General features: G+C 66.2%; 59 protein-coding genes and 2 tRNA genes (2 of these 61 only partly in view). 9 read left to right on the top strand and 52 right to left on the bottom strand.

All coding sequences use genetic code 11. The annotated features are described in order from the left end of the window. The 3 genes from M3N53_00595 to rpsO all read right to left on the bottom strand — a co-directional run. Positions 1-1102, bottom strand: partial view of an insulinase family protein gene (locus tag M3N53_00595; protein ID MDP9066831.1) — the 5' portion only. It extends 278 nt beyond the left edge of the window; the window shows 1102 of its 1380 coding nt (coding positions 1-1102); the start codon lies at positions 1100-1102; its stop codon lies beyond the left edge, outside the window. Beyond that, the gene (locus M3N53_00600) at positions 984-3350 is read right to left on the bottom strand and encodes a polyribonucleotide nucleotidyltransferase (protein MDP9066832.1); all 2367 of its coding nucleotides are present in this window, start codon (positions 3348-3350) and stop codon (positions 984-986) included. The genes M3N53_00595 and M3N53_00600 overlap by 119 nt, the downstream gene beginning before the upstream one ends. Positions 3351-3558: 208 nt before the next feature. After that, the gene (gene rpsO, locus M3N53_00605) at positions 3559-3828 is read right to left on the bottom strand and encodes a 30S ribosomal protein S15 (GenBank protein MDP9066833.1); all 270 of its coding nucleotides are present in this window, start codon (positions 3826-3828) and stop codon (positions 3559-3561) included. A 228-nt stretch (positions 3829-4056) separates the two neighbouring features. On the opposite strand from rpsO, the gene M3N53_00610 reads away from it, so the two are divergent. Beyond that, a complete protein-coding gene (locus M3N53_00610; protein ID MDP9066834.1) occupies positions 4057-4971 on the top strand; it encodes a hypothetical protein in 915 nt (304 codons plus the stop codon). Positions 4972-4979: 8 nt separating this feature from the next. Here M3N53_00610 and M3N53_00615 read toward each other — a convergent pair whose 3' ends face one another. Then, positions 4980-6434 carry a DUF4173 domain-containing protein gene (locus M3N53_00615; GenBank protein MDP9066835.1) on the bottom strand — a complete coding sequence of 485 codons (1455 nt, stop codon included), beginning with the start codon at positions 6432-6434 and terminating at the stop codon, positions 4980-4982. Between the two features lie 91 nt (positions 6435-6525). On the opposite strand from M3N53_00615, the gene M3N53_00620 reads away from it, so the two are divergent. Beyond that, positions 6526-6747 carry a hypothetical protein gene (locus M3N53_00620; GenBank protein MDP9066836.1) on the top strand — a complete coding sequence of 74 codons (222 nt, stop codon included), beginning with the start codon at positions 6526-6528 and terminating at the stop codon, positions 6745-6747. On the opposite strand, the gene M3N53_00625 is transcribed toward M3N53_00620, so the two are convergent. The 20 genes from M3N53_00625 to M3N53_00720 all read right to left on the bottom strand — a co-directional run bounded on the left by M3N53_00625 (position 6744) and on the right by M3N53_00720 (position 24421). After that, entirely contained in the window at positions 6744-7679 is a 936-nt protein-coding gene (locus M3N53_00625) for a bifunctional riboflavin kinase/FAD synthetase (protein ID MDP9066837.1), read from the bottom strand. The two genes, M3N53_00620 and M3N53_00625, sit on opposite strands and share 4 nt — an antisense overlap. Next, positions 7676-8536, bottom strand: coding sequence for a tRNA pseudouridine(55) synthase TruB (gene truB / locus M3N53_00630; protein MDP9066838.1), 861 nt, complete (start codon positions 8534-8536; stop codon positions 7676-7678). Before truB ends, M3N53_00625 begins: the two co-directional genes overlap by 4 nt. Continuing rightward, positions 8533-9510, bottom strand: coding sequence for a bifunctional oligoribonuclease/PAP phosphatase NrnA (locus M3N53_00635; protein MDP9066839.1), 978 nt, complete (start codon positions 9508-9510; stop codon positions 8533-8535). The genes truB and M3N53_00635 overlap by 4 nt, the downstream gene beginning before the upstream one ends. After that, the gene (gene rbfA, locus M3N53_00640) at positions 9507-9872 is read right to left on the bottom strand and encodes a 30S ribosome-binding factor RbfA (protein ID MDP9066840.1); all 366 of its coding nucleotides are present in this window, start codon (positions 9870-9872) and stop codon (positions 9507-9509) included. The genes M3N53_00635 and rbfA overlap by 4 nt, the downstream gene beginning before the upstream one ends. 121 nt (positions 9873-9993) lie before the next feature. After that, positions 9994-10296 (bottom strand): DUF503 domain-containing protein, encoded by a 303-nt coding sequence (locus M3N53_00645; protein ID MDP9066841.1) that lies wholly within the window; start codon positions 10294-10296, stop codon positions 9994-9996. Between the two features lie 15 nt (positions 10297-10311). Beyond that, positions 10312-12465 (bottom strand): translation initiation factor IF-2, encoded by a 2154-nt coding sequence (gene infB / locus M3N53_00650; GenBank protein MDP9066842.1) that lies wholly within the window; start codon positions 12463-12465, stop codon positions 10312-10314. Positions 12466-12715: 250 nt separating this feature from the next. Next, positions 12716-13768: a transcription termination factor NusA gene (gene nusA / locus M3N53_00655; protein MDP9066843.1), complete on the bottom strand. Its 1053-nt coding sequence runs from the start codon at positions 13766-13768 to the stop codon at positions 12716-12718. 34 nt (positions 13769-13802) lie between these two features. Beyond that, on the bottom strand, positions 13803-14264 hold the full coding sequence (locus tag M3N53_00660; protein MDP9066844.1) for a ribosome maturation factor RimP: 462 nt from the start codon (positions 14262-14264) through the stop codon (positions 13803-13805). Positions 14265-14553: 289 nt separating this feature from the next. Beyond that, positions 14554-15723, bottom strand: coding sequence for a flavodoxin-dependent (E)-4-hydroxy-3-methylbut-2-enyl-diphosphate synthase (ispG, locus tag M3N53_00665; GenBank protein MDP9066845.1), 1170 nt, complete (start codon positions 15721-15723; stop codon positions 14554-14556). Positions 15724-15749: 26 nt separating this feature from the next. Continuing rightward, complete coding sequence (locus tag M3N53_00670; GenBank protein MDP9066846.1) at positions 15750-16010, bottom strand: GNAT family N-acetyltransferase; 261 nt, start codon at positions 16008-16010, stop codon at positions 15750-15752. Further along, positions 15893-16177 (bottom strand): hypothetical protein, encoded by a 285-nt coding sequence (locus M3N53_00675; protein ID MDP9066847.1) that lies wholly within the window; start codon positions 16175-16177, stop codon positions 15893-15895. Before M3N53_00675 ends, M3N53_00670 begins: the two co-directional genes overlap by 118 nt. Beyond that, the gene (locus M3N53_00680) at positions 16178-17359 is read right to left on the bottom strand and encodes an RIP metalloprotease (GenBank protein MDP9066848.1); all 1182 of its coding nucleotides are present in this window, start codon (positions 17357-17359) and stop codon (positions 16178-16180) included. Continuing rightward, positions 17356-18489, bottom strand: coding sequence for a 1-deoxy-D-xylulose-5-phosphate reductoisomerase (gene dxr / locus M3N53_00685; protein ID MDP9066849.1), 1134 nt, complete (start codon positions 18487-18489; stop codon positions 17356-17358). The genes M3N53_00680 and dxr overlap by 4 nt, the downstream gene beginning before the upstream one ends. A 60-nt stretch (positions 18490-18549) precedes the next feature. Next, entirely contained in the window at positions 18550-19380 is an 831-nt protein-coding gene (locus M3N53_00690; GenBank protein MDP9066850.1) for a phosphatidate cytidylyltransferase, read from the bottom strand. Positions 19381-19597: 217 nt separating this feature from the next. Beyond that, positions 19598-20164: a ribosome recycling factor gene (frr, locus tag M3N53_00695; protein ID MDP9066851.1), complete on the bottom strand. Its 567-nt coding sequence runs from the start codon at positions 20162-20164 to the stop codon at positions 19598-19600. A 14-nt stretch (positions 20165-20178) separates the two neighbouring features. Beyond that, positions 20179-20922 (bottom strand): UMP kinase, encoded by a 744-nt coding sequence (gene pyrH / locus M3N53_00700; GenBank protein MDP9066852.1) that lies wholly within the window; start codon positions 20920-20922, stop codon positions 20179-20181. Beyond that, positions 20923-21546 (bottom strand): translation elongation factor Ts, encoded by a 624-nt coding sequence (tsf, locus tag M3N53_00705; GenBank protein ID MDP9066853.1) that lies wholly within the window; start codon positions 21544-21546, stop codon positions 20923-20925. It abuts the gene before it with no gap. A 38-nt stretch (positions 21547-21584) separates the two neighbouring features. After that, positions 21585-22568, bottom strand: a complete 984-nt coding sequence (rpsB, locus tag M3N53_00710) for a 30S ribosomal protein S2 (protein MDP9066854.1) — start codon at positions 22566-22568, stop codon at positions 21585-21587. A 136-nt stretch (positions 22569-22704) separates the two neighbouring features. Next, positions 22705-23532 carry an RNA polymerase sigma factor WhiG gene (gene whiG, locus M3N53_00715; protein ID MDP9066855.1) on the bottom strand — a complete coding sequence of 276 codons (828 nt, stop codon included), beginning with the start codon at positions 23530-23532 and terminating at the stop codon, positions 22705-22707. Then, positions 23507-24421, bottom strand: a complete 915-nt coding sequence (locus M3N53_00720; protein MDP9066856.1) for a tyrosine recombinase XerC — start codon at positions 24419-24421, stop codon at positions 23507-23509. Before M3N53_00720 ends, whiG begins: the two co-directional genes overlap by 26 nt. Positions 24422-24603: 182 nt before the next feature. Here M3N53_00720 and M3N53_00725 point away from each other — a divergent pair, with 182 nt between their 5' ends. Continuing rightward, positions 24604-25287: an iron-containing redox enzyme family protein gene (locus tag M3N53_00725; protein ID MDP9066857.1), complete on the top strand. Its 684-nt coding sequence runs from the start codon at positions 24604-24606 to the stop codon at positions 25285-25287. Here M3N53_00725 and dprA read toward each other — a convergent pair. The 12 genes from dprA to gltX all read right to left on the bottom strand — a co-directional run bounded on the left by dprA (position 25274) and on the right by gltX (position 33650). After that, a complete protein-coding gene (gene dprA, locus M3N53_00730; GenBank protein MDP9066858.1) occupies positions 25274-26194 on the bottom strand; it encodes a DNA-processing protein DprA in 921 nt (306 codons plus the stop codon). The two genes, M3N53_00725 and dprA, sit on opposite strands and share 14 nt — an antisense overlap. Positions 26195-26199: 5 nt before the next feature. Then, complete coding sequence (locus M3N53_00735) at positions 26200-27723, bottom strand: YifB family Mg chelatase-like AAA ATPase (protein MDP9066859.1); 1524 nt, start codon at positions 27721-27723, stop codon at positions 26200-26202. 76 nt (positions 27724-27799) lie between these two features. After that, on the bottom strand, positions 27800-28588 hold the full coding sequence (locus tag M3N53_00740; GenBank protein MDP9066860.1) for an enoyl-CoA hydratase-related protein: 789 nt from the start codon (positions 28586-28588) through the stop codon (positions 27800-27802). Between the two features lie 16 nt (positions 28589-28604). After that, positions 28605-28958 carry a YraN family protein gene (locus tag M3N53_00745; GenBank protein MDP9066861.1) on the bottom strand — a complete coding sequence of 118 codons (354 nt, stop codon included), beginning with the start codon at positions 28956-28958 and terminating at the stop codon, positions 28605-28607. A 79-nt stretch (positions 28959-29037) separates the two neighbouring features. After that, on the bottom strand, positions 29038-29364 hold the full coding sequence (locus M3N53_00750) for a DUF2469 domain-containing protein (GenBank protein MDP9066862.1): 327 nt from the start codon (positions 29362-29364) through the stop codon (positions 29038-29040). A 2-nt stretch (positions 29365-29366) separates the two neighbouring features. Continuing rightward, positions 29367-30059, bottom strand: coding sequence for a ribonuclease HII (locus tag M3N53_00755; protein MDP9066863.1), 693 nt, complete (start codon positions 30057-30059; stop codon positions 29367-29369). Between the two features lie 49 nt (positions 30060-30108). Further along, on the bottom strand, positions 30109-30873 hold the full coding sequence (gene lepB, locus M3N53_00760; GenBank protein MDP9066864.1) for a signal peptidase I: 765 nt from the start codon (positions 30871-30873) through the stop codon (positions 30109-30111). Between the two features lie 10 nt (positions 30874-30883). Beyond that, positions 30884-31615: a signal peptidase I gene (lepB, locus tag M3N53_00765; protein ID MDP9066865.1), complete on the bottom strand. Its 732-nt coding sequence runs from the start codon at positions 31613-31615 to the stop codon at positions 30884-30886. A gap of 2 nt (positions 31616-31617) precedes the next feature. Beyond that, positions 31618-31965 carry a 50S ribosomal protein L19 gene (rplS, locus tag M3N53_00770; protein ID MDP9066866.1) on the bottom strand — a complete coding sequence of 116 codons (348 nt, stop codon included), beginning with the start codon at positions 31963-31965 and terminating at the stop codon, positions 31618-31620. 46 nt (positions 31966-32011) lie between these two features. Next, positions 32012-32086: transfer RNA gene (locus tag M3N53_00775), tRNA-Glu, on the bottom strand. A 13-nt stretch (positions 32087-32099) separates the two neighbouring features. Beyond that, positions 32100-32172, bottom strand: a tRNA-Gln gene (locus M3N53_00780). A gap of 26 nt (positions 32173-32198) precedes the next feature. Continuing rightward, complete coding sequence (gene gltX, locus M3N53_00785; protein ID MDP9066867.1) at positions 32199-33650, bottom strand: glutamate--tRNA ligase; 1452 nt, start codon at positions 33648-33650, stop codon at positions 32199-32201. 491 nt (positions 33651-34141) lie between these two features. On the opposite strand from gltX, the gene M3N53_00790 reads away from it, so the two are divergent. The 4 genes from M3N53_00790 (at position 34142) to M3N53_00805 (ending at position 38141) form a co-directional block, all read left to right on the top strand. Beyond that, positions 34142-34633 carry a hypothetical protein gene (locus tag M3N53_00790; protein ID MDP9066868.1) on the top strand — a complete coding sequence of 164 codons (492 nt, stop codon included), beginning with the start codon at positions 34142-34144 and terminating at the stop codon, positions 34631-34633. A gap of 83 nt (positions 34634-34716) precedes the next feature. Then, a complete protein-coding gene (locus M3N53_00795; GenBank protein MDP9066869.1) occupies positions 34717-35196 on the top strand; it encodes a hypothetical protein in 480 nt (159 codons plus the stop codon). Between the two features lie 256 nt (positions 35197-35452). Beyond that, positions 35453-37279 carry a S8 family serine peptidase gene (locus M3N53_00800; GenBank protein MDP9066870.1) on the top strand — a complete coding sequence of 609 codons (1827 nt, stop codon included), beginning with the start codon at positions 35453-35455 and terminating at the stop codon, positions 37277-37279. 187 nt (positions 37280-37466) lie between these two features. Beyond that, the gene (locus tag M3N53_00805; protein ID MDP9066871.1) at positions 37467-38141 is read left to right on the top strand and encodes a Crp/Fnr family transcriptional regulator; all 675 of its coding nucleotides are present in this window, start codon (positions 37467-37469) and stop codon (positions 38139-38141) included. A gap of 36 nt (positions 38142-38177) precedes the next feature. On the opposite strand, the gene M3N53_00810 is transcribed toward M3N53_00805, so the two are convergent. The 6 genes from M3N53_00810 to serC all read right to left on the bottom strand — a co-directional run bounded on the left by M3N53_00810 (position 38178) and on the right by serC (position 43196). Then, positions 38178-38447 carry a type IV pilin protein gene (locus M3N53_00810; protein MDP9066872.1) on the bottom strand — a complete coding sequence of 90 codons (270 nt, stop codon included), beginning with the start codon at positions 38445-38447 and terminating at the stop codon, positions 38178-38180. A 183-nt stretch (positions 38448-38630) separates the two neighbouring features. Next, positions 38631-38846: a DNA-binding protein gene (locus tag M3N53_00815; protein MDP9066873.1), complete on the bottom strand. Its 216-nt coding sequence runs from the start codon at positions 38844-38846 to the stop codon at positions 38631-38633. 41 nt (positions 38847-38887) lie between these two features. Further along, positions 38888-39805 (bottom strand): branched-chain amino acid transaminase, encoded by a 918-nt coding sequence (locus M3N53_00820; protein ID MDP9066874.1) that lies wholly within the window; start codon positions 39803-39805, stop codon positions 38888-38890. 39 nt (positions 39806-39844) lie between these two features. After that, positions 39845-41428, bottom strand: coding sequence for a phosphoglycerate dehydrogenase (serA, locus tag M3N53_00825; GenBank protein MDP9066875.1), 1584 nt, complete (start codon positions 41426-41428; stop codon positions 39845-39847). A gap of 23 nt (positions 41429-41451) precedes the next feature. Further along, on the bottom strand, positions 41452-42072 hold the full coding sequence (locus tag M3N53_00830) for a DUF2993 domain-containing protein (protein ID MDP9066876.1): 621 nt from the start codon (positions 42070-42072) through the stop codon (positions 41452-41454). Between the two features lie 2 nt (positions 42073-42074). Then, positions 42075-43196, bottom strand: coding sequence for a phosphoserine transaminase (serC, locus tag M3N53_00835; protein MDP9066877.1), 1122 nt, complete (start codon positions 43194-43196; stop codon positions 42075-42077). A 34-nt stretch (positions 43197-43230) separates the two neighbouring features. On the opposite strand from serC, the gene M3N53_00840 reads away from it, so the two are divergent. Then, the gene (locus tag M3N53_00840; GenBank protein MDP9066878.1) at positions 43231-44430 is read left to right on the top strand and encodes a pyridoxal phosphate-dependent aminotransferase; all 1200 of its coding nucleotides are present in this window, start codon (positions 43231-43233) and stop codon (positions 44428-44430) included. On the opposite strand, the gene M3N53_00845 is transcribed toward M3N53_00840, so the two are convergent. The 7 genes from M3N53_00845 to gatC all read right to left on the bottom strand — a co-directional run bounded on the left by M3N53_00845 (position 44399) and on the right by gatC (position 51537). After that, positions 44399-45076, bottom strand: coding sequence for a bifunctional precorrin-2 dehydrogenase/sirohydrochlorin ferrochelatase (locus M3N53_00845; GenBank protein ID MDP9066879.1), 678 nt, complete (start codon positions 45074-45076; stop codon positions 44399-44401). The two genes, M3N53_00840 and M3N53_00845, sit on opposite strands and share 32 nt — an antisense overlap. A 73-nt stretch (positions 45077-45149) precedes the next feature. Beyond that, positions 45150-46355 (bottom strand): hypothetical protein, encoded by a 1206-nt coding sequence (locus M3N53_00850; GenBank protein ID MDP9066880.1) that lies wholly within the window; start codon positions 46353-46355, stop codon positions 45150-45152. A gap of 67 nt (positions 46356-46422) precedes the next feature. Further along, positions 46423-47619 carry a hypothetical protein gene (locus M3N53_00855; protein ID MDP9066881.1) on the bottom strand — a complete coding sequence of 399 codons (1197 nt, stop codon included), beginning with the start codon at positions 47617-47619 and terminating at the stop codon, positions 46423-46425. 217 nt (positions 47620-47836) lie between these two features. Beyond that, a complete protein-coding gene (locus tag M3N53_00860) occupies positions 47837-48313 on the bottom strand; it encodes an SRPBCC family protein (GenBank protein ID MDP9066882.1) in 477 nt (158 codons plus the stop codon). Further along, positions 48314-49774, bottom strand: coding sequence for an Asp-tRNA(Asn)/Glu-tRNA(Gln) amidotransferase subunit GatB (gene gatB, locus M3N53_00865; protein MDP9066883.1), 1461 nt, complete (start codon positions 49772-49774; stop codon positions 48314-48316). 2 nt (positions 49775-49776) lie between these two features. After that, positions 49777-51243, bottom strand: a complete 1467-nt coding sequence (gene gatA / locus M3N53_00870; GenBank protein ID MDP9066884.1) for an Asp-tRNA(Asn)/Glu-tRNA(Gln) amidotransferase subunit GatA — start codon at positions 51241-51243, stop codon at positions 49777-49779. After that, positions 51244-51537, bottom strand: coding sequence for an Asp-tRNA(Asn)/Glu-tRNA(Gln) amidotransferase subunit GatC (gene gatC / locus M3N53_00875; GenBank protein ID MDP9066885.1), 294 nt, complete (start codon positions 51535-51537; stop codon positions 51244-51246). 54 nt (positions 51538-51591) lie between these two features. Here gatC and M3N53_00880 point away from each other — a divergent pair, with 54 nt between their 5' ends. Continuing rightward, positions 51592-52227, top strand: coding sequence for a PH domain-containing protein (locus M3N53_00880; GenBank protein ID MDP9066886.1), 636 nt, complete (start codon positions 51592-51594; stop codon positions 52225-52227). Positions 52228-52239: 12 nt separating this feature from the next. Here the strand turns inward: M3N53_00880 and M3N53_00885 are convergent, their stop codons facing one another. From M3N53_00885 to M3N53_00895, 3 genes are all read right to left on the bottom strand, one after another. Beyond that, positions 52240-53463 carry a hypothetical protein gene (locus M3N53_00885; GenBank protein MDP9066887.1) on the bottom strand — a complete coding sequence of 408 codons (1224 nt, stop codon included), beginning with the start codon at positions 53461-53463 and terminating at the stop codon, positions 52240-52242. A 206-nt stretch (positions 53464-53669) separates the two neighbouring features. Then, entirely contained in the window at positions 53670-55784 is a 2115-nt protein-coding gene (locus tag M3N53_00890; protein ID MDP9066888.1) for a hypothetical protein, read from the bottom strand. Further along, positions 55781-55793, bottom strand: partial view of a SigE family RNA polymerase sigma factor gene (locus M3N53_00895; protein MDP9066889.1) — the 3' end only. Its footprint extends 557 nt past the window's final position; 13 of the gene's 570 nt are visible here — the last part of the coding sequence; the start codon falls outside the window, past its right edge — the gene reads right to left on this strand; its stop codon occupies positions 55781-55783. Before M3N53_00895 ends, M3N53_00890 begins: the two co-directional genes overlap by 4 nt.

A 55793-nucleotide genomic window follows, 5' to 3' on the forward strand; every position in this document is an offset into this window, starting at 1 on the left:
CGCCCACGAGTGACTCGACCTCGGTTCGGAAGATGTCTAAGACCGTGTCGGCGTTCTGCGGCGTCGTACCGGCATAGATGGCGAACGAGCCCGTGTCGGCAAACATCGAGCGATATGAGTAGACGGAATAAGCGAGGCCGCGCTTCTCCCTCACCTCTTGGAACAGCCGCGACGACATACCGCCCCCGAGGATGGTGTCCAGCACCGTCAGCGCGTGCCTGTCCTCATGACTGCGGTGGAGGCTCTCCGTTCCGGTGACGATGTGAGCTTGTTCCGTCGGTCGCTTGAACACGGTGACCCCACCGGCGAGCGAAGGGACGGGCCCGGCGCGCAAGGTGCGCCGCCCGCGGGTGTCGGGAAAGAGCCGCGCCACCTCGTCCACCAGCGCATCGTGATCGACGTGTCCGGCGGCGGCGACGACCAGGTTCGCGGGCGAGTAGCGGTCGCTCCAGTATCCGGCGACCTCGTCCCGGGTGACCTTCGAGATCGTGTCGTTATATCCGAGCACCGGGCGTCCCAGAGGGTGCCCGTCCCACATGCACCGGTAGAAGAGGTCGTGGACCAGCTCGTCGGGAGCATCCTCGTGCATCGCGATCTCCTCCAGGATGACCTTCCGCTCGGACTCGAGCTCGTCCGGGTCGATCACGGAGTTGCGGATCATGTCCGCCAGCACGTCGACCGCCATCGGGAGGTCGTCGTCCAAGACGCGCGAGTAGTAGCACGTGTACTCCTTGCCTGTGAAGGCGTTCACGTCCCCACCCACCCGGTCGAACGCATCGGCTATGTCCTTCGCGCTGCGAGCGGGAGTCCCTTTGAACAAGAGGTGCTCGAGGAAATGTGACGTGCCCGCGAGCGAGTCCGGCTCGTCCCGCGCGCCTACGTCGAACCAGAACCCGACGGTCCCGGAGCGGACCTCTTCCATCCGCTCCGTGACTACGGTCGCGCCCGAATCCAGCGTCGTTCGAGAGAAACGCATGCGACGGCTACTCGCCGCGCGGCGGTGCTTGCTCGCGGCGCGGCCCGCCCTCGCGGCGCGGCCCCCGCTCGCGGTCCCGTCCGCCCCCACCGTCGCGGCGAGGGCCTCGGTCACGGTCGCGACCACCGCGGTCGCCACCTCCGCGGCCACCTCCGCTGCCGGCCGCCGCGGCGCGTGCCTCTTCGATGGTCTTGCCCTGCGCGACCTGACGCTCCAGCCACGCCACGGGGGTGAGGTTGATGCGGCCCTGACGATCGACCTCGATCACCTCGACCTCGATCTCGTCACCCTCGTTCACCGCATCCTCGACCCGCTCGATGCGTCCTTCTCCGAGCTTGGAGATGTGCACCAAACCGTCGCGCCCAGGGGCAATGTTGACGAAGGCGCCGAAGGCCATGCACTTCACGACCTTCCCGGTGATCCGCTCGCCGACCTCCGGCAACTTCGGATCCACGAGCTGCTCGATCAACTCGGCCGCCGCGTCCGCAGATTCCTGGTCCGCAGAGCCGATCCGGACGGTGCCGTCGTCGTCGATGTCGATCTCGACGCCGGTCGTGGACGTGATCATGTTGATGTTCTTGCCCTTCGGACCGATGAGCTCGCCGATCTTGTCGACCGGGATCTTCAACGCCAGCACCCTCGGAGCACCAGCCGCGAGCTCCTCGCGGGGGCGCGCGATCGTCTTGTTCATCTCGCCGATGATGTGCAGGCGCGCTCTCTTGGCTGCAAGCAACGCCTCGCGCAGCACCTCTGCCGGCACGCCCGAGATCTTCGTGTCGAGCTGCAAGGCGGTCACGACCTCTTCCGTCCCCGCGACCTTGAAGTCCATGTCACCCATCGCGTCCTCGTCACCGAGGATGTCGGTCAAGGGGAGGAACTTGCCGCCTTCCGCCATCAGCCCCATCGCAACGCCGCCGACGTGTGTGCCGCCGCGGACGGGGACACCCGCGTCCATCAGCGCAAGGGAGGAGCCGCAGACGCTGGCCATCGAGGTCGAGCCGTTCGACGACATGATCTCGGACACCATGCGCAACGCGTACGGGAACTCGTCGCGCGATGGGATCACCGGGAGGATCGCCTTCTCGGACAACGCGCCGTGGCCGATCTCGCGACGCTTGGGCCCCCGCATGAAGCCAGCCTCTCCGGTGGAGTAGGGCGGGAAGTTGTAGTGGTGCATGTAGCGCTTGGTCTCGTCGAGCGACAGGTCGTCGACCATCTGCTCCATCCGCTGCATGCCGAGGGTCAGGATCGAGAGACCCTGGGTCTCGCCGCGCGTGAAGATGCCGGAACCGTGCACGCGCGGGATGACGCCGATCTGCGTCCAGATGGGGCGGACCTGATCGATCGAGCGGCCATCGAGTCGGACGTTCTCCTCGACCACCCGCCGCCGCACGAGCTTCTTCATCAGCGACCTGACGGCTGCCTTCGTCGCTTCCTCGGATTCGGGGAACTCGGCCTCGAGAGAGGCAACGGTCTCGCGCTCGATCTCCTTGATGCGCCTGCGGCGGTCTCTCTTGACGTTGATCGCGATCGCCTCTTGCATCGCGCCGGCGGCGACCTCCGAGACGCGGGCGTAGATCTCGTCCGAGTAGTCGACGAACACCGGGTAGTCGGTGTCCGGTCCGCCGAAGCTCGCCTTCGGCTTTCCGGCGAGACTCACCAGCTCACGCTGCAGGTCGATGACCTCTGCGATGTACGGCTTCGACTCCTCGATGCCTTCGGCCAGCAGCTCCTCGTCCGGCTTGCGCGCGCCTTGCTCGATCAGGTCGAACAGGTGCTCCGATGCTCCCGCTTCGATCATCATGATGTCGACCTCGCCGCCCTCGTTGACCCGGCCGGCGACGACGAGCTCGATCGTCTGCTCTTCCTGCCGCTCGTAGGTGGGGTTGGCGACCCACTGGCCGTCGATGTGCGAGAGGCGGACGCAACCAACCGGGCCCTCGAACGGCATGTCCGAAACGGCGAGAGCCGCCGACGCCGCGTTGACGGACAGGATGTCTATCGGGTTCATGTTGTCCACCGCAAGAGCGGTCACGACCACGTGGACCTCGTGACGGAAACCGTCGGGGAACGACGGTCGCAGCGGACGGTCGATCAGACGGGCGTTGAGGATGCCCTTCTCGCTGGCGCGTCCCTCACGGCGGAAGAACCCACCGGGGATCTTCCCTGCGGCATACATCCGCTCTTCGACGTCGACGGTTAGGGGAAAGAAGTCCCCGCCTCGCGGGTCCGAAGACGTGCCCGTGGCGAGGACGGTGGTCTCGCCGATCTGCCCTAGTACGGCGCCGCCGGCTTGTGCCGCGAGCCGGCCCGTTTCGAATCGGAAGACCTCGTTGCCGATCTTTCTCTCTACCGAATGGATCTCTGGTGCCATGTGCTTTCCTCCTGAAGTGTGGAACGCGCGTCGATGCGCGTTCTCGTACGGGAGGAGAGGCGCCGAGAGAGGCCAGTTTTCAGTTGTAAGGGCACCTTGGCGATGACCTTGCGACTGACAACCGACCCAGGGCGGCCTCTCCTTGCTGCTTAGTTAGGTCGTGGCGGCGAGGCTTCCCTCCCTTCTGGAGATCCCTGCGGCGATGCCGCTACCTCCGGAGACCGAGTTTCCCGATGATGGCCCTGTAGCGCTCGACGTCCTCGCGCCTCAGGTACTCGAGGAGACGACGCCGGCGCCCCACCATCCTGAGAAGGCCGCGGCGCGAGTGATGGTCTTTGGGGTGCGTCTTCAGATGCTCGGTGAGGTCGGCGATGCGACGCGACAACACAGCGACCTGGATCTCCGGCGAGCCGGTGTCGTTGTCACCCCGGGCGTTGTCCGAGATGATCCGAGCCTTGTCTTCCTTCAGCAATGCCATACGCGCTGCTAAGAACCTTTCTCTAGCGAGAGCGGCCTGCGGCGGGGAACGGCAGCCGGGCCGTCGAGCAGCCTAGCAGGTCAGAGCCACGATGGAGCCGCCGCCCGGGCCGCCCCCCGGGCCGGTCCCCCGACCGAACTGGAGAAAAGGTCCAACAGTTCGCGCACTGCCTGCAGCATTACCAGGCGGTCGAACGTCTAGCACGCGACCAACGGCAAAGGAGGATGGATGAGGAGACGGGCCGCGGCTCTCGCGGGGGTGGCGCTGATGGTCGCATCCGTGGCCATCCCCGCGGCTGCCGCGCATCCGGGCGAGAACGGCCGGATCGCCTTCATGCGACTCGGGGGTGGCTATGGGAACCGGCCCTCGGAGATCTTCTCGGTGAGAGCAGATGGCAGCGGGCTAAGACGCCTCACGAACAACGACCAGCCTGAGGGGGTCGGTGCTTTCTCCCCCTCCGGAAGGAGGCTCGCGTTCAGCGTCGGCGGCGACACCTATGACTCCGAGCTGTACGTGATGGACGGCCGAGGCCGGAATCGCCGCCGCATCGTCGACCTGCGAGGCGGCAACGGAAGCCCCAGCTGGTCGCCGGACGGTGACTGGATCGTCTTCTTCAACGTTCGACCCCGCCGTCGCGGCGAGGTGTTCATCGTTCGGCCGGACGGCAGCGGCCTGACGCGTCTCACCGATACGCCCGTCGACGAACTGGCGCCGGACTGGTCTCCGGACGGCGATCGCATCGCGGTCATCAGCGACAGGGGAACGGGGACCAGCGACGTGTGGACCATGAACGCGCGCGGCTCGGACTTCGAGCGCGTTACGCGGGGAGCTACGGTCTGCCGGCGGGGTTGCGAGGACCGCTACGGCGGGATCGACAGCCTCGATTGGGCACCCGGCGGGAACCGGATCGTGTTCTCCGCGAACAAGGGCGACGGCCCGTCTGAGATCTGGATCGTGCACGAGAGTGGCCGGCGCCTCCGAAAGCTCGCGGGAGGGCGTCACCCCGCGTGGTCTCCGGACGGCCGCTGGATCGCCTATTCAGCCGAAGGCAAGCTCTACAAGATCCGCATAGATGGAACCGCGCGACGCCGTTTGACGAACAACGGCAACGACTACATGCCCGACTGGGGCCGAAAGATCTAGAGCGCCCGTTAACTGTCCACGCAGCCGGTCGGAACGACGGAAAGCCGATGACGGTAAGGCTCGAGGAGGTCCAGTGCCCGTTCGCGCCCGAAGTTCCACGACCACGCCGAGCTGCCATCTCCCGCCCGTAGCCCTATGGCCCTGAGCGCGCACTCCCGCTCGGGCTCCGGGAGGCGGGTCAGCGCGGGGACGGCATCCAGCCCCAGGCCAGAGAGATAAGAGCTGTCGACCCTGCCGGTTCGGCTGAAGCGGTCGATGTTGCGCGACGCAATCAGAGCATCGGGGTTGAGTAGGTTCAGCACGATCAGCGAGAACCAGGCCAGTCCCAGGACCCACCTCGGGAGCCAGGCGGCGTTCCACACCGCCCCCGCCACAAGCAACGAAGCGAAGACGCCCGCGAGCCACAGGATCGTCGTATCAACGAGAAGCCGGAGCCGAGTGAACCCGTACGCCTCTTGATAAAGGTTCATTCGTCGAAGGGCGGATGCGAGTACGACGAGCGTCAGAACGCACAGGACGCCCAGAAGCAGCTTCATCCAAAACCGCGTGCGCTCGGTCGAGGCGCCAAGATTCACCGCCGCCGCGATCAGCGCCAGCGTGATGAGCGCGACCACGACGAGCTGGAAGAACCCACTGCGCGCGTACTGCGCGTAGGTCAGGCCCGTTGTCTCCAAAACCTGCGAATGTCCACCGAACAGCACGGTCAGTTGCACCCACACGAACGCGGCGAACAATGCGTCAACAACAACCAGGCAGGTGACCCACTCCGCGGGCGCAAGCCGCAACCGCTGTCGCTTCGGGGGATCTGGTTTCCACGGAGACGACGCTCTCTCTTCGTTCGCTGAAGCTGCCAACAGCACGAAGGCCCCCGCCACCGCGAAACAGACGACCGCCACTACAACCCGCACCGGGAGCAGGCGCACGTCAACATCCGGCACCAACAACCTCTGCGTGAGCGAGGCGAAGGCGGCGTCTGCGCTGGTGAACAGCACCCCATAGATGAGGGCCAGCGCGGCGGAGAGAACCCCCGCTCGCGCGAGCGACGCGCGCGAACGATCCGGGACAGTGGCTAGGCAGCGGGAGACCGGGCGGAGCACCAAGGCGACGCCCGGACACAGCCGCGCGGCCAGCCGTAGGGGCGCCACCGCCATCTGACGCCAACCTCGCGCCCTCGCGGCGCCGATTGCGGCCACTGCGAGAGCCGCCACTAGGTTCAGCCCGAGGAGCCATCCCGCCGTCCGCAGGGCGAAGAAGCTCACGCAGATCCCGGCGGCGGCGAGCAGCGACAGGTCCGCGCCACGGAGGTCCTTCCCGCGCAACATCCAAACGGATCCCAGCACCAGCAGCGACGTGATCACGAAGGCGATACCCGGCGGCTCCCCCGGAAGGGTGGCCGCCGCGAGGAGTCCCGCGACGCAAACCAGGAGCGAGAACAGATCGCCACGATCGAGCCTCTCTGACACGTGATGCAACGTAGACATCGAACGCGGGGAAGACGCGGCCGCGATTCGAAGATTCTGCAAAGTCAAGTCATGCGGTCATGGCGATGCCCCCGTGGAGCCGCTGCCCACGGGGGCCCACAAGGCACGGGTCGTGCGCGAGATGTTCGAGTCGGACCGGGACGCGTACGCGTACCTGCCGCGATCGACCGCCTACCTGCCCGAGCCACACCTGCCGAAGCAGATGCTGAACGAGGTAGGGATGACCGACGTTGCACGCGAGGCTCTGGCTGTGGGAGCGGCACAGCTGATCACCGGAAGGCGCGCGACGAGCTAGACGATCAAACTCCGCGTCTGTTCGATGTCGGCGTGCATCTGGGAGATCAACGCCTCCTCCGACTCGAACCGCAGCTCGTCGCGCAGGCGCGTCCAGAACTCGATCCGAAGCTCGCGGCCGTAGAGGTCCGCCTCGAGATCCAAGAGATACGCCTCCACCCGCACCGGTGTCGTGGCCTCGTCGCCCCCGAAGGTGGGATTGACCCCGACGTTGATGGCCGCGCTGTACCAGATGTCTCCGGCGCGGGCGCGCCCGGCGTACACGCCGCGCGGCGGCCGAACGAGTGCGGGATCCGGCGTGATGTTCGCGGTGGGGACGCCCAGCCCCTTGCCTCGATGATCTCCGTGCTCGACCGGGCCCTCGACCTCGAATGGACGCCCGAGCAGGTCGCGCGCCAGACGCAGGTCCCCCGCCGCCACCGCTTCCCGGATACGGGTGCTCGAGACCTTCTCGCCGCCGATCTCCTCGAGCGACACCGGATGCACCTCGAATCCCCCGGTGCGCCCGATCTCGCTCAGCATCGTGGTGTCGCCCGCGGCCTTCCTGCCGAACCGCCACCCCTCTCCGACGAGAACGATCCGGGCATGCAGCCCCGTGGCGATCACCTCCGAGGCGAAGTCCTTCGCCTCCATGCTCGCGAGCTGGTGGTCGAACGGGAGCACCACCAGCAGGTCCGGCCCCAGCTCCTCGATGAGCTCGACCTTCCGGGACGAGCTGGCGAGAGCAGGGGGCGCCTTGTCGGGACGCAAGGTGATCGCCGGGTGGCGATCCCACGTCAAGACGCAGGACTCGAGCCCGCGCTCGCGGGCCGCTCCGATCGCGCGGTTGATCAACATCCGGTGGCCGAGGTGGACGCCGTCGAAGGTGCCGATCGTGACGACGCTTCCACTCGGTTCGAGCGGCAGAGCCCCGAGCCCGACCAGCGTTCTCAAGTCGGCAGCACCTTCTCCGCGATCAGCTGGAGGCCGCGCCGCTTGTAGATGGCGAGCAGCCGGTCATCGCACACGAGCGCGACGGGCTGTGCTTCAGGCAGCTCTGCGTCCGCCACCAGCGGGCGTCCGTCCGACACGAGGCGACGGGCGTCCTCATCGACCTCGAGGCGCGGCAGGCTCCGCACCACCTCTAGAACCGGGCGCAGGTGATCCGGCGACAGCGCCTCCAATGTGACTGCGTCACCTTCAGAGAAACCCGATCCCTCTATCCGTCGCAGTCGCACCAGATGGGCCCCGCAGCCGAGCTTCTCCCCGATGTCGTGGACAAGCGTCCGGATGTAGGTCCCCGGCGAACAGATGACGTCGAAGGACGCGCTGGGCGGATCTTCGGTGAAGTCGGTCACATCGAGCCGATGGATCGTGACCGGGCGCGGCCGGCGCTCGACCTCTTCGCCTCTCCGAGCCTTCTTGTAGAGCCGCTCGCCGCCCACCTTGACGGCAGAGACCATCGGGGGGACCTGTTCGATGTCGCCGACGAAAGTCTGCGCCACCGCGTCGAGCGACGCCCTATCGATGTCGACGGGTCGCTCCCGGACCACCTCACCGGACGCATCCTGCGTGGTCGTCGTGGTGCCGAACGAGGCCATCGCCACGTACCTCTTCGGACCGTCCTGCGCATACGACAGGAGCCGGGTGGCGGTGCCGAGACCGAGCACGAGGATCCCGGTCGCGTCCGGATCGAGCGTTCCGGCATGTCCGACCTTCTTCGTCCCGAAGACCTTGCGGACCCGATCCACGACGTCGTGGGAGGTCATCCCGGGTGGCTTGTCGATCACGAGGATGCCGTTCGGCGTCATCCGCCGGTGGAGCGAAGCTCTGCAACGATCCCTGCCGCCGTCGCCTCCCGGTTCGGCACGGTGAAGCCCGCGGCCAACTCATGGCCCCCGCCGCCACGCGAGCGAGCCAGATCACCAACGCTGGGACCCTTCGAACGCATGCTCACGCGCCACTGGCCGTCGCTCTGCTCCTTGAACATGGCGGCTACGTCCGCGGCTCGCGTGCCCCGGACGAGGTCGATCAACGCGTCCGTCTCGTCCGGTGCAACGCCTGTCTCCTTCAGATCCTTCAGCGTGATCCACGAGTAGACGAAACGTTCGTCCTCGTGGAGCACGGCCCGGTCCAGCACGCGCCCGACGAGCTTCAGGAAGCCGAACGGCGACGACTCGTAGACCTCCTGCGCGATGCGAGGCGCATCAACCCCCAGCGACAGAAGGTCCGCCGCGAGCCTGAGGGTGTCGGGGGTGGAGTTGGAATACTGGAACCTCCCCGTGTCGGTCACGATCCCGACGTACAGACAGGTCGCGATGTCTCTGTCGATCTCGACGCCCAGGTCCTGCAGCATGCGGGTCACGATCTCTGCGGTCGACGACACGGTGGTGACGACGATGTTCAAGGAGCCGAACTGGTCGTTCCCCGGATGATGGTCCACGTTGATGAGGCAGCTCGAAGAGAGGGCACGCTTTTCGAGGGACCCGAGCCGGTGGCCGGCTCCGCAATCCAACGCGAGAAACGTTCCGGCACGCTCGACCTCCACGGGCGGAACGATCAGGTCGGCCCCCGGGAGAAAGGAATAGGAGGAAGGCACCTCGACGGAGGTCGCCCCCCAGCTGGGATAGACCTCCTTGCCCAGCTGCTTCAACCCGAGCGCGGCCGCGAGCAGGGACCCCAAAGCGTCGCCGTCGGGATTGACGTGGCAGGCCAACGCGACATCGGGTGCAGCGCGCAGCGCCTCGATCGCGCGCTCCCAATCGCTGACGTCGAACCTTGTCACGGCTGTGGCCCCTCGTCCGTCGAGGCTTCCCCGTGGATCCTGTGCAAGATCTCGTCTAGCTTCTCGGCCTCCTGCGGGCCGGTGTCGAGCTCGAACACCAGCTCGGGCAGGTACTTCATGCGCATCTGCCGACCGAGCTCGGAGCGCAGGTAAGGCCGCGCGCTGTTGAGACCGGCCATCGTGGCTTTGACCGCTTCGTCGCTCCCAAGGACGCTGACGAAGACACGCGCGTGCCGGAGGTCCGGCGTGATCTTGACGAAGGTCACCGTCGCGAACCCGACCCGGGGGTCCTTCAGGTTCTGGATCTCCTCGCCCAGCACCTGGCGCGCGAGCTTCTGGACCTTTTCCATCCGTTGGCTCACAAGCAACCCGACCCTCGTGTCAGGGTGTCCGCGGCCAGGTTCTCCATCCGTTGGCTCACAAGCAACCCGACCCTCGTGTCAGGGTGTCCGCGGCCAGGTTCTCCATCCGTTGGCTCACAAGCTAGAAGTCCTCCATGTCGACGACGTCGATACTCCGGTCGATGATCTCGGCGGACCCGAGCACCGACCGCCCGACCACCTTCTCAACCTCCTGCAGCACCTTCCTGCATTGACCCGCGGACTCGGACACGCAGCTGACGCCGAGGGCACAACGTTGCCATAGGTCCTGATGGTCGACCTCGGCGACCGCGACGTTGAACTTGTTGCGCACGGCTGCGATCACCGAACGCACCACCTGGCGCTTGTCCTTCAGCGACGAGCTGGCAGGGATGAACAGCTCGAACCGGGCGACGCCTACGTACATCCGAGTGAGAGGAGGCTACCGAGCGACCTCTTGGACCTCGAACGCCTGGATCAGGTCGCCCTCTTTGACGTCCTGGAAACCTTCGAGCCCGATACCGCACTCGAAGCCGGCGGCCACCTCGCGCTGGTCGTCCTTGAAGCGACGCAGGGATCCGATCGTGGTCTCGTAGATCACCGTGCCGTCTCGAACCAGCCGCGCCCGGGAGTTCCGCCGTACCACCCCATCCAGAACCATGCAGCCGGCGACGACGCCGAGACGCGGCACCCGGAACGTCGCGCGCACCTCGGCCTGGCCGATCGGAACCTCGCGGATCTCGGGTCCCAGCAGACCGCGTGCCGCGGCCTCGATGTCCTGCACGGCCTGATAGATGACGCGATAGGTGCGGACATCGACGCCCGCCTCCTCGGCCATCGAGCGGGCGCTCGAGTTCTCGACCACGTTGAAACCGATAACGATCGCGTCCGATGCCTGCGCAAGCGTGATGTCGTTCTCGGTGATCCCACCGACGCCCTTGCGCAGGACGTTGATCTTCACGAGCGACTGATCCATCTTCTCGAACTGATCCGCCAGCGCCTCGACCGAGCCCTGCGCGTCCGCCTTGATGAGGACGTTCAGCTCGGGGACCTCCCCCTCGCGCGTAGCCGCCAGCAGGGTCTGGAGCGATACGCCGCGCGCGGCCACGATCTCGGCCTCGCGGATGTGGTGCCCGCGGGCGCCCGCGAGCTGGCGCGCCTCGCGCTCGTCGTCCAACGAGCGGAACTCATCCCCCGCCTCTGGCACCGACTGCCACCCAAGCACCAGCACGGGCACGCCTGGCCCGGCGCTCTCAACGTTGTTGCCGTTCTCGTCCTGCATCGCGCGCACGCGTCCCCACGCGGCGCCGGCAAGGAGCGCGTCCCCTTGGTAGAGGGTTCCCTTCTTCACCAACACGGTCGCCACGGCGCCGCGACCCTTGTCTAGGTGAGCTTCGATCACGACACCGCGGGCGTGAGCCTCGGCATTCGCTTTGAGGTCGAGCTGGACGTCACTGGTGAGCAGGATCATCTCGATCAACGACTCGAGGTTCGTCCGCGCCTTCGCCGACACGTCTACGAAGACCGTGTCACCGCCCCACTCCTCCGGCAGCAAGCCGTGGTCGGACAGCTGCTGGCGAACCCGCGCAGGGTCCGCTTCGGGCTTGTCGACCTTGTTGACGGCAACCACGATGGGCACGCCTGCAGCCTTCGCGTGGTCTATCGCCTCCACGGTTTGGGGCATCACACCGTCGTCTGCCGCGACGACCAGCACCGCGATGTCGGTCGCCTGCGCGCCGCGCGCCCGCATCGCGGTGAAGGCGGCGTGGCCGGGGGTGTCGATGAAGGTGACGTCGCGGCCGTCGTGCTTCACCCGGTACGCGCCGATGTGCTGCGTGATGCCTCCGGCCTCTCCCCCCGCGACGTTGGTCTTGCGGATCGCATCGAGGATCGCTGTCTTCCCGTGGTCGACGTGGCCCATGACCGTGACGACCGGCGGCCGCGCGACCAGGGTGGCACCGTCGTCGTCGTCCTCGTCGTCGTCGTCCTCGTCGAGCTCCTGGGTCGGATCGACCACCTGCACCCTTACCCCCACCTCGTCCGCGACCAGCTCGACCGCTTCGTCGCTCATCGACTGGGTAACGGTGACCATCTCGCCCAGCCCGATCAGGATCTTCACGATCTCGGCCGGCGCCCGGTCGATCTTCTCGGCGAAGTCCTTAACCGTGATGCCGCGGTGCACCCTGATGACTTCGTCGGCGGCCGCCACAGCCGGTTCGGGCTCGGCGGGCTCCTGCGCCACGGGCTCCGGCTCGGGCTGTGGCGCGCGCGCGGGGCGGCTGGGGGCGGGCGCTGCCGCCGGCTTCGATGAAGCGGGCTTGGGTGTGGAATCCGGCTTCTTCGGGCCTGCCTGGGGGGCCGCGGTCGGCCGCGCCTTGCTCGGGGCGGCTTCACGAGGCGCGGCCTGGGGCGTCGCCGGCTTCTCCGCGGGCGCGGCGCCGTTCCCGAGATCGGACCTGATGCGGCTGGCCACCGACTCATCGATCGACGACGAGTGGCTCTTCGCCGGCTCGCCGATCTTCTCGAGGTGAGCCAGCACCTCCTTAGAAGACAGGCCGAGCTCTTTGGCTACTTCGTGGACCCTGGGCTTAGCCATGACTTCCCTTTCTCATCAACTCGTGCTGCAACCCATCCGGGAGCCGGTCGCAGCGGAGCGCCCGGCGCAGCCGGCCCGTGGCGAACGCTGCCTCGACGCACGCTCCGTCCCGGCAGAGGTAGGCGCCCTTCCGGCGGCCCCAGCCTCGGTCGAGAAGCTCCCGTCTGAGCTGATGGCGACCCTCGTCAGCTCGCTCTTCGGCCGCTTGGTGCGACAACCAACGCAGGTCCGGACAGGACCTGCAGCCATATTAGTCCGCGGCCCCGGCACTCTCGGCGGCGGCGGGCTCCTGGGCCGGAGGCTCGTTCTCTCGCCGCACCTGGGACTCGGACTTGATGTCGACGCGGAGACCGGTGAGCCGCGCCGCGAGCCGCGCGTTCTGACCCTCTTTGCCGATCGCCAGCGACAGCTGGTAATCCGGCACGATCACGAGCGCCGTCTCGCCGTCCTCGGCGATCTGGACCTCCTTCACCTTCGCCGGAGACAGCGCGTTCGCCACGAACTCCTCGCGGCCCTCGGTCCATTTGATGATGTCGATCTTCTCGCCGCGCAGCTCGTTCATCACCATCCTGACCCGCGAGCCTTTCGATCCCACGCACGCACCCACGGGATCGACGTTGCGGTCGCTGGAGGCAACGGCGATCTTCGAGCGATGGCCCGGCTCCCTCGCGATGGACTTGATCTCGACGATCCCGTCCATAATCTCGGGCACCTCGAGCTCGAACAGCCGGCGGATCAGATTCGGATGCGTCCGGGACACGATGATCTGGGGGCCGCGGGCAGAGCGACGGACCTCGACGATGTAGGCCTTCAGGCGCGCGCCGTGGTCGTAACGCTCGTGCGGGATCTGCTCGGACGGAGGCATCAAGGCCTCGACCTTCCCCAGGTCCAGGATCGTGTAGCGATGATCCTGCTGCTGGACGATGCCGGTCACTATGTCACCCTCGCGCCCTGAGTACTCGCCGAAGGTGAGGTCGCGCTCCGCGTCGCGGATGCGCGAGACGATCACCTGTTTCGCCGCCTGAGCCGCGATCCGACCGAAGTCGGCAGGAGTGTCCTCCCGCTCCTGGAGGACGCTGACCTCCTCGGTGTCAGGATCGATCTCGACGTCTTGCCGGTAGACGGTCACCTCTTCGGTGTCGCGGTCGATGACGGCCCGGGCCCTCACGTTCGGGTCGTGCTCGGCGTTGATGATCCGGAGGTACGCGGACGCCAGGGCCTTCTCGATCGCCTCCACCAGAGTTTCGAACGAGATGCCCCGCTCGCGCTCGAGCTCGCGCAGAGAATCCATAGGGATCTTCATCTCGGTGCCCCTTCCGTGTCCTTCACTTGCTTCCTCAGTTCCACTCGAAAACCGTCCTCGCCGACTTGATCTCGTCGTAGGGGACCTCGACATGCTGGTGATCCACCTCGAGCTTGACCACAGCGGGGCCGGCCTCGGCGATCACGCCCTCGACCCGGTGGCTGTCCCCCAGCATCCGCTCCTTCGTCTTCACTACGACCTTCCGCCCCAGACAGAGCTCGAAGTGGCGCTGGTCCTTGAGCGTCCGCTCCAGCCCCGGCGACGACACCTCCAGGGTGTAGCGGCCGCCGATCGGATCCTTCAGATCGAGACCACGAGAGATCTCCTCGGAGACCTCCGCGACGGTGTCGAGGTCGAGCCCGCCAGATTCGGATTCGACGAAGACCCTGACCACGGCCCGCCCCTGCTGCCCCGCCATCTCCACGTCCCACAACAGCAACGACCGGCGTCGGGTCACCGCCTCGGCGAGGTCTCTGACCTCCTCGAGAGCCCCCATGACCCCCTCCTCACGAACGAAGCCCCTCCGGGAGGGGCTTCACGTCGATCCTCTGTTGGCGCTGCTGGTGTGCGACCTGAAACTCCTGCTCAGGGTCGGTTTGCGAGTTTACCACCGGCGATCGAGCCAACCGCCTGAGCTACATTGACCTCCACCCACCCAGATACCCACGACTCCAAAAGGAGGACCGATGGCGAAACGAGCGCGGAGACGCCGCTCCCGCAAGAAGAACAAAGCGAACCACGGCCGCAGGCCGAACGCTTAGCCGGCCCGCCGAGCGGGCGCCCCTCTAGTTCGCGCTGGGCGGCGTCAGGCCCACCTGCAGGAGGGCGTTCCTCCGACCGGCGCCCTTGAGAACCTCGACGGAGCCTTCCTCGGCTCCGCCCGCGGCACGGATGTCCGCTGCGACCCGCTCCGCCTCCTCCAAGAGAGCGTCGACCAGGCGATCGTGTGGAACCCACCCGATCTGCTTGCCCTTGGAGAAGAGCAGTCCTCGTCCAGGACCGGCGGCGATCCCGATGTCGGCGTCGCGCGCCTCGCCGGGCCCGTTCACCTCGCACCCCATCACCGCGATCTGCATCGGAGGCAGATCCATCTTCTCGACCCGCTCCTCGACCTCCTGAGCCAGCGCGAACACATCCAGCTCCGCCCGACCACAAGACGGGCACGCGACGAGATCGAACGTGTCCTGCCTGATGCCGAGCGCGGCCAGGATCTGCTTACCGACCTTCACCTCTTCAACGGGCTCGGCCGTCAGCGACACGCGAATGGTGTCGCCGATCCCTTCGGCAAGCAAGGTGCCGATCCCGATCGCCGACTTGACGATGCCCTGCTTGGGTGTGCCCGCCTCCGTCACCCCGAGGTGGAGCGGAACGTCCGTCTTCGACGCGAGGAGCCGGTACGCGTTGATCATCTCGGCGACGTTCTGATGCTTCACCGAAACCTTCACGTCCCTGAAGCCGTGCTCCTCGAGAAGGCCGATCTCATACAGGGCACTCTCGACGAGCGCCTCCGCCGTTGGGCGTCCGTACTTCTCCACCAGCTTCCGGTCCAAAGAACCCGCGTTCACGCCGACGCGGATCGGCACGCGCCGCTCCCGAGCCGCATCCGCGACCTCCTTCACATGCTTCGGGTTCCGCATGTTGCCGGGGTTCAGGCGCAGCCCGTGAACTCCGGCGTCCAGCGCCATCAGCGCGAGTCGGACCGAGAAGTGGATGTCGGCGATGATCGGCACGCCCCCCTCCGCCACGATCGTCGGCAGCGCCCTGGCGTCGCCCTCGTGCGGGACGGCGACGCGCACGATGTCGGCACCCTGGGTGGCAAGCTCGTGGACCTGGATCAGCGTCGCCTGGACGTCGTCGGTTTTGGTCGTGGTCATCGACTGGATCGAGATGGGTGCGTCTCCACCGACGGCGACCGAGCCGACCAGGACCTGGCGCGACTTGCGTCTCTCGTACATAGATCCAGTCTAGGGGCGAAGAATGTTTAGACGTCGCGAGAGAAATGGAAGCTTGTTATGGAATATCGCTCTCGGAAGTAGAAGCGGTGGGCGTCGGTGCGCTGCGTCCCCGAATCCAGTTGCACCTTGCTGCAACCGGCTGCTCTTGCCGCCTCCAGCAGATGGTCGTTCAACGCCCGGCCATAGGCCTTGGAGCGCCAGCGTTCTGCCGTGACGAGGTCGCGATGTACATGAAGCGGCCGTGCAGGAACCCGTGGGTGAGGTGGTACCCGGCGGCGGCACGACATTCGCCCTCGTCGAACAACCCGACCACGCGGTAGCCGGTCGGGTAACCCTCTCGGTAAGTCGCGCGAAACCCCTCGAGGCTCAACTCGGTGCGCAGCTCACGCATCACCGGATAGACATCGTCCAGACGCTCGTCGTCGGGGCCTACCTCGATGAACTCGATCGGCACTTAGAAGGGTGACTTCAAAGGCCGCGCGACATCGAGGTACAGCACGGCCACGAACAAGAGTAGGAAGAAAGCGATCACGGCTGCGGCCACAGGAATCAGCTTTCGAAGATCCACCGCGCGCCCGGTGATCTTCTCCCAAGCGAGAACTGCAAGATGGCCCCCGTCCAATGGTGGCAGCGGCAGCAGGTTCATCATCCCGACGAAGATCGTGAACGCCACGATCAGGCCGACGAAGTTCAGGTACTCGCCCTCCGCGACGGTTTCTCCGGCGATACGGCCGGCCCCCACCAGTCCCATCGCTCCATCGGCGTCGCGTTCGCCGTCTCCTGTGAGCTCCCGCCAGAGGTCACCGCCGAAGACCTGGGTGAAGATCCTTCCCATCCCCGTGAAGGATCGAGCCGTCACGTCGACGACCAGCCCACCGCTCATGGTGGCGGCGCCGAACAGGTTCTCCTTCTGGTACAGCGGCTTCGGTTGGACGCCGAGGAAAGCGGTCTGTTCACCCGAAGATGTGGGCGCGAGCTCCTCTCCCGGTGGCGCGTAGTCAACCAGCTCGCCCTCTTCACTAAAGGCGGCGGAGCCGAGACGGGCCGCTAGATCCAGCCGCTCGCCGTCCCGCTCGACCACCATGTTCAAGGTCCCGCCGGGCTCCGCGGCGCGGATCGCTGCGCGCGTCTCGTCCCAGTTCCGCGTCGGCTGGCCATCGATCTCGACAATCACGTCCCCCTCCCGCAGACCGGCCTCGGCCGCAGGAGCGACGTCTCCCTCGATGCTCTGCTCGACCAGAGCGACCTCGTTCGTCGCCTGGTCGGTGGGGAACCCGATCGTCATCATGGTCACCACGAGGATGACGAAGGCGACGAGCCAGTGCGTCGCAGAGCCCGCGAGCAGGACGATCGCGCGCTGCCACGCGGGCTTGTTCGGGTACGACCGCGGTTTGTCTTCCTCGGGCACCTCCTCATAGGGGTTCATCCCGACGATCTTCACGAACCCACCGGCGGGGATAGCCGCGACCCCGTACTCGGTCTCGCCTCGCTTGAACGACCACAATGGCGGGCCGAACCCGATGAAGAACTTGGTCGCCTTGAAGCCGAAGGCCTTGGCCGCGATCAGGTGCCCCGCCTCGTGGATCATCACGACGACCAAGATCGCGACGATGAAGAGGATGACTCCAAAGCTCATGCGCGTCCGCCCGCTGCGACGCTGACCGAACGCGCATCGACCGAGCGCTCGGCCCGTTCGCGCGCCCACCGATCCGCCTCGAGGACGATGGCGACATCGGACTGATCTTGCGCTTCGCCACCTTCGTGCGCCTCGAGCACGTCTTCGACCACGGACGCTATGTCGAGGAACCCGAGTCGATGGTCGAGGAACGCTGTAACCGCGACCTCGTTCGCCGCGTTCAAGACCGCGGGGTAGGTCCCACCCCTGCGCCCGGCCGCGTACGCCAGCTCCACTGCCGGGAAACGGTCGCGATCCAGCTCTTCGAACTCGAGCGCGCCGCGACCGACGAGGTCGAGAGATCCGTAAGCCTCGGCAGCCTCCAGGTCGCCCAGCAGCGCCGTTTGGATCGGAAGTTTCATGTCTGGGGCGGCCGCGTGCATCAGCAACGACCCGTCGGTCAGCTCGACGATGCCGTGGACGACGCTCTGCGGATGGACGACGATGTGGATGCGCTCGAAGGGCAACCCGAACAGATGATGAGCCTCGATGGCCTCGAGGCCCTTGTTCATCACGGTGGCGCAGTCGATCGTGATCTTCGGGCCCATCGACCACGTCGGGTGCGCGAGCGCGTCTTCAGGTGTCACGCCTGTCATGTCAGCGCGCGTGCGGAAGGGTCCGCCGGACGCGGTAAGCGTGATGCTCCGAACCTGGCCGGACGTCGCCCCTCGGAGGCACTGGGCTATCGCCGCATGCTCGGAATCCACCGGAACGATCCGACCTCCGCCGCGAGCAGCAGCGGCCGCGCACGCCGACCCCCCTGCAACGAGGGTCTCCTTGTTCGCCAGCGCCAAGGTCTTACCGGACTCCAGCGCGGCGACCGAAGCCTTGAGCCCCGCCGCTCCGACCACCGCGTTCAAGACCACGTCGGCTTCTTCAGCGCGCGCCAACTCCTCCGCGGCCTCCGCCCCCAGTCCCGTGCGTGCGACTCCGAACCGCTCCGCTTGGTCCTTTAGCGTCGCGGAGTCGGAACCCGCCACGAGACCTACGACCTTCAGGCGGTCGCGATGCCGATCGATGACTTCGAGCGCCTGACGTCCGACCGACCCGGTGGAGCCGAGGATCACGACGCGGCGCAGGGATGCGCTCATGACTCGATTGTCACACGGTGGCCGCGCTACCCGTTCTGCCCACGAAGCGGCAACTCGCGATCACGTAACGACGAAACGCAAGTAGAGATACACCGCCGGCGCGCAGAACAGGATGGCGTCCAGCCGGTCGAGCAAGCCACCGTGCCCGGGCAGGAGCCGCCCGGAATCCTTGATGCCGATCTCTCGCTTCGCCAACGACTCCACCAGATCACCAACGGGCGCGAGCAGCCCGCTGATGGCGCCGACCGCGAGGCCGTGCAGGGGGTCGAGGCTCTCCAGCAAGGCCGCGAAGAAGAGGCCACCCGCAAGAGACGATGCGAACCCGCCGATCCACCCCTCCCACGACTTCGCGGGCGAGATCGACGGAGCCATCTTGTGACGTCCGAACCGCGTTCCGGCGAAGTAAGCGCCGATGTCGTCGAGCGCGGTGATCAGGATGTACGCGACCAACAGAAAGATCCCGTCCTCCAGCTGCAGGATCGAGGTCGCAGCGGCTCCTCCCCCCGCGATCCACGCCACACCCAGAACCGTCCAGGCCACGTCGCTGGCGGCCGTCGCTCCGCGGCCGGGACGAAGGGCGAGGAGGAAGGCGCCGTACATCGTCAGAGCGAGCACGACCGCGATAAGCGCCGGTCTTTCGAGGAACGCGACCAGCAACAGAGCGAAGCCGCACAGCAGCCCGAAGACCATGTTGGGACGGTGGCCCGTCTGCAGCAGGGCGTCGTAGAGCTCGAACAGAGCCGTGAGCACCACCACGGAAACCAACACGAAGAAAGCCGTCTTGCCGATCAGCGCGCCGATGATGATCAGCGCCAGCAGGATCAGCGCGGTGATGACGGCTTGCTTGAGAGATCGCCCTGCCTTCGGCGGCGGCAGCTCCTCGGTGGCCATCCCCACTACCGCTCCTGCGCGGAAATAACGCCAGCCTTCAGGAGACGGTGCACTTGGTGCTCCTGCGCGGAAGTAACGTCAGCATCCAGGGCGGCACTGCGCGGCGAGGGCAAGGCGCGAGGAGCGGAGCATACCTGCAAGGTACGTGAGCGACGAGCAACGCAGCCGTCGCTGATGCAGGGACGTACTGGGGCGACGGGACTTACGCAAAGGTGCACTAAACCTCGGAGAGCTCTGCTTCCTTGCGCTTCAGGTTCTCGTCCACCTCATGCACGTACTTGTCCGTCAACTTCTGAAGCTGGTTCTCGGCCGCGCGCTCCTCGTCCTCGGACAAGATGCCCTCTTTCTTCATCCTCTCCAGCTCTTGCTTGGCGTGACGGCGCACGCCGCGGATCGCCACGCGGCCGTCCTCAGCGCGGACGTGAGCAAGCTTGATCATCTCCTTGCGGCGGTCCTCGGTCAGCTGCGGGAACGCAAGGCGGATGACCGTGCCGTCGTTGTTGGGCGTGATCCCGAGATCCGACGCGTTGATCGATTTCTCGATCGCAGAGATCGAGCTCTTGTCATAAGGGGCGATCACCATCAACCTCGGCTCTGGAACCGAGACGTTCGCGACCTGGATAAGCGGCGTCTGCGTCCCGTAGTAATCCACCGTGATCTTGTTGAGGAGGGCTGGAGTAGCGCGACCGGATCGGATCGAAGCGAGGTCCTCCTGGTTGACCGAGACGGCCTTCTTCATCTTGTTCTCGGCGTCACGCATCACGTCATCACGGCTCTCGAACATGTGGCGGCCTCCTACTAGGTGGCGTCGGAGTGAACGAGCGTCCCAACCTCTTCACCCGAGAGGATCCGCATGATGTTGCCGGGCTTGAGGTTGAAAACGACGATCGGCAGGCGGTTGTCCATGCATAACGAGATCGCGGTGGAGTCCATCACCTTGAGGCCGCGGTTCAGCACCTCGATGTACGGCACCGAAGGGAACATCTTCGCGTCGGGGTTCACGAGAGGGTCCGAGTCATAGACGCCGTCGACACGCGTGCCCTTCAAGATCGCCTCAGCACCTATCTCGAGAGCGCGCAGCGCTGCGGTCGTGTCGGTTGAGAAGTACGGGTTGCCCGTGCCACCCGCGAAGATGACGACGCGTCCTTTCTCGAGGTGCCGCATGGCGCGCCTCCGGATGTACGGCTCCGCCAGCTCTTGCATCCAGATCGCCGTTTGGACCCGCGTCTGGACGCCCTCTTTCTCGAGCGCATCCTGCATGGCCAGCGCGTTGATGACCGTCGACAGCATGCCCATGTAGTCCGCGGTGGTGCGATCGGTTCCCTGCGCAGAGGCGGACAACCCCCTGATGATGTTGCCGCCGCCGATGACGAGCGCGACCTCGGTTCCCGTGTCGCGCGCTTCCGCAACCTGGCGCGCGATAGATGCGACGATCCGCGGGTCGATGCCGAACCCGTGGGTCGGCTCGGCGAAGGCCTCTCCCGAGAGCTTTAGAAGGACCCTTTTGTACTTAGGTGGAGGCCGTAGATCGGAGTCCGCCACCTAGCCCTCTTTGCCTTCACCCACGCGGATGCGCATGAAGCGGCCGATGGAGACGTTCTCTCCCATCGAAGACTTGGCCTCGTCGATCAACTGCTGGATCGTCTTGGACTTGTCCTGGATCCACTCCTGATCCATCAAGACGTTCTCCTTGTAGAACGCCTCTAGCTTCCCGGCGACGATCTTCTCGATCACCTGGTCCGGCTTGCCGGAGTCCTTGGCTTGCTTCGCGTAGATCGAGGACTCTTCGTCGAGGACGTTCTGAGGAACCTGGTCGCGGGTGGTCCAAGACGGGTCCGCGAAGGAGATATGCATCGCGACGTCTTTGGCCAGCCGCTCGAACTGTTCGGTCTTCGCTACGAAGTCGGTCTCGCAGTTCAGCTCGATGAGAACACCGAGCTTCGGCGGGTAGTCGGGTGTCGGGCGGTGCATGTAGGCGTACACGATGCCTTCGCTCGCGGCCCGCCCGCTGCGCTTGGCGGCGTCCGCCAGGCCCTTCTCCCGAAGGAGGCGTTTGGCGGCTTCAAGGTCGCCGTTCGCCTCGGCGAGCGCCTTCTTGCAATCCATCATCCCTGCGCCGGTCGAGTCGCGCAGGGTCTTTACATCTTTCGCAGTGAACTCTGACATGTCGCGCTACCTTCCTTCTTTTCGTGGCGGTGTGGTGGTTATCCGTTGTCTCCCGCGCCCGCCTTCGGACGAGGATGCGACAGGTCCCCGGGCTCGTCGCCTTTCGCATCGGCCTTGCCATCGTCTTCCGGCTTCACGGGCTCCGAGACGCCCTCTTCCGGAGCGTTGGCCTCGGACTGAGACTCCCCGCTGATCCGCAGGGCCTGCTCCGCGGCCTCCTCCGCCTCCAGCTGCAGCTCCCACTCCGCCTTCGGCTCCGCCAACGCGCCGGGCAGGACGTCGCCGCGCCTGGCAGCGGGCGCCGCGGCGGGGGCCGCGCCGTTACCCGAGTCGTCCGGTCGCATCGACCTACCCTCGATCACTGCGTCGGCGATGACTCGGGTCAGCAGCTGCCCTGACCGGATCGCATCGTCGTTGCCGGGGATCGCGTAGTCGACGTCGTCGGGGTCGCAGTTGGTGTCGAGAACGGCGACGATCGGGATGCCGAGCTTCTTTGCCTCGCGCACGGCGATCTCTTCCTTCTTCGTGTCGAGGATGTAGATGGCGTCGGGCGCCTTGTCCATCCCCTTCATTCCGCTGAGGTTCCGCGCCAGCTTCTCGTACTCCCGCCGAAGACGGAGCGCCTCTTTCTTGGACAGCGCGTCCAGCGCGCCGGACTCCTCCATCTCCTCCAGCTCGCGCATCCTCTTGATCCGCGCGTGGATCGTCTGGAAGTTGGTGAGCATGCCGCCCAGCCAGCGGAAGTTGACGTACGGCATCCCGCAGCGCGTCGCCTGCTCCTCCACCGCGTCCTGAACCTGCTTCTTCGTCGCGACGAAAAGGATCGTGCCCCCGCCGGCGACGGTGTCGCGGACGAAGGTGTAGGCCTTCTCGATCCCCGACATCGTCTGCTGGAGATCGAGGATGTAGATGCCGTTGCGCTCCGTGAAGATGAAACGCTTCATCTTCGGGTTCCAACGGCGGGTCTGATGGCCGAAGTGCACGCCAGCCTCGAGCAGCTGTCGCAGAGTCACGACAGGCATAAGCAACTCCTCCTTCTTCGGTTCGACCTCCGCCCATCGCCCCGCGCTCTGCACGGGGACCGAGAAGATGATGAGCGTGTGAATTTTTGTTGCGGCCCAAGGCTAGCAGCCGCGGACGCTTGGGCTTGCTGGAGCGCTAGTCGGCCTGGGTGACCTCCGAGATCTTGCCCTTGAGGCCGAGCACCGCCTTCGTGTGGATCTGACAGACCCTGGACTCGGTGACGCCGAGGACCTCGCCAATCTGCGCCAGGGTCAGCCCGGCGAAGTAATAGAAGGTGATCACCTTCTTCTCGCGCTCGGGCAACCGGTTGATGGCGGAGACGAGGATCTCTTTCATCTCCTCCTTCTCGAACGCCTCCATCGGGCCCGCGGTCTTCGTGTCTTCAAGGGTGTCGAGCAACGACAGCTTGTCGCCCTTGTCCCCCTCGATCGACATCAGCTCGTCCAATGCGATGAGAGACACGCTGGATAGCTGCGTGTAGATGTGGTTCAGGTCATCCACGGAGATCCCCATCTCCCCCGCTATCTCCGCGTCCGAGGGCGGCCGCTTCAGCTTGTTCTCGAGCGCGGCGTACGCCTTTTCGACCTCGCGCGCCTTGTAGCGGACGCTGCGAGGGACCCAGTCGATAGCGCGGAGCTCGTCGATGATGGCGCCACGGATCCGGCTGATGGCATACGTCTCGAACTTGATGTTCCGCGTCCGGTCGTACTTGTCGATCGCGTCGATCAGCCCGAAGATGCCGTAGGAGATCAGGTCCGCCTGCTCGATGTTCGCCGGCAGACCGACGGCGACGCGGCCCGCGACGTACTTCACCAGAGGCGAGTAGTGAAGGATCAGCTGGTCGCGAGCCTTGGTGACGCCCGTCGCCTTGTACTCATCCCACGCCAGCGTGACGCTGTCGGCGTGAGCCTGGGCCTCATCGAGGCCTTCGGGGGACTCAGGCTCTTGGATGGCTTTGCTCATAGACGGCCCTCAGGCGCTCGGTTGAGACATGGGTGTAGATCTGCGTAGTTGCAAGGTTCTCATGGCCCAGCAGTTCCTGCACCGTTCGAAGGTCCGCTCCTCCGTCCAGGAGGTGGGTCGCGAACGAGTGTCTGAGCGCGTGTGGCGACGTGGGCGCGAGACCCTCGGCCGTTCCGTACTTCGTCATGAGTCGGCGAACCGACCGGGGGCCGAGCCTGTTCCCGCGGCGGTTGAGGAAGACCGCAACGCGATCGGGACCATCCGGGTTCCGCTCGAGCAACGCCGCGCGGCCTTCGATCAGATACGCGCCGAGCGCGGTGCGAGCGGGATCGCTGATCGGGACCTGACGCTGCTTCCGTCCCTTGCCGCTTACGCGCAACCGCCCGTGCTGGAGGTCCAGATCCGGAAGGTCGAGCCCGCACACCTCCGCCACCCGAAGTCCCGAGCCGTAGAGCAGCTCCAGGAGGGCACGGTCGCGCCTCCCCTCAGGCACATCGACCGGCGGCGCCTCGCACAAGCGCGCTGCATGCGACGCCTTCAGCACCGTGGGCAGCGGTCGATCCAGCTTCGGCACCGCCAGGTCGTCGGCGGGATCGGCGGCGAGGATCTGTCGCTTCACGGCCCATCGCAGCAGCGAGCGGATCGCGCTCGCCTTGCGGGCGACGGTTCGCCGGGCATACCTCTTCTCTCCGAGGAACGAGATGTAACGGCGCAAGGTCCGGCGATCCAGCTTGTCCAGATCTGTAACCCCGGCGCGGGCGAGCCACTCCCGGAACTGGTCGAGGTCGCTTCGGTAGGCGGCGGCGGTCAGCGGCGAGACATCGCGCTCTGCGGTAAGCGCGCGCAGGTAGGCCTCGACGGCGCCTCCGACAGACCTGTCCGATCCCATGGGTCCCCGCTTCCATCCATCCGCTCTGGGATCCAGCATGGCACGGCTGTTGCAGCTGTCAACGGATGAGACGTTGTGATGCAGATGCACCGCCACGCCCACACCGAGGGGGGTGAGGTTCCTCCCGCCTCGGCAACAGTCGTCATATCCTCCCGTCACGGTCGCGAGAGGAAAGGGAAGCCATGTCGTCGGAAGCTCTGAAGCAACGGATGGACCAGGCCACGCAGCACGCGCGCATCCTCGAGCACCCGTTCTACGAGGCGTGGGCCGCGGGGACGCTGACGGTGGAGGACCTGAGGTTCTATTCGAGTCAGTACTGGCGCCAGGTGGAAGCTTTTCCGGGCTATCTCGCCACCATCGCGGGACGGCTGCCGGACGGCACGGCAGCACAGGCAACCATCAGGGCGAACCTGAGCGACGAGATCGAGGGCGACCACTTGGGGCTGTGGTTGGAGTTCGCGCAAGGTGTAGGCGCCGCCGACGCCGAGGTCCGTTCGACCGATCCCGTAGCCGAGACCGCCTCTTGCGTGAACGCGTTCCGGCAGGCGATGGCGGAACGATCGCTTCCGTACGCGCTCGGGATGCTCTACGCCTACGAGTCACAGACGCCGGGTGTCGCCGAGACCAAGATCAAGGGGCTCCGCGCCCACTACGGGGTCGACGGTCCGGCCCTCGAGTACTTCCGCCTGCACGGCGAGCTCGACATCGAGCACTCCCAGGAGCTGGCGCGCGCGATCTCGGAGGTCGTCTCGGACGATGCTGCCGAGAAGGAAGCCGAAGCCGGTGCTAGGGCGGGGGCCGACGCGATCTGGGACCTGCTGTCGGGCATCGCGCGGGTCCGGGGCATCGGAGTCATCCAGAACTAGAGGACGAGGCGGCCGCGGCGCGGGCGCGGGCGCCGGAGGTCGTGATCTGGTAGCCGATGCCGCGCCGTAGCGCCAGGCCGCGCATGTCGAGACGGCTCAGCGCCAGCGCGACCGCGCCCATGTCCCATCGCAGCTCACGGCAGATCCGGTCCGGACTCACCGTCACGTCGTCGAGCAGCGACAGGACGGCGGCCTCGGCGTCGTCCAGCTGGACGGGCGGCTCGTCCAACGCGAGCTTCGGCTGATCGCCGCCGCCAAGGCGCGGAGCGAGCTCTTCGAAGATGTGACGCACCTCCGTCACCAGAGCGGCTTGCGACGACCGGATCAGCTCGTTCGAGCCCGCAGCCATGACGTTGCGGAAGCTGCCCGGCACCGCGAAAACGTGTCGGTTCGCGTCGAGCGCTAGGCGCGCAGTTATCAACGCACCGCTCTTGAGCGCCCCTTCGACGACGAGCGTCGCCTCAGCGAGGCCAGCGATGATCCGATTGCGCTCGGGGAAGTTGGATTGATACGGCTGCGTCCCCGGCTCGTATTCGGTCACGAGCGTGCCATCGCTCGCGATGCGCCGCTTTAGGGTCGCGTTGCGACGGGGATAGTCGACGTCTAGGCCGAATCCCAGCACCGCGAGCGTGTAGCCGCCCGCCCCGAGTGCAGCTTGGTGCGCGGCAGCGTCGATCCCGGCCGCGAGCCCGGAGACGATGCCGAACCCTGCCTCGGCGAGGCCGGTCACGAGCGTCTTGGTGGCATCGAGACCCGCGATCGTGGGACGACGAGAACCCACGACCGCGATCAGCGGACGCTTTGGGATGTCGCGGCCCTGGACGTAGAGGAGCTCGGGCCGTCGCGCGGGACCAAGCTCGTTCAGGAGCGGCGGCCAGCCGGGAGCGTCCCGTCGCAGCACACGCATCTCGCTCACGACACGGCCCGCAGCTGCGTGTGCTCGAGCCTCAGCCCCAGGGCCTGAGCGATGTGGTGGTCGCCCACCCTCGGCTCCTGCTCTAGGTCCGCGAGCGTGCGGGCCACACGCAGGACGCGGTCCAGTCCTCGACCGCTCAGAGAGTCGTTCTCGATCGCGTGGCCCAGCAGCAACCGCGCCGAGGGCCCGAGGGAAACGTGCTCGTCGAGCAGCCCCCGGCCGACCGACGCGTTCGTCAGGGTGGCGTCGCCGTATCGAGCCGCCTGTGCCTGCCGCGCCACGACGACGCGCTCGCGTACCTCCGCGGAGCTTTCCCCCTCGGGCGCCCCCAGGAGCTCGCGGCTCGTGAGCCGCTCCATCGGAGCCTGTAGGTCCATCCGATCGAGAAGAGGCCCGGAGAGGCGGGCGGCGTAGTTCTGGATCTGAACGTCGCCGCAGCGACACTCCTTCTTGGTGTCGCCGAGGAACCCGCAGGGACAAGGGTTCATCGCGGCGATCAACGAGATCTGGCAAGGGAACTCGATCACTCCCCCGCTTCTTGCGATGCGAACGACTCCGTCCTCCAACGGGCCGCGCAGGCTCTCGAGGAGATCGCGCCGGTACAGGGTGATCTCGTCCAGAAAGAGCGTCCCGTGATGCGCCAAGCTGAGCTCGCCGGGCCGCGGTAAGCCGACGCCTCCACCCACCATTCCGGCGAGCGAGATGTTGTGATGCGGCGCTCGGAACGGTCGCTCGGTGACGAGCCCCGCCCCCGGCGGCAAGACGCCGCCGATGGAGTGGAGCTTCGTCACCTCGAGGGACTCGTCGAAAGACATCGGCGGGAGCAGCCCCGGCATCCGCTGCGCGAGCATCGTCTTCCCGGACCCCGGCGGACCCACCATCATGAGGTTGTGACCACCTGCCGCAGCGACCTCGAGAGCCCGTTTCGCGTACGCGTGCCCGCGCACCGCGCTTAGATCTGCGAACGGAGGTGGAGCGGGGGCAACGAAGCGCGGGACCTCGCGCGCCTGTGACTTCCCTTTGAGGAAGTCGAGGGCCTCGCGCAACGTCTCCACGCCGACGACCGCGATGTCATCTACGAGCGCCGCCTCGGGAGCGTTCGCCAGAGGACAGATCAACCCTCGTCGACCGGCGCGGCGAGCTGCCATCGCGGCTGCAAGCGCGCCGCGTCCCGGGCGCAGCGTCCCGCCCAAGGCGAGCTCACCGACACAGACCCATCCCTCGAGCACTTCCGCCTTGAACTTCACCTTGCCGTCCGCGCCGGCGATAGCCAGCGCGAGAGCAAGATCGAAATGTGCACCCTCCTTACGCAGGGAGCCCGGTGACAGGTTGGCGGTGGTGCGGAGCTTCGAGAGCTGCTCGTTGGAGGCGAGCAGCGCGGAGCGAACCCGTTGTTCTGCCTCGCGAACCGAGGCGTTAGGTAACCCCACGATGCGGAAAGCCGGGACGCCACCACCGATATCGACCTCGACCCGCACGAGCTGGGCATCGGCTCCCACGAATGCAACCGACTCCGTCATTGCAAGCATGAACCGGTCCGTTCCCGGTCCCGAAAGCGCGGATCGAGAACCTAATCAGGAGGTGAGACAGAAACCGTCACTGCCCGGTGAAGCGCGGCTCCCTCTTCTCCAAGAACGCCTGCACCGCTTCCCGCATGTCCTCGGTTCCGAATGCGAACGCCTGCGCGATCGACTCGGCATCCAGGTTCTCTTCGAGGCTTCTCTCGTGGGCGCGGTTCAGGTTCTCTTTGATCAGGGTGGCGGTCTGAGGAGGCATCGCTGCGACGCGCTGCGCCAGGTCCTTCACCACCGCATCGATCTCTGAGGGGTCGCAGAGCCGATTCAAGAGCCCGAGGCGGTCCGCCTCTCGTGCGGAGATCGTCTCGCCGAGAAGGGCAAGCTCCTTCGCCTTGTTCAACGGCAAGAGCCGCGACAGCGCCCAGGTTCCGCCGAAGTCGACCACCAACCCCCTCTTCACGAACAGCTCCGCGAAGCTGGCGTCGGTGGACGCGACAACGAGATCGGATGCAACGGCGAGGTTGCATCCGGCCCCCGCGGCCACGCCGGTCACCTTTGCGATCGTCGGCTTCGGGCAACGCACGAACGAGCGGACGATCCCGTCGATGACGCGCATCCGCTCCTTGAACTCGCCCGTGGACGTAACGAGGTTCGCAGGATCGGAGAGATCCGCTCCGGAGCAGAAGGCGCCTCCGGCGCCGGTCACGACGACACAGCGAACCTCGGTGTCGGCGGCGGCTCGGTCGAACGCGGCCCGGATCTCGTTGAACATCACCCACGACATCGCGTTCTTCTTCTCGGGGCGGTTCAACGTGATCGTGGCGACCGGCCCCTCTTGCTCCCACAACAGCGCTTCGAACTCCGACACGTGCAGCAGTCTCCCTCTAGAAGGCGTCTTCCAGGCGCGTCACCCTAGTCCCCTGTCGATCGGCGATCACGGACACGACGTCGAAACGCAGCTCCATCCCCGGGGCGGGGTGAAGCGACAGCCATGCCGCGGCCAAGCGGCGCAGCCGCGCTTGTTTGACCCGTGTGACGGCCTCGGAAGGCTCCCCGAAGAAGTCGGTGGCGCGCGTCTTCACCTCACAGAAGACCAGCTTCCGCCCGCGGCGGGCGATGACATCTATCTCACCCGTCGAGCAGCGGAAGTTCCGCGCGACGATCGCGTATCCGTCTCGCTGGTACGCCCGCACAGCGATGTCTTCCCCGCGTCGCCCCAGCACATGTCGCGTGTCCACCCCCGGGAGGTTAGAGACGGGGTGCGACAGGTTTGATCTCCTCCGACTAGGGACGCCGGAAAGATGTTCGTCCGGCGCGCTACGACGCGGTCGGAGGCTCCGGGACTATGTCGCGCTCGGCGAGCTGCGCCAGCTCCTCGACGTTCAGGTCGCGGAAGGTGACGACCTTCACGTGCGAGACGAACCTCGCCGGCCGGTGCATGTCCCACACCCAGGCGTCGGCGAGCTCGACCTCGAACCAGACCTTCGCGCCCAGATGGCGCGTCTCGACGTTGACCTCATTCGCCAGATAGAAGCGTCGCTCCGTCTCCACGACGAACTTGAACATCGGGAGGACGTCCCGGTACTCCTTGTAGAGCTGAAGCTCCATCTCGGCCTCGTATTTCTCGAGGTCCTCGACGCTCATCCCTAGATCTCCTCTAGCTCGTGGTCGGCGGGGTCTTCGTCGATCAAGTCTCGCGCCCCGTGGGGTCGAATGACACCATCCTGATCTGGAAATCCGAGGACGCCGAAGAACGAGCGCCGGTGGATCTCGCAGGGACCGTGCTCCTTCAGGGCGTTCCAGTGGTGCCGGGTCCCATAGCCGACGTTGGTCGCAAAGCCATAGTGCTTGAACCGCTTGTGGTAGCGCCGCATCGCGGCGTCGCGATGGACCTTCGCCACGATCGAGGCCGCGGCCACGTTCTTTGACACCGCGTCCGCTTTCTTGACCGCCAAGCTCGGCCACTGGAGCCTCTTCAACCGGAAGGCGTCGACCAGCACGTAGTCCGGCTCCTGGCCGAGGCCCTTCAGCGCCCTTCGCAGCGCCCGCATGTTGCAGGGGTTGAGGCCGTCGCGATCGATCGAGTCATGCCGCACCCTCACGATGCAGACCGACAGCGCCTGCTCGTGGATCTGCTCCGCGAGACGCTGGAGCTGGAGCTTGGTGCAGGTTTTCGAGTCTCTGAGCCCGGGCAGCTCCAGGCCCTCGGGCAGGATGACCGCTGCTGCAACCAGCGGGCCCGCCAGGGCGCCTCGACCGACCTCGTCGCATCCCGCGACCCGCTCGAAGCCGGCCGCGTTGAGGCGGGCCTCCATCAGCCCCGAAGCGTCCTGAACCATCGCGAGGACTCTACCGAAGGCCAAAGTCATGGGCCGGACAGAGCACCAGCTACAGGCTCCTGAAGTCCTCCGCCGGCCAGATCACCACGAACGCTCGTCCGATGATCTTGTCCTCGTCCACCGGCCCGAGGATCCGGGAGTCCTCCGAGTTCGCACGGTTGTCGCCCATGACGAAGATGCGTCCGGCGGGAACCCGGCACGAATCTCCCGCCACCTCCATCTCGAGCCGCCGGCAGTCGGCGCGGGTGATGGTCGAGCTGACCTTGTCGGCGCCGCCCTTCACGAAGGACTGCTCCACCTCCTCGCCGTTCACGACGAGCCGGCGCGGCGAGCCGGTGTAGCGGATCGTGTCGCCGGCCACGGCGACGACACGCTTGATGTAGTCCTCCTCACCTCCCGTGGGCAACCCGAGGAGCTCCCGCAGGAAGTTCCGCGCGTCTTGAGGCCACGGCAGGTCGGGCGCTTTGCCGAACACCGACTTCTCGAACACGACGACGTCGCCGCGCCTCGGGTCGTGGAGCGCATAGCTGACCTTCTCGACCAAGACGCGGTCGCCCTCCACGAGGGTCGGTCTCATCGACGCCGACGGAATGAAGAAGGCCTGGACCAGAAAAGTCTTGATGACGATCGCGATGCCGAAGGCGATCAGGACGAGCATCGGTAGCTCGGCCAGGTGCTTCAAGAAGCCTCGCCAGCGGCTGCGGCGCTTGAGCGGGACCGGCGTACGTAACGATGGCTCGGATGCTTCGCCGGCCGCGGCAGGTGTTGGAGCAGCCGCGGACGGAACGGACGGGTCCTCGGCCGTGGAAGACATAGAGGACAGGTTAGAGCGTGCCGAAGTCTTCCGGCGGCCAGATCAGCAGGAACCCGTGCCCCACGACCTTGTCCGCATCGATGGGACCGAAGTTGCGAGAGTCGTCGGAGTTGTTGCGGTTGTCGCCCATGACGAAGATCTTGCCCTCGGGGACCTCGGTCGGGCCGAACGGCGACGTCTGTTGGCCCTCGGTGAGGTAAGGCTCGTCCACCACCTGGTCGTTGACGTACACGCGCCCGTCGCGGCCCTCGATCGTGTCGCCGCCGACCGCCATGACGCGCTTGATGAAGTCCTGCTCGGTGCCGGTCGGGAAGCCGAAGAGGCCCCTGATCGACTCCGAGATCTTCTGGATGACGGATTCTTCCTCGGGCGCCGAAGATGGCAGCACGAGGTTCTTCTCGAACACCACGACGTCGCCCCGTCCCGGGCCGCTGAAGCGGTAGGTCAGCTTCTCGACCAGCACGCGGTCACCCTCGACGAGAGTCGGCTCCATCGAGGCGGAGGGGATGTAGAACGCCTGGAGGAGGAAGCTCTTGATCAACAAGGCCACGACGAACGCGACCACGATCAGCACGGGCAGCTCCCGAAAGAACGAGTGCCGCTTCGGCGCGGGCTCCGCGGCCGGCTCGACGGGGGCGGCAGCCGGGGGCGCCGCGCCGGCCGGAGGATCGAGACGTTGCGTCGGCGGCGGAGGTGGCCCCGGCGGCGGCCGGTGCGGGTCGTATCCCTGTTGTTCGGACACGCTTACGTGTCGCGGCGTTCTTTGACCTTGGCCTTCTTGCCGACCCGGGACCGCAGGTAGTACAGCTTCGCGCGCCGCACGTCGCCGCGGGTCGCTACGTCGACCTTGGCGATCATCGGGGAGTGGATCGGGAACGTCCTCTCGACTCCGACGCCGAACGAGATCTTGCGAACCGTGAAGGTCTCCGATAGCTGGCTGCCACGCCGGCGGATGACGATGCCCTCGAACACCTGAACCCGCTCCCGCTCGCCCTCGACGACGCGCACGTGCACCCTGACCGTGTCACCGGCGCGGAAGTCGGGCAGGTCGTCGCGTAGGTACGGCCTCTCGACCAGGTCCGTCGGGTTCATCTCTTGTGTCTCCTCTTTATCTTGAGCGCGCGGGAACGCAGTTGCGTAGCCCGGACGGGATTCGAACCCGTGATCTCCGCCTTGAGAGGGCGGCGTCCTTGGCCAACTAGACTACCGGGCCTTAGTTGCTACAGCTGGGGCGCCTGGATTCGAACCAGGACTAACGGAACCAGAATCCGCCGGGCTGCCAGGTTACCCCACGCCCCAAGGGCAGCCGAGAGGATACCAGCGGCTCAGACGGCTCCGAGGGGGACGCGACGCAACCTCGCCAGCGTCTCGTCGGGTCCGAGGATCTCCAACGATTCGAACAGCGGAGGCGAAACGAGCGTTCCCGTGACAGCGGCGCGCACCGGCTGGAACGCCTTCTTCGGCTTGAGCGCGCGCTCCTCCGACAGCGCGCGCAGCGCTTCCTCGATCGCGGCGGCCGTCCACTTGTCCAAGCCCTCCAGCCTGGCCGCGACCTCGCCCAGATAACCCTCTTGGCCGTCCAGAACGCCGGCGGCTTTCTCGTCCGGCTCGACCGGCCCAAACAGGAACCGCACCATGGGCGGTGCCTCGGTCAACCGCTTCATCCGTTCGGTTAGAAGCGGCGTGACGCTCCGCAGTATCGCCAGCCCTTCTTCTGTGTCTGCGGGCAAACCCTCCCGGACACAGAAAGGGACCAGGGCGTCCGCGATCACGTTCGGATCGGACTCGCGGATGTAGTGCCCGTTCAGCCACTCGAGCTTCGCCACGTCGAAGGCCGCGGGGTTCTTGCCCACCCGGTCCAGCGAGAAGCGCTCGATCAGCTCCTCGACCGTGAAGATGTTCGTCTTGTCGTCGAAGGACCAGCCCAACAGGGCGAGGTAGTTCACCACCGCCTCCGGCAGGAACCCCTGGTCGCGATATGCCCGCACGGCGACGTCGCCCCAGCGCTTCGACAACGGCCTCCCCTTCTCGTCCACCAGCAGCGGCAGGTGCGCGAAGACAGGGAGCTCCCTCTCCCCCAGCGCCTCGCGCACGAGGATCTGCCGGGCGGTCGAAGCCACGAGGTCATTGCCGCGGATGACGTGGGTGATCCCCATCTCGAGGTCGTCGACGGTGACGGCCAGCATGTAGGTCGGGGATCCATCGGAACGCTGGATCACGAAATCCGGCGTCAGGCCCAGGTCGGTGGACATCTCGCCCAGCACCTCGTCGTGGAAGGTGATGGTCCTACCCTCGGGTACCCGGAAACGCACCGAGGAAGGACGTCCTTCCGCCTCGAAGACGGCGATGTCTTCGGGGGACAGGTTCCGGCAGCGGCCGCTGTAGCCGGGCGACCGCTTCTCCGCCTGCGCCTTCAATCGTTCCTCTTCCAGCTCTTCGGGTGTGCAGTAGCAGCGGTACGCCGCGCCGGAGGCGAGCAGCTGTTGCGCCGCCGCGTCGTAGTGGTCGAACCGGTCACTCTGGCGGTAGGGCGCATGAGGGCCCTCGACCTCGGGACCTTCGTCCCACTCCAGGCCCAGCCACCGCATGTCCTCCAGCACGGCTCGGTAGTTCTCGTCCGTCGCGCGTTTGGCGTCGGTGTCGGCGACCCGAAGCACGAAAGAACCGCCGTGGTGCCGCGCGAACAGCCAGTTGAAGAGGGCCGTGCGTGCGTTCCCGACGTGGATCGACCCGCTGGGAGCGGGCTCGATGCGCGTCCTGACGGTCTGCCGTTCCATGCGCTCGACCCTACAAGCGCGGCGCAGGCACCTTCCCTGACGCTCCCGTGCCACCACCCAAACTGGACGCGAGGCCGCCGCGATCTGTCTCCAGTTCGAGTTGTGAGCCCGCAGCTGCTAGCTACGACATCCTGCTCGTGCAGTTGTCATTGCGTTTGGCAACCGCTCATACAGCGCCCGGTGTCAAGCACCCTCGTCTGCGTAAAACCCCACGTTCCTTCCGTGACCTATGCCGTCGAACGGAACCCGGCGCTTCTTCATAGTTCGTTCTCGACAGCAGTCCTCCAGACAGAGGAGAGAACGATGAGGAAGCGAGTGCGAGTTCGTGTGGTCCGCCGATAGGCGAACACGCGGCAGGTATCCGCTTACTACCCACACCCCACGAAGGGAGAGGCCTATCGAACGGGCATAGCGGTTTTCGCAGCATCACCTAGTACCTCGTAATCACAACCCGATCACCACCACCAAGACCACAGAGGAGACAACACACCATGAAGACATTCGTTTGGAAGAAGCAGCTAACGGCTCTCGTTGCCGCGGCGTTCCTTGCCTCGTCTCTGTTCGCCGGAGTGAGCGCGCAGGCCGGCGTCAGCGCCGACAAGTCCGACACCATTTCGTTCGACCTGCCCGTCAACGTCCCCAGCACGACGATCAACCTGCTCAGCGGTGACAAGAAGAAGACGATCCAGACGGGCGCACTCAACAACGGTCGCATCGCCTTCACCTACGGCGGTTCGGGTCAGGCCCCCGACCTGTTGGTGGCAACCAGCTTCACCTGTGAGACAGCTGGAGAGACCCCGGTCGCTCTGCTGTCGCTGTCCGGCGGTACGGGATCGTTCGACGCTTATCTGGAGGTTTCCAGCACGGCGAGCGCCGACCCCACCAGCGCGCGGACCGTCGTGGCCGAGGGTCAGATCGACGAGGTCGCGATGAACGACGTCAGCCCCGGCGACATCCTCAGCATCTGCATGAGCTCCATCTAGTTGAAAGGTTCGAAGGGCAGTCGGGCCCGGAGGATGGCCGAGCCCGCTGCCCTTCGATTCAACGGGAGGAACGAGATTCCATGATGGCGAACAAGAGGATCCTCGCAAGAGCCGCAACCACTCTTGCCGTTGCGGCAGCTTTCTTGAACGTTTCGCCGCAGGCAGTTGTCGCCGAAACAACGAGCAGTGGCACCTACGAGATCGCACTGTCGAGTCTCGGCCGCTATGGCGTCAAGCTCGGGGGTCGTCGCACCAAGACCCCAACGTTGAGAAACGCGAAGGTGGCCATCGCCTACTCCTGGTCGCATGAGGGTCTCCCCCCCTCGCCCACCCTCGCTCCCACGGACTGCGAGGGAGACGAGTCCGGTGTGGTGGCGCTCGCTCTTCCCGGCCTGGGAACCGGCGGAAGTGTGTCGGCCACCGTTTCCGGTGTCACCTCCCAACCGGACGGCACGGGGGCCTACCCCTTCCACGAGACGCTCGGACCTGTCGTCGTCGAGGGTAGCTCCGACGACATCCCGATCGTGTCGATCTGCGCTTCACCCATCACCAGCGACGCGTGAGCGCGGGGTAGCTGAACCCCCACGCTCCATAGAGACGTACGCCCCCCGTCCTATCCCTCGGGACAGGACGGGGGGCTACGCCGCGCCCGGCGTTCCGAAAATTTGTCCCTATTTGGGTTTGACCTCCCTGTAGAGGGGTACCGACAGCCGCGACCGCTCCTGCAGGAGCAGCGGGCCCATCCCCCGCAACACTCGGGTTGGGCGGACGGCCAGTCACTGACCGTCCGCCGGCCCCCGTAGAGAGGGGAGGGGACGCGTGTCGGGTTTCGGATTCCGCTTCGACTCCAGGTCTTCGCTTCGCTGCCTCGCCGCGTGTGTAGTCGGCTGCGCGGCACTGCTGGTTCCGGCAACGCCGATCCAGGCGTCCGCGGAGGAAGACCCCTCGAGCGGCCGTTACATCGTCGTGTTGAACCAGTGGGCAGGCGCGTCCGCACAGGTGGCCGCCGACCACCAGCGTCAGCACGGTGCCGACATACGGTTCACTTACCGGCACGCCCTCAAGGGTTACGCGGCGGGTCTGAACGAGCAGGCGGTGGCCGCGATCCAGCGGGACCCACGGGTCGCTTACGTCGAGCCCGACCGAGGAGTGGAGACGTTCGCGCAGGCGGTTCCGACAGGTATCGAACGGTCCGCCGCCACGACGAACCAGCAGCTCGACATCGATGGCAGCGACGATGTCCGCGTGGATGTCGATGTCGCCATAATCGACACCGGTATCGATCTCGATCACCCCGACCTCCACATCGTCTCGTCGACCAACTGCACCGGCGCCCTGTCGGCCGATACCTGCGTTGCCGGTGCGGGTCAGGACGACCACGGCCACGGGACGCACGTCGCGGGAACGGTGGGCGCGCTGGACAACGACACCGGTGTCGTAGGAGTTGCGCCGGGCGCGCGGCTGCATGCGGTGAAGGCGCTAACGGCAGCGGGGACGGGCATGCTCTCGTCGGTCATCGCGGGTGTGGATTGGGTTACAGCGCGCGCCGACGAGATCGAGGTCGCCAACATGAGCCTGGGCTGCAAGTGCGCCAGCACCGCCCTCAACAACGCCATCGCGACCTCCGTGGATCGAGGAGTAGTCCACGTCGTTGCGGCGGGCAACAGCGACCTGGACGCGACGAACCACAGCCCGGCGAACCATCCCGATGTCATCACGGTCTCGGCCCTCGCGGATTTCGACGGTGGCGCGGGAGGTTTGGGGGCGCCGACATGTCGCAGTGACGAAGACGACACCCTCGCGGGTTTCAGCAACTGGGGGTCCCAGGTTGAGGTCGCCGCTCCCGGTGTCTGCATACTCTCGACCTGGTTGCTCGGCGGCTACCGCACCGTCAGTGGCACCTCGATGGCTTCGCCCCATGTCGCCGGCGCCGCTGCGATCCTGACGAGCGGCGCCAATGATCCCCTGACCCGCTCCGACGTGATGTCGGTTCGGGATGCGATCACCGCTTCCGGCAGTTCCTCATGGGTCGATGATTCAGGTGACGGGATCCAGGAGCCGCTCCTGGACGTCGGCGACGAGAACCTGTTTGTCGTCAACAGCCCCTCCCGCACAACCGGAGGCGGTCCTGCTCCCGCCCCCAGCAACGAGCCGCCGGTGGCCAGCTTCACCTATTCCTGCTCCGGTCTCACCTGCAGTTTCGACGCCGGAGGGTCTGCGGACTCCGACGGCACGATCTCGACCTATGCGTGGGATCTCGGCGACGGCACAACGGCCGGGGGCTCGACCACGAACAAGACCTACAGCGAGCCCGGCACCTATCGGGTCACGCTCACGGTGACGGACGACAGTGGGGCATCGACCTCGACCTCGCAGGACGTGTCGGTCAAGTCCGAAGAGGAAGCAGGGAGCTTCCAGCTCACAGCGTCCGCCTTCCGCTCTGGCGGCACGGCAACGGTCACCCTCTACTGGCGCGGCACCGACCTGATCGGCGGCGTCGTCGTCTACCGAAACGGCGTCGTGGTCGCAACAACGCCCGACGACGGCTCCTACACCGAGATGATCGCCAACTCCTCCGGCAGCTATGTCTACAAGGTCTGCGAAGAGGGAACCTCCAACTGCTCCAACGAAGTGGAGGTGTTCTAGGACCGGCTGAAGTGGCGACCGAGGATCGCCGTTCAGCGCCGACCGCACGGTCCCGGAGCCGTAGGACAGGTTGGGTCGACCCTAGCTGTCTCGCCGGCAGCATGTAAAAGTACGTAGACGGCAGAACGGCACTCGCCGATGCTGGACCACGTCGCTTTCAGCGACGAGCTGGAGTGAGGGGGGGGACGTGGAAAAGCCGAGGGTGGAGAGAAAGCACAAGAATTTCGTCGCTGCGCTCTCGGACGAAGAGCTCCGCACCCTGACGCAGCGTGGACGCACGCGGCGCTTCCGTCGCGGCCAGACGCTCCTTGGACAGGGCGAGACGTCGGACCGACTGATCCTCATAAGAGCAGGCCGAGTCAAGGTTGCCGTGGTGGACGAGGACGGGCGTGAGGCGGTCCTCGCGATGAGAGGGGCCGGCGAGATCGTCGGCGAGCAGGCCGCATTAGACGGTGAACCTCGCTCAGCCACCGTCACAGCGGTCGAGGAGGTAGAGGCGCTTCTTGTCGAAGCCGCCGACTTCGATGCCGCGGCGGAGACGCACCCACGTCTCTTGTCGCTCTTGAGCGCGACGGTGACCCATCGGATGCGGACCGCCGACCGGAAGCGCGTTGAAGCGGCGTGGCTCGATGTCCCTGCGCGGATAGCAAGAACCCTTCTGGAACTAGCAGATGCGATCGGCGAGCGCACGGAGGGCGGCGGTGTCATCCTCCCCCTTTCGCAACGCGAGCTTGCCGGTTGCGTAGGTGCCTCGCGCGAGGCCGTGACCAGGGCGCTACAGCAACTTCACGAGCGAAACGTGGTGGCGACCAGCAGACGCCGCTTGGCGATCCTCGACCTCGAGGCGCTCCGTACAGCCTGAGCCCACGGTCCCGTCGAAGCCGCTGGCGTCGACCCGCTAAGGGCACGGTCCGGGGCGCGGACGCTCTGACACTTCGGTGATGTGCCGAATGACGCCGGAGGAGTGCGAGGCTTCGACGCAGTAGCGATGTTCGTCCGCGTAGCGCGCTTCCAATGACACACCCTCGTAGAACCCCTCCTCGGTTAAGACGCTGAAGGTCGTCGTGTAGGTCCCGTGCTCAGCGCGGTACCTCTCCTGCGCACGTTGAGCTTGCTCGAGAGCATCTCTCGTGCTGAGACGACCCGCCACCCTCTCCGCGCCAGGCACCGCCGGCCCCACCTCGATCTCCGACCTGGACGAGCCCACGAAAGCGCAAAACGCCCCCAGGGAGACCAGGAGCGATACAGCGCCGAGCGCGACCGCCCAAGGGATCAGCCGGCTGGTTCCAGGATCCGGACGCAGCCGTCGCGCCGGCCGTCGTGGATCCGAGGGTTCGAGAGGCACGTGACGCTAGGTCGGAAGGAACCAGTGAACGTAGCCGCACCTCTCGCAAACCAGGCAGGTCGCACTTGCGTTCGCCCAATCCAGGTCCAGAAACGTCATTCCGGTCGTCTGGATCTTTCCTTCCCTCGAATAGAACCGCTGGTGGTGGCAGATCTCGCACCGCAGGTTCTGACCCGGCAGGATCTCGTACTCGGTCGCTTCCTCGCGTCCAAACAGACCCATGTGACCCCCTACTCGTCATGATCCACGGGGGCCTCCCCGTGCTACTCAGCGAAGTCGAGCCAGTCCAGGTACTTCTCGTCGCGGCCGCGGCAGATGTCTGTGTATCTGGCCTGCAGTGTCTGCGTGATCGGGCCCGGCTCGAAGGTGCGGCCATCGACCTCGCGGATCGGGATGATCTCGGTCGCGCTGCCCGTGAGGAACAGTTCCTCCGCGGTGTAGACGTCGGAGCGCGTGAGGGAGCGCTCGTACAGCGGCATCCCCTGGTCTCGAGCCAGCTTGATCACGGAGTCGCGGGTGATGCCCGGCAGGGGCCCATCTTCCAGCGGCGGCGTCAGCAGCTCCCCGTTCTTGACCATGAACAGGTTCTGTCCGGTCGCCTCCGAGACCAGCCCGTGCGGGTTCAGCATGAGTGCCTCGTCAAAGCCCGCCTGCGTGGCCTCGAGCTTCGCCATCGACGCGTTGATGTAGGCGCCGGTGGCCTTCGCGTTCGGCGGGATGATGTTGGGGTCACCGCGCCGCCACGACGAGAAGGTGACTCGCACTCCTTGCGACACCGCGTCGTCTCCGAGATACGCGCCCCACGACCACACCGCGATCGACACCTCCACCGGGTTCGCCGCGGGGTTGACCCCCATCTCTCCGCCGAAGCCCCTGTAGGCGATCGGGCGGACGTAGCACTCCTTCAGTCCGTTCGCCTCGATGACGTCGAAGGTTGCTCGCATCAGCTCGTCGACGCTGTAGGGGATCTCCATCTGGAAGATCCGCGCGGAGCGCTCCATGCGCTCCATGTGCTCGCGCAGACGGAAGACCGCGGGTCCACGGGAGGTCTCGTAACAGCGCAACCCCTCGAAGACTCCGGAGCCGTAATGCAGCGCATGGGTCAGGACGTGAACGGTCGCGTCTTGCCAATCGACCAGCTCGCCGTTCATCCATACCTTGTCGACCGGATCGATCGGCATTCTCGCTCCTTTTCCCCTGCGCTCGCGACGGCGGGGAGCCTACTCGCCGACCACGATGGAGCGCGCGTCGCGCAGCTGGGCTCGCTCGGCGATCGAGGCGAGCACCTGATCCGGGATAGGCGAGTCCACCGCGACGCACATCAGGGCCTCGCCTCCCTCGCTCTGGCGGGCCACCTGCATGTTCGCGATGTTCACGCCGGCCTCACCCAGCAGCGTCCCCACGATGCCGACGACGCCGGGGCGGTCGTCGTAGCGGAAGAACACCATGCTGGGGGCGAACGACATGTCCAAGTCGTAACCCCACACGCGCACCAGGCGTTCGGTGTCCCGCTTGCCTACCAGGACACCTGCGACGGATACGGTCTCACCCTGTCCCGCGGCGTGCACCTCGACGAGGTTCACGTAGTCGAGCGACTGCGAGGATTTGGACTCCTCGACCGAGATCCCGCGCTCCTTCGCCATCAACGGCGCGTTCACGAACGTCACGGGTTCGTGCACCACCGCCGAGAAGGCACCCTTGAGTCCGGACAACGTGACGGCTCTGGTGTCGTACTCCGCGATACCGCCGTGATACTCGAAGCGCAGCGACTCGATCCCCCGGCCCGCGAGCGCGACCGCCACCCGTCCCAAGCGCTCGACGAGCTGGAGATAAGGGCGCACGAGCTCGGGGATGTCGGCCCCGACATCGACGTTCACCGCATACGGCACGAACTCGCCCCTCAGAGCGAGGAGCACCTGTTCGGCGATGGCGAGACCGGCCTTGTCTTGAGCCTCGGTCGTCGACGCCCCTAGGTGGGGCGTGACCACGACGTTGGACAGCTTGAAGAGCGGGTGGTCGGTCACCGGCTCGTCCGCGAAGACATCGATCCCGGCCCCCGCCACGCGCCCGCTCTGCAACGCGTCGACCAGGGCATCCTCGTCGACGAGGCCGCCGCGGGCCGTGTTGATGATGCGGACCCCCGGCTTCACGTTCTCCAGCTCCTTCGCGCCGATCAGCCCAAGGGTCTCTGGCGTCTTCGGCATATGGATCGTGATGAAGTCGGCGCGGGAGCAGAGATCCGCCACGGAATCGATCAGCGTCACCCCCATCTGTTGCGCTCGCGCCGGCGCCACGTAAGGGTCGTAGGCGATCAGGCGCATCCCGAAGGAGCTGGCCCGCTGCGCGACCAGGGTCCCGACCCGACCGAGCCCGATGACGCCGAGCGTCTTGCCGTACAGCTCGACCCCCGACCACCGCTCCCGCTCCCACGACCCGGCCACCAGCGCGCCGTGAGCCTGCGGGACGTTGCGCGCTTGCGCCAACAACAACGCCATCGTGTGCTCCGCGGCCGAGAGCACGTTCGACTGCGGGGCGTTCACGACCAAGACCCCGTGACGGGTGGCCGCCTCCACGTCGACGTTGTCGAGGCCGATACCGGCGCGCCCGACCACCTTCAGGTTCTCCCCGCGTTCGATGATCGTCGCCGTGACCTTGGTCGCGGAGCGGACCACCAACGCGTCGTAGGCCGGGATCGCTTCCGCCAGCTCATCGGGCGTCATCCCGGTCCGCACGTCGACGTCGAGATGCTCCCGGAGACGCTCGAGCCCGCCCCCGGAGAGCTTCTCTGAGACCAAGACCTTCATCAAGGCATCGTACAAGTGGGCGTTTAGAGCTCGACCTTGCCCTTCGCGATGGTGAGGGACAACACGAGCCGGTCGTGTTCAACGGCGACATCCGTGTACTCGACGCTGGCGAGTGAGCGTGGAAGGTCCAGGGCGAGAGGCTCGAGTGGCGGCGCGGAGAACAACACCTGCTTCCCGGAGTCGGCAAGCGTGACGTTCTCCACCGTCGCAGTTCTGCCGCCGGCGGTCAGCGATACCCGCTCCGCCAGAGCGACCTCTGCGTCAACGTCCTCCTGCGCGAGCGCCTGGTTCACCGCCCGCTCCGAGATCGTGGCGGTTCCGGAACCACCGGTGACCCTGAGTGCCCCCGTGCCGGACATCAGGTCGCCGATCGAGAACGAGACGTTCCGGAAGGTGATCGCAAGGTCGCCCACCGAAACCCCTCCCCGCCTTACCTCGTCGGCCGTCACACGCATCCGGTCGAAGCTTCCGCCGAGGAGCTGAGGAAGGAACAACGCCCCTTGAACGTCGACCGAGAGCCCGTCGGCTTGTGGGACCGCCGCCGCCAGCCTTTCCTCGGCTCGCGCCTCCGCGGTGTTCTCGGCAACCGTGTCGGCGACGAAGAAGCCGATCAGCAGAACCGCGAGTACCGCAAGGAGCTTCACCTTCAGGCGAGCGCGTTTACGACGTGATCGATCGCGCTCGTCAGCTTCTCGATGTCGTCGGGCTCGATGGCGGGATACATCGCGATCCGGAGCTGGTTGCGGCCGAGCTTCCGGTACGGCTCGGTGTCCACGATCCCGTTCGCCCGCAGCACCTTCGCGATCGTTGTCGCGTCCGTGCCCTCGCCGAAGTCGATGGTCGCGACGACGTGGCTGCGCTGCGAGGGGTCCTTGACGAACGGCACCGCCACCGTCGACGACTCCGCCCAGGAGTAGAGGATGTCGGCCGACCTGTCGCAGCGAGACGTCGACCAGTCCAGCCCACCGTTGTGGAGCATCCACTCCAGCTGCTCGACCATCAGGAAGATCGTGGCCAGAGCGGGCGTGTTGTAGGTCTGGTTCTTGATCGAGTTCTCGAACGCGATCTGGAGGTCGAGGGAGGGCGGGATGTATCTGTCCGAAGCCGCGATGCGCCCGATCCTGTCGATGGCGGCGGGAGAGCACAGAGCTATCCACAGACCTCCATCGGAGGCGAACCCCTTCTGCGGAGCGAAGTAATAGACGTCGAAGTTGTTCGGGTCGACGCGCAACCCGGCCGCGGCTGAGGTGCCGTCGACGACGGTCAACGCCAGCGGAGAGGGCCGCCGGAGGGGCATCGCTACTCCCGTAGACGTCTCGTTGTGCGTCAGCGCGTACAGGTCGATGTCGGGGCTGGGCTCCGGCTGCGGGTGCGTTCCGGGCTCGGACTCGATCATCCGAGGCTCCGCGAGGTGTGGCGCCAGCGAAGCGGCCTGCGCGCATTTCGACGAGAACTCGCCGAAGACCAGGTGCTGGCTCCTGCGCTCGATGAGGCCGAAGGCCATCGCGTCCCAAAAGGCGGTCGACCCGCCGTTCCCGATCACGACCTCGTAATCGTCTGGCAGCCGGAAGAAGTCGCGCAGCCCCGACCGCAGTCGTCCGACGGTGTCTTTGACGGTCGCTCGGCGGTGGCTCGTGCCGAGATAACCCCCCGCGGCCCGGGCGAGAGCGGCCACGGCCTCCGCACGAACCTTCGACGGGCCCGACCCGAAGCGGCCGTCGCTTGGACGCAGCTCCGGCGGGATCACGATCTGTGCTGCGTCTTCCATCGAACTCCTCGTGCTCACGATTAGGGTGCGAATCATGCCTCACCACCGCCTGTCTACCCGGGCCACGGCGATAACGGAGTCGTCGACCCTGGCGATCGACGCGAAGGCGAAAGCTCTCAAGGCAGCGGGCGAGAACGTGATCGGGTTCGGCGCCGGCGAGCCCGATTTCCCGACGCCCGCGCACATCGTCGAGGCCGCTGCGGAGGCGACCCGGCACCCGCTGTATCACAAGTACACGCCCGCACCGGGGCTCCCGGAGCTGCGTGCGGCTATCGCCACGAAGACCGAGCGCGACTCGGGCTTCAGGGTTTCGCCTCAGCAAGTGCTGGTCTCGAACGGAGGCAAGCACGCGCTGTTCAACGCTTTCCTATCGGTCATCGACCCGGGCGACGAGGTTCTCGTTCCCGCCCCCTACTGGGTCAGCTACCCCGAGATGATCAAGCTCGCGGGCGGGATCCCGGTGGAGCTGCCGACGACCGAGGAGACGGGGTTCCAGGTAAGCGTCGAACAGCTTGATGCCGCCGTCACGGAGCGAACGAAGATGCTGTTGTTCGTCTCTCCTTCGAACCCCACGGGCGCGGTCTACCCCCATCACCAGGTCGAGGCCATCGGGCGCTGGGCCGCCGAGAGAGGGCTGTGGGTGCTGACTGATGAGATCTACGAGCACCTCGTCTACGGAGACGCAACCTTCACCTCGATGCCCGTGGTGGTTCCCGAGCTTGCGGACCGCTGCATCGTCATCAACGGCGTCGCGAAGACCTATGCGATGACGGGATGGAGAGTCGGCTGGATGATCGCGCCCGCCGACGTCATCTCCGTAGCTTCGTCGTTGCAGTCGCACGCGACGTCGAACGTGTCGAACGTCGCTCAAGCGGCCGCTCTCGCCGCGGTGGCCGGTGATCTATCCGCGGTAGCCGAGATGCGCCAGGCATTCGACCGGCGGCGCCAGCAGATGCACAAGCTGCTTAACGACATGCCCGGCGTCGTTTCGCACGAGCCCCAAGGCGCCTTCTACTGCTTCCCCTCCTTCACCGGCGTGCTCGGCACGACGATCCGCGGGCGTGAGGTCGCCAGCGCGCATCAGCTGGCAGAGGTCATCCTGGAAGAGGTGAAGGTGGCGCTCGTTCCGGGTGAGGGCTTCGGCGCCCCGGGATACGCCCGCCTCAGCTACGCCCTCGGCGATGACGACCTGAGCGAAGGGCTCAATCGGCTGGGGGACCTTCTGTCCGAGTGATCGCGTCGCGCTGACGCGCCGCGATCAGCTCTCGAACGGCGTCCACGTCGCCGGCGCGCAGCAGCTCGACCGGGTCTGGCGTCCCGTTGACGATCTCTTCGAAGAAGACCCTCCGATCGTCGTACGTCGCAAGGGCCTGTTTCGCCCACTCGCGGGCGCCGTCTAGGAGCGACGCCAACTCCAGGTACTCGGGCCCGAACATCTCGCCGACCTCGCGCTTCATCCGCTTCGCCAGCGCCGGGCTGGCACCCGCCGTCGAGATCGCCACGGTCAAGAAGCCGTTGCGGGCGACCGCGGGCAGGATGAAGTTGCACAGGTGGGGGACGTCGACCACGTTCACGAGCATCGAGCGCGCTTCGGCGTCCTCGTAGATGCGGGTGTTCAGGGTCGTGTCCGAGGTCGCCGCCACCACCAGCAGACACCCGTCCAGGTCCGTCTCCTCGTACGCCCGCTCCTGGAGCCGGACGCGGCCGGCGGCGGCAAGCTCCATCACCTGGGGCACGGCGTTCAGAGCGACCACGGTCACGTCGGCCTCACACACCAGGAGCCCCTCGATCTTCTCGAGCGCGATGGGGCCGGCCCCCACGACGAGCGCACGCCGTCTCCTCAGGTTGAGGCACGCCATGTAGAGGTGAGCGTCGATCACGCAGGCGAGGTTATCCAGACGCGACGAGAGCCTCCGGAGGATCTCCAGAGGCTCTCGGTGAAACCTGTCGTGGCTACTTCTTGGGGAGTCCCGTGATCTTGAAAGCGTCGAGGCCGCGGAACATGTCGTTCGTGTAGAGATTGCCGTTGTGCCAGAGGGCCGAGTAGGTCGCGGAGTCCTCTGCCTGGAAGTAAGCGGCCTCCTTCGGCGTTACGGCGTTCGACAGGTCGAGAACACTGAAGCCACCGGTGAACCAGGTGACGGCGAGATTGTGGGTGCCCGGCATCCAGTCCAGCCCATGCGACAGGCACCAGGACGGTACCCAGCCGGTGAGGGTGCCGACGGTTCCGTCGCCGCCGCGGGGAGCCGCGTAGCTGCTCTGGAGCACCGGCACCGACGGGTTCGAGATGTCGTAGATCCACACGCGACCGGTCGGGGTCTGCCCGGTGTGGCACTCGTGGAAGGCAAACGCCTCGTCGTCGATCGCGAGCAGCTTGCCGTCGGAGCTTGCGACCGCGTAGTGCGAATACTGGATCAGCGGGTTGACGATCTTGCCGATCGGCTTCGGGTTGATCGGGTCGCTGATGTCAAAGATGTGGACCTCGCCCGTCCCGATCGCGCCCGAGCAGAACCCGAGCTGCTTCTCTTTCGTCACGACGAAGGAGATGTCGTGGCAGTCCGAGGTGATCGTCTTCGGCTTCGCCACAAGCTCTGGCTTCGCCGGGTTCTTCACGTCGACGATCGCAGGGCCCGCGTTCGGGCTGGCGGTGAGCCCGCCACCCGCGGTGTAGACGAGCGTGGTGCCGGGAACGGGCTTCAGGGTGTGGTTCTTGCCCGTGTTGATGGATCCCAGGATCTTCGGCTTCTTGGGGTTCCGCACGTCGACGGTGATGAAGCCGTTGCCGGCCGACGGCGCGCACTGGTTGTTGTGGAAGCCCATCACGACCAGGCCCGGCTTCACGACCTCGACGTCGTTGTCGTTGCCGGGACAGTGGAGGAACCCGACCTCTTTCGGCTTAGCACCGGAGACGTCGAAGATATGCAGACCACCCTGGTCCTTCTTTTCTCCGCGGCGCGTGACGCCGTCGATCTGGCCCGTGTAGACGTACTTGCCAGAGGCGGCGACCTCAGATCCTCCCTCGTACTGGATGTCATCGAGCAACGTGACGTTCTTGCTCTTGTCGATCTTCGGCGCCGGCCTCGCGTCTGCTCCCAGAGCGGGAGCAACGACAGCACCCGCGATGAGCGCCGAAGCCATCAACGTGCGAACCGTTCTCATTCTTCGTCCTCCTCGTAGGTGCAGCCGTTGTCGCTAGATACGACGCGGCCCAGCGTTCCCCTTGCGGCTAGTGCTTGTGCTTTCCTTCTTTGAGCCCCTTGACCTCGAAGACATCGAGGCCGCGCACCCGGTCGTTCGCCCAGATGCGTCCGTCGTACCAGTACGCCGACCAGTAGTTGGTGTTGCCGTCACCGGTCGTCATGTAGTGCTCGATCTCCTGCGGACGACTGGGGTTCGAGAAGTCGATGACGCTCATCCCGCCGGCGTACCAGGATGCGACGAGGGTGTGGGTGCCGGGGATGAAGTTGAAGAGGTGGGCGCTGCACCAGGTGTCTCGGTTGTAGTTCGAAGATCCAGCGGGGAGGGGCCCGCGCTGGGGGCCGTGGTACCCGACCAGCAGCGGCGCCTGGCGGACGCTGAAGTCGTAGACCCACATCGCTCCAGTGGGGCCGCCCTCGCAGTCGTTGCCGGCGATCGCCTCGTCACCGACGATGAAGTTCTTGCCGTCATCGGTGAAGGCGAAGGAGTGCGGGAACTGGGCGGGCACGGGGACATGCGCGATCGTTTTCGGCTTGAGCGGGTCCGAAACGTCCAGGATCTGTGCCTCGCCACCACCGGCGCAGCCCGCGAGTGCCTCTTTCTTGGTGACGTAGAACTCGAGGTCGTGACAGCCGGCGCGGCTGGGCGTGAAGGTCGCGGCGACCTTCGGCTTCGATGGGTTGGACACATCCAAGATCTGCTCGACACCGCCACCGTTGGCGAGACCTCCGGGGGAGGCGTAGATGATGTCCTTGCCGGGGTAGGTGGTGAGCGTGTGGGTGCCGCCGGGCAGGTCGTTGACGGCACCGAGGAGCTTCGGACGCTTCGGGTCGCTGACGTCGATCAAGCGGACGCCGCCGCCCTCTCCGCCGCACTGCGTGGAGTGGTAGCCGAGGGCGATCAGTCCGGGCTTGACCACTGCGACGTCATTCTGGCCACCGGGACAGGGGATGAAGCTGACCTTCTTCGGCTTGGCGCCGGACGCGTCGATCACGTGGACGCCGCCGTTCTCGCCCTGCTGCATGGCGTAGACGTACTTGCCCGAGAACGCGATGTCGGTCCCGCCGGCGAAGAAGTCCTCTTTCTTGTTCTCGTACGGGAAATGCTCGATCAGCTTCACGTTCTCGGACTTGTCTTCCTCCGCGGCCGGGCGCGCGCCGGCGGGAGCCGCCAGGAGGCCGGCCACGAGGCCGAGCGTCACAGCGAGGGCGAGGCGTCGGTTCATGTCGAGTTGTCCCCTTCGGTCGTTATCGGTTGAGGAGTAGGTTCGCCCCCTGGCGTCGCCCTCCTGCACGCCCAACACCGCTCACACAGGGAACCCGAGCCCGGAGCGACTCGGGCCTCGGCGGGGTAGGACCGCTAGTTCTTCGTCCGGAGATGTCGACCGACGGACTTGTGCTGACACCTGGTGACAAAGAAGCCGCGGAGAGCTTCGCTGCGGATCAGTGGTGCGTGGCGGCGCGGACCAAGGCCGCTAGGACCCGTAGGTCTCTCTTGAAGATCCGGTACATGATCGGCTTGAAAGCGGTCATGCCGACGGCCCCCGCGACCCCGACTGGCGGGTAGAGCTCCTCGCGCCAGTAGAGGTGGGTCCGCTCGCCGCCCAGCTTCGTAAGGAAGATGTCGCCGACGCCCGAGACCCAGCCCTCGTGGGCGATGCCGAGGTGCTTCTCCGGCTCCCAGGCAGTGATCCTCACGCGGTCGCGGGTGCTGATCCCCCCGATCTTCACGGTCGCCTCGGCCTCAACGCCGACGCCCTCGCGGTGCTCCGAGAGCACCACGAAATCCGAGGCCTCCAGCATCCAGTCCCCCTGGTGCTCCCAATCCGTAATGAGACGCCACACGACCGCGGGGGGGCCGGGCATCGTCTCGGACATCTCGAGGGTCACCGGCCACCCGGTCTTGATGACGCTTGCCATCTAGGAGGTGAGTCTCTGGCGCAGCAGCTCGTTCACCATGCCGGGGTTGGCTTGCCCTCTCGTCTTCTTCATGACCTGCCCCACGAGGAAACCGATCGTGTTCATCTGGCCCCCACGAACCTTGTCCGCGGCGTCAGGGTTCTCTGCGATCACCTCGTCCACCGCAACGGCGATGGCATCGACGTCGGAGACCTGCTCCAGCCCCTTGTCGGCCGCCACCTTCTCGGGGTCGTCACCGCTCTCGAACATCGCCGCGAGCACGAGCTTCGCCTGCTTGCCGGAGATCTTCCCGTCGTCGATCAACGAGATCAAAGCGGCGAGTTGCGCGGGCGTGAAGCGCGTCTCGTGCAGCTCGAGACCGGCTTCGTTGAGCAGCCCGTAGAGATCCGCGATGATCCAGTTGACGACCTTCTTCGGGTCACCTCCATACGCGGCAGCAGCCGCCTCGAACCAGTCCGCCGTCCTGGTGGAGGCGGTCAGGACCGCCACGTCGGCCTCCCCCAACCCGTACTCCGAGGCGAGACGCGCGCGGCGGGCCGCCGGCAGCTCGGGCAGCGACTCCTCTATCTGCCGGGCCCACTCCTGCGACGGCGCCAGGGGCACCAGATCGGGCTCGGGGAAGTAGCGGTAGTCGAAGGCGAACTCCTTCGTCCGAAGCGATGACGTGGTCCCCGTCTTCTCGTCGAAGTGGCGCGTCTCTTGGAACAGGGTCTCGCCCGCGTCCAGAGCCTCGCGCTGCCGCCGCTCCTCGTATTCGAGCGCTCTTCCGACCGAGCGGATCGAGTTCATGTTCTTGACCTCGACCTTCGCGCCGTGCTCGGTCTCACCTCTGCGACGCACCGAGACGTTCGCGTCGACACGCAGAGAGCCCTCCTCCATCCGCACGTCGGACACACCCAGGGACTCCAGCAGAGCGCGTAGCTCGGCGACGAACACCCGAGCCTCCTCGGCCGAGTGGATGTCGGGCTCGCTCACGATCTCGACCAGTGGCGTGCCGGCGCGATTGAAGTCCTCGAGCGAATAGTCGGAGTCCGCGATGCGGCCGGCGCCACCCATGTGCACCGACTTACCGGTGTCTTCTTCTAAGTGAACGCGGGTGATCCCGACGCGGGTGGAACCGAACTCGCCGGAGATATCGACGTGGCCGCGCTCGCACAGCGGCGAGTCGTACTGGCTGATCTGGTAGTTCTTCGGCATGTCCGGATAGAAGTAGTTCTTCCGGTGGAACAAGGAGTGCTCCGCGATGTGGCAGTTCAGCGCGAGGCCGATCCGCATCGTGTACTCGACCGCCTTCTCGTTCGGAACCGGAAGCGTCCCCGGAAGACCGAGGCAGACCGGGCAGGTGCGACTGTTCGGTTCGCCCGCGAACGAGACCTCACAGCCGCAGAACATCTTGGAGTTCGTCGCCAGCTCGACGTGTATCTCGAGCCCCACCGTGGTCTCGTAGACGTCTTCTTTCACGCTCACAGCTGTGGCCTCTCTTCGAACCCGAGGTCCTGCTCGAAGGCGTACGCCGCACGGAACATGGTCTTCTCGTCGAGCGACTTGGCGATGATCTGCAACCCCACCGGCAGCCCGTCGTCGTCGGAGAGTCCGCAGGGCACGCTTATAGCCGCATTCCCGGCGAGGTTCACCGGAACGGTGAACACGTCAGACAGGTACATCGCAAGCGGGTCAGACGTGCGCTCACCCAACTTGAAGGCGGTCGTCGGCGAGGTCGGGCAGACGATCAGGTCGACCTGCTGATAGGCGCGCTCGAGGTCCCGCGCGATCAGCGTCCTCACCTTCTGAGCCTTGCCGTAGTAGGCGTCGTAGTACCCCGCCGACAACGCGTACGTCCCCAGCATGATCCGACGCTTCACCTCGGGGCCGAACCCCTGTTCTCGCGTGCGCGACGTCATCGAGACGATGTCGTCGGCCCCCGAAGCGCGACGGCCGTACCTAACGCCGTCGTAGCGGGCGAGGTTCGAGGAGCATTCCGCCGGTGCGATCAGGTAGTAGGCGGAGATCCCGTGCTCGAACGACGGGAGAGATACCTCCTCCAGGGTCGCACCCAGCTTCTCCAACCTGGTGATCGATTCGTCCACCCGCGCCCGAACGCCCGCCTGCGAGCCCTCCCCCTGGAACTCCTTCACGATCCCGATCCGCATGCCATCGATGCCGCCGTGGATCCCATCCAGCAGGTCCGGGACCGGCTCCTTCAGGCAGGTCGAGTCCATGTCGTCTCCGCCCGCGGCCATATTGAGCAGCGCGGCCGCGTCCGAAACGGATCTGGTGATCGGACCGGCCTGGTCGAGAGACGAGGCGAAGGCGATCATCCCGTAGCGCGAGACGAGGCCATAGGTCGGCTTGACGCCAACCAAGCCGCACAACGCCGCGGGCTGCCTGATCGAGCCCCCGGTGTCGGTCCCCCACGCCCACGGCACCGCGCCCGAGGCGACGGCCGCTACCGACCCGCCGCTCGAGCCCCCCGGAACGGTGCCGAGATCCCAGGGATTGCTTGTCGGGCCGAAGGCGGAGTTCTCGGTCGAGGACCCCATCGCGAACTCGTCCATGTTGAGCTTTCCGAGCATCGGGAGGCCCGCGGCCTCGCAGCGCGCCACGACGGTCGCGTCGTAGGGGGGGACGAAGTTCTCGAGGATCTTCGAGCCGCAGGTCGTCGTCACACCACGCGTCACGAAGATGTCCTTGTAAGCGAGAGGAACCCCGTCGAACGCGGACAGCTCCTCGCCGGTGGCGCGGCGCTCGTCGGCAGCCTGCGCCGCCTCCAGCGCCCGCTCGTCCGTCCTCTGCAGGTAGGCGTGGATCTTGGGGTCGACCTCATCGCCCCGGGCTATGAGCGCCTCGGTGACCTCCCGCGACGACACCTCCCCCGCCTTCAGGCGCCGCGCCAGCTCCGTTGCCGACGCCCACACGATCTCGCTGCTCACTTAGGCGTCCTCGATGATGCGCGGGACCCGGAAGCGGCCGTCCTCGGCCTCGGGCGCGTTCGCCAGAGCCTCTGCCCGCGGCAACGAGGGCCGAGCTACGTCGGGCCTCATCACGTTGCTCAAGGGCAGCGGGTGCGACGTCGGAGGCACCGAGTCCAGCTCGAGCGACTGGATCTTCTCGGCGTGGCCCAGGATCAGCGTGAGCTCTTTCTGCATCCGCTCCCGCTCCTCTTCGGTGAGGTCGAGGCGGGCGAGACGAGCGACATGATCGACTGCGGCACGGTCCAAAGACATGGGCCGAATCCTAGAGGGGCCGGCGCAGCGCCCGAAAAGGGCTAGCGTTGCGAGGTGGGCTATCCCCGGAACCTCCTAGCCGACCACGAGAAGATCGTGTTCGAGCTGCGCCCGCACTGGATCGCCGTCGTTCCCTCCGCGCTCTGGACGGTGGTGCTAGGCGTCGCGCTGTTCCTCGCTTACCAGGCCGCGGAAGCCATAGTCGACGGCGACCCGGGGGCGGCGAAGAGCATGGCGGGCGGCGCCGTCACGATCGCGTGGATCCTGCTGGCCCTGGTCCCCTTCCTTCGCTGGTTCTTCACCTTGTTCGTGTTGACGAGCGACCGGCTGATCACGAGAAGCGGCGTCATCGCGAAGCACTCGCGGGAGATCCCGCTAGAGCGGATCAACGACGTCACCTTCAACCAAAGCGTGCTGGACCGGATCCTCGGCGCAGGGGACCTGCTGGTGGAATCCGCCGGCGAGCGCGGCCAGACCAGGATCGCCAACGTTCGCAAGCCCGAGCAGGTCCAGCTGATGATCTACAAGCAGACCGAGGACAACAACAACCGGATGATGCGCCCCCGCGCGGCTGGAGCAGGAACGTCGATCCCCGAGCAGATCCAGGCACTGGCGTTGCTGAAGGAGCGGGGTGTCCTGACGGATCTGGAGTTCGAGACGAAGAAACAGGAGCTGCTGAAGCGGATCTAGCTGCTCGCCTGATCAGCGAACGACGATCTTCCCCCGCATCCCGTAGTGGAGCATGCACGCGTATGTGAATCCTTCGGCACCCGACGCTTTCCTGAAGCGCAACCGGTAGGGCGCATTATTCAGGCCCGGCAAACCGTAGCCGCGCAGACCCGACGTCTCGAAGTCATCGCTGCCCGCGAACGCCCCGTTGCCGATCGGTAGCGGGAAGGTGTGATCGAGATCGAACTCCACCTGAGTGGTGGCGCCCGGGCAGAAGGGAGGAGCTGGTGCCCCATCTACATCTTCGGCGGTGCCGCTATCGGTGTCGAGGTCGCACTTCACCGTGAGCCAGGGTGTCTGCAGCGCGGTGTCTAGGGGGAAGCTCACGGTGTGGACCTCCTTGCGGCCGAAGTTCCACTTCACCGAGTCGCCCGCACGAACGCGCAGCGTCTTTGGGTACATCCCTGCGAGGAAGATCGGGCCTTCCTCCAAGCCCGCCCAGGCCTGCCACACCTTGCTGCCGTCGGCGCGCTGGCGGCCCACGCGAGCGTCGACATAGTCCTCGTGCAACGCGACCGCCTTCTTCTCGTACTTGGCAACGGCGGCGTCTCGGCGGCTGGCGAGCTGCTCAGGAGTCGTTACCGCTTCGTCTTCCGGAACGACGTCTATGCGTACCCGGATGGCGGGGTGGAACGGACACAGTGCCCACAAGGTCGTTCCGGGCTCTGCGGTCACGCGCACGTAGAAGTCGAGGAAGGAGTTGAGACCCCAGCCCATGCCGGAGCCCAACACCCCTTGATCGCCGTCACCCGTGCCGTCGAACTCGCAGGGGTTATCGGCGGTGGCTCCGCACTGTGGGCGACTGGGGAAAATCACGCGATTCGGGATCTTCCACGCCTCCGCGACCCGATCTGGTTGCTCGTCGGGATCCCGCACGAAAGCGGCCCAGGGACCCTCCAGGTTCGTCGCTCGCTCTGGCAACCACTCCGCCGGCGACTCGCCTTTTGGAAGAACCGCCGCTCCGTGAACACCGGCTTCGGGGATCGCCTCACTGAGGTTGCCGGTGAAGTGGATCAGGTCGCCGCTGTGAACCCTGAGCGACCCCGGGAACGCGCGGATCACCTCGGCGTCGACCCCGTCCGTCAACGCGGCGAATTGCACTTCATGAGTGACCGACGCGGCTTCCGCCGTCGTCACCGGCATCGCTGCCAGCGATAGCGTCATTACGAGAAGCGCCCCGACCACTGCTGGCTTCATGAAAGATCCCTTCTGCGACGTTGTAAGTACGAGCTCCCTTCGTAATGTCCCCCTTCCGGTCGCTCATTGGTAGTTGTAAATCGACACAGAAGACCGGCTCCAACCGCCCAATCCCGCTCGGCGGATCAACGACGTCGCCTTCAACCAGCCTGCTGGACCGCGTTTTGGGGCGGGGAGCCTCCGCAGAGGTGGCGCGTGCGCGTGGCCTAAGGCTGCGCCAGTTCCGGTGCCAGCGCCACGCCGCCGTTGGCGATCTCACCCAGACTGACGATGACTCCATCTTCTTTGACCAGCCACGCGTCACGCCCGTACCCAACGAGCCAACCGAATTCCTGACCGGTCGTCCAGTCGATGGTGCCGTCATCGGCGACCGTGGCATCCAGCCGCCCCATGGCCGACAGACGCAGCTCGTCGAAAGCCACCCTGCCTTCGGCATCGACGATGCCTAGGTCGGAGAGGTCGACCAGGGTGCGATATCCGCCGGGCTGCGGGGAGTCGAATGTGAGGCGACCGAGCTCCACCACCGAACCGCGACCCAGCGAGATGACGTCGACGGTGTTCGGGACCCGAGACGACGCCGCCAGGTAGAGCCTGTCCTCGTCGGAAGAGACTTCTGTGGTGCCCAGCTCCGTCGTCGAGTCGTACGACACGACGCGCGGGCGCTGCTCTTGAGTGACGACGTAGACAAAGCGTCCCCCAGCGTCCCACGTCACCGACGCGGGCGCCGCATCCAGCGATATCTGGCGTCCGAGGTCCGTTCCTATCTGAGTAACGAACAGCGTCGGCGTCTCCTTCTCCATGCGCCAGTAGGCAAGCTGACCCTGCGGCGACACCGCCGGCAGCGAGCCCGGCAGGAGCTCGATCTCGTCTCGCTCGAGGACGTCCACGTACACGAGACGGGAGCCGAGGCCCTTCAGGTCCCGCCGCTCCACCACGACGGCCGGTCCTTTCGAATACACCGCGTCGACGAACGAGGGATAGAGGTCTGCGTCGATCGGAGCTGTGATCTGCCTGATCCGGCCGTCTCCGTACATAGCGAGCAGCTCGCCGCCTCGGCGGCCTTGCCCGCTGAAGACCATCACCAGGTCGTCGGGACCCAGAGCATCGGCCTCCTGGGGTTCGCCGGAACGCTCGTCGTCCGGCGGAGTGGCGTCCGCCGGGGTGACGTCGATGCGCGTGACAAACCCACCGCTCCTGTGAGCAACCCACACCGCATCGGCGTCCGCAGATACGTCCACGGGCTCGTCCTGTAGCGGGATCGGCTCGCCCACTACTTCAGCCGTCGTGGGGTCGATCCTCCGAAGCGTGGCGGTGCCGTCGTCTTGTTCGTTCGCGGTCAGCGCCCACAGGTACCCGCCGCCGTAAGACAGGTTCGAGTAGCGCCCACCGACGTCGACGTACTCCTTCTCGAAGGTCCGGCGGTCGATACGCATGATCACGCCGAAGTCGTCCGACACCCAGAGCGCGTCTCCACCAACGGCAAGGTCCCCGTTCTCCGAAGTCAGCACGTCCGTGATGTCCGCTCGTTCCGCCTCACTGAATCTCCCCGCCGCGCTCTGCAGCAGCGTCAGCGTGCCGGACTCGCCGTTGTAAGCCCAGACCTCACCGGCGCCATCCTCGAGCGCGACATCTCCTCCGCGCTCCGGCAACAGACCTCGTTTGGCGACATCCATGGGGCCGACGTAAGCGACGTAACCGGGGTGCTCGGGAGCAGGTCCGCCCCGGTAGTCGACGTAGACGGTCCCGGTCGCGGGATCCGCCATCCACAAGGTGAGGTCCTTGACCGCCAGGTCGAGGTGCGTGCCTTCGGGCCACTCGTCGCTGTACTGAAACCCCACCGTGTTGGTCGAGGGTTGGATCTCGACGATCCTGCGGGCCTGCGCGTCAAAGACCCATACGGTGGGACGAGCCGAGAACTCGTCGATGGCGACCTCCTCCGGAGAGCCCCCGACCTCGACCGTGGCGACGACCTCCTTGGTGTCCGGATCTATCCGAGAGATGGTTCCGTCACCGCTGTTCGCAACCCACACGGCAGTCGCGGTGGAGGCGATGCTCACCGGCGACTCTCCGACCCGGATCGTCGTCATCACCGGCCCCGCGACCGGCAGCGGCTCGTCGTTCTGCGCGAGCTCAGGACGCGGGAAGACCGCCACGGCCACCACGGCTGCGGCGGTCGTGAGCGTTGCCGCCCCGAACCATGTGAACCGGCGCTTTCTTCGTCCGCGGAGGAAGCGCTCTTCCGCCGCGGCGAGGTCGCTCGGCACGAACCCCTCGGCAGCGGAGCCCAACGCGTGCGTGATCGCTCTCTCGATGTCGGTCATCGGTCTTCC

The organism is Actinomycetota bacterium (genome assembly GCA_030776625.1).
GTDB lineage: Bacteria > Actinomycetota > CADDZG01 > CADDZG01 > WHSQ01 > MB1-2.

What these genes read in the sequence shown, in the direction of transcription:
- serC (MDP9066877.1), bottom strand. Translation starts at nt 43,196, where the DNA reads ATGGAAGACGCAGCACAGATCGTGATCCCGCCGGAGCTGCGTCCAAGC.
- M3N53_00660 (MDP9066844.1), bottom strand. Translation starts at nt 14,264, where the DNA reads ATGGGGGCTCTCGAGGAGGTCAGAGACCTCGCCGAGGCGGTGACCCGA.
- M3N53_00815 (MDP9066873.1), bottom strand. Translation starts at nt 38,846, where the DNA reads ATGGGTCTGTTTGGACGCGAGGAAGCGACCGAGTACGAGATCCTGCCG.
- M3N53_00860 (MDP9066882.1), bottom strand. Translation starts at nt 48,313, where the DNA reads ATGGCAAGCGTCATCAAGACCGGGTGGCCGGTGACCCTCGAGATGTCC.
- gatC (MDP9066885.1), bottom strand. Translation starts at nt 51,537, where the DNA reads ATGTCTTTGGACCGTGCCGCAGTCGATCATGTCGCTCGTCTCGCCCGC.
- M3N53_00890 (MDP9066888.1), bottom strand. Translation starts at nt 55,784, where the DNA reads ATGACCGACATCGAGAGAGCGATCACGCACGCGTTGGGCTCCGCTGCC.
- rpsB (MDP9066854.1), bottom strand. Translation starts at nt 22,568, where the DNA reads ATGCCTGTCGTGACTCTGCGACAGCTGCTCGAGGCTGGCGTGCACTTC.
- M3N53_00670 (MDP9066846.1), bottom strand. Translation starts at nt 16,010, where the DNA reads ATGTCGTGCCGCCGCCGGGTACCACCTCACCCACGGGTTCCTGCACGG.
- M3N53_00645 (MDP9066841.1), bottom strand. Translation starts at nt 10,296, where the DNA reads ATGTACGTAGGCGTCGCCCGGTTCGAGCTGTTCATCCCTGCCAGCTCG.
- M3N53_00855 (MDP9066881.1), bottom strand. Translation starts at nt 47,619, where the DNA reads ATGAACCGACGCCTCGCCCTCGCTGTGACGCTCGGCCTCGTGGCCGGC.
- tsf (MDP9066853.1), bottom strand. Translation starts at nt 21,546, where the DNA reads ATGTCAGAGTTCACTGCGAAAGATGTAAAGACCCTGCGCGACTCGACC.
- M3N53_00755 (MDP9066863.1), bottom strand. Translation starts at nt 30,059, where the DNA reads ATGGTTCAGGACGCTTCGGGGCTGATGGAGGCCCGCCTCAACGCGGCC.
- truB (MDP9066838.1), bottom strand. Translation starts at nt 8,536, where the DNA reads ATGACGCCGAACGGCATCCTCGTGATCGACAAGCCACCCGGGATGACC.
- rpsO (MDP9066833.1), bottom strand. Translation starts at nt 3,828, where the DNA reads ATGGCATTGCTGAAGGAAGACAAGGCTCGGATCATCTCGGACAACGCC.
- dxr (MDP9066849.1), bottom strand. Translation starts at nt 18,489, where the DNA reads ATGAGCGCATCCCTGCGCCGCGTCGTGATCCTCGGCTCCACCGGGTCG.
- nusA (MDP9066843.1), bottom strand. Translation starts at nt 13,768, where the DNA reads ATGAAGATCCCTATGGATTCTCTGCGCGAGCTCGAGCGCGAGCGGGGC.
- M3N53_00690 (MDP9066850.1), bottom strand. Translation starts at nt 19,380, where the DNA reads ATGGCCACCGAGGAGCTGCCGCCGCCGAAGGCAGGGCGATCTCTCAAG.
- M3N53_00720 (MDP9066856.1), bottom strand. Translation starts at nt 24,421, where the DNA reads ATGGGATCGGACAGGTCTGTCGGAGGCGCCGTCGAGGCCTACCTGCGC.
- frr (MDP9066851.1), bottom strand. Translation starts at nt 20,164, where the DNA reads ATGTTCGAGAGCCGTGATGACGTGATGCGTGACGCCGAGAACAAGATG.
- infB (MDP9066842.1), bottom strand. Translation starts at nt 12,465, where the DNA reads ATGGCTAAGCCCAGGGTCCACGAAGTAGCCAAAGAGCTCGGCCTGTCT.
- M3N53_00750 (MDP9066862.1), bottom strand. Translation starts at nt 29,364, where the DNA reads ATGAGCGTCGAGGACCTCGAGAAATACGAGGCCGAGATGGAGCTTCAG.
- M3N53_00840 (MDP9066878.1), top strand. Translation starts at nt 43,231, where the DNA reads ATGCCTCACCACCGCCTGTCTACCCGGGCCACGGCGATAACGGAGTCG.
- serA (MDP9066875.1), bottom strand. Translation starts at nt 41,428, where the DNA reads ATGAAGGTCTTGGTCTCAGAGAAGCTCTCCGGGGGCGGGCTCGAGCGT.
- rplS (MDP9066866.1), bottom strand. Translation starts at nt 31,965, where the DNA reads ATGAACCCGACGGACCTGGTCGAGAGGCCGTACCTACGCGACGACCTG.
- M3N53_00600 (MDP9066832.1), bottom strand. Translation starts at nt 3,350, where the DNA reads ATGGCACCAGAGATCCATTCGGTAGAGAGAAAGATCGGCAACGAGGTC.
- whiG (MDP9066855.1), bottom strand. Translation starts at nt 23,532, where the DNA reads ATGAGCAAAGCCATCCAAGAGCCTGAGTCCCCCGAAGGCCTCGATGAG.
- M3N53_00680 (MDP9066848.1), bottom strand. Translation starts at nt 17,359, where the DNA reads ATGAGCTTTGGAGTCATCCTCTTCATCGTCGCGATCTTGGTCGTCGTG.
- lepB (MDP9066864.1), bottom strand. Translation starts at nt 30,873, where the DNA reads ATGTCTTCCACGGCCGAGGACCCGTCCGTTCCGTCCGCGGCTGCTCCA.
- dprA (MDP9066858.1), bottom strand. Translation starts at nt 26,194, where the DNA reads ATGCGTGTGCTGCGACGGGACGCTCCCGGCTGGCCGCCGCTCCTGAAC.
- M3N53_00850 (MDP9066880.1), bottom strand. Translation starts at nt 46,355, where the DNA reads ATGAGAACGGTTCGCACGTTGATGGCTTCGGCGCTCATCGCGGGTGCT.
- ispG (MDP9066845.1), bottom strand. Translation starts at nt 15,723, where the DNA reads ATGTACGAGAGACGCAAGTCGCGCCAGGTCCTGGTCGGCTCGGTCGCC.
- M3N53_00725 (MDP9066857.1), top strand. Translation starts at nt 24,604, where the DNA reads ATGTCGTCGGAAGCTCTGAAGCAACGGATGGACCAGGCCACGCAGCAC.
- M3N53_00795 (MDP9066869.1), top strand. Translation starts at nt 34,717, where the DNA reads ATGGCGAACAAGAGGATCCTCGCAAGAGCCGCAACCACTCTTGCCGTT.
- gltX (MDP9066867.1), bottom strand. Translation starts at nt 33,650, where the DNA reads ATGGAACGGCAGACCGTCAGGACGCGCATCGAGCCCGCTCCCAGCGGG.
- M3N53_00735 (MDP9066859.1), bottom strand. Translation starts at nt 27,723, where the DNA reads ATGACGGAGTCGGTTGCATTCGTGGGAGCCGATGCCCAGCTCGTGCGG.
- M3N53_00610 (MDP9066834.1), top strand. Translation starts at nt 4,057, where the DNA reads ATGAGGAGACGGGCCGCGGCTCTCGCGGGGGTGGCGCTGATGGTCGCA.
- M3N53_00885 (MDP9066887.1), bottom strand. Translation starts at nt 53,463, where the DNA reads ATGAAGCCAGCAGTGGTCGGGGCGCTTCTCGTAATGACGCTATCGCTG.
- M3N53_00820 (MDP9066874.1), bottom strand. Translation starts at nt 39,805, where the DNA reads ATGCCGATCGATCCGGTCGACAAGGTATGGATGAACGGCGAGCTGGTC.
- M3N53_00790 (MDP9066868.1), top strand. Translation starts at nt 34,142, where the DNA reads ATGAAGACATTCGTTTGGAAGAAGCAGCTAACGGCTCTCGTTGCCGCG.